General features: G+C 73.4%; 6 protein-coding genes (2 of these 6 cut by a window edge). 5 read left to right on the top strand and 1 reads right to left on the bottom strand.

Features of this window, described 5'->3' with window-relative positions:
* Positions 1 to 1,560: the 3' portion of a right-handed parallel beta-helix repeat-containing protein gene (locus ABEE00_RS22375; protein WP_345747399.1), read on the top strand. Its footprint begins 1,257 nt before the window's first position; the window shows 1,560 of its 2,817 coding nt (coding positions 1,258–2,817); its start codon lies off the left edge, out of view; it ends in the stop codon at positions 1,558 to 1,560.
* Positions 1,561 to 1,639: 79 nt separating this feature from the next.
* Positions 1,640 to 2,275, top strand: coding sequence for a WXG100 family type VII secretion target (locus ABEE00_RS22380; RefSeq protein WP_345747400.1), 636 nt, complete (start codon positions 1,640 to 1,642; stop codon positions 2,273 to 2,275).
* 225 nt (positions 2,276 to 2,500) lie between these two features.
* On the opposite strand, the gene ABEE00_RS22385 is transcribed toward ABEE00_RS22380, so the two are convergent.
* The gene (locus ABEE00_RS22385) at positions 2,501 to 3,169 is read right to left on the bottom strand and encodes a hypothetical protein (protein WP_345747401.1); all 669 of its coding nucleotides are present in this window, start codon (positions 3,167 to 3,169) and stop codon (positions 2,501 to 2,503) included.
* Between the two features lie 127 nt (positions 3,170 to 3,296).
* Between ABEE00_RS22385 and ABEE00_RS22390 the strand changes: the two genes are divergently transcribed.
* The 3 genes from ABEE00_RS22390 to ABEE00_RS22400 form a co-directional block, all read left to right on the top strand.
* On the top strand, positions 3,297 to 3,971 hold the full coding sequence (locus ABEE00_RS22390) for a WXG100 family type VII secretion target (protein ID WP_345747402.1): 675 nt from the start codon (positions 3,297 to 3,299) through the stop codon (positions 3,969 to 3,971).
* A 161-nt stretch (positions 3,972 to 4,132) separates the two neighbouring features.
* Positions 4,133 to 8,182, top strand: a complete 4,050-nt coding sequence (gene eccCa, locus ABEE00_RS22395; RefSeq protein ID WP_345747403.1) for a type VII secretion protein EccCa — start codon at positions 4,133 to 4,135, stop codon at positions 8,180 to 8,182.
* Between the two features lie 98 nt (positions 8,183 to 8,280).
* A protein-coding gene (locus ABEE00_RS22400) for a lonely Cys domain-containing protein (RefSeq protein ID WP_345747404.1) crosses the window boundary here: on the top strand, positions 8,281 to 57,671 show its 5' portion. The gene runs 8,470 nt beyond the window's last position; the window shows 49,391 of its 57,861 coding nt (coding positions 1–49,391); it begins with the start codon at positions 8,281 to 8,283; the stop codon falls past the right edge of the window.

A 57,671-nucleotide genomic window follows, 5' to 3' on the forward strand; every position in this document is an offset into this window, starting at 1 on the left:
AAGGACACCGAGCTGGTCGGCGTCTGCGTCGACGGGGGCGACGCGGCGCTGCGCGACTGCCGGATCAGCGGGACCCGGGTGGGCGTCAGGATCCGCACCACGCACCGGCCGCTGCTGGTGGGCTGCGAGATCAGCGACGTCGGCGGTACGGGGATCGAGGTGGGGCCCGCCACCGGCGGACTGCTGGAGAACGTGACGGTGCAGCGCAGCGGCTCGTCCGGGATGGTGCTCGACACCGACTCCACGCTCGTCGTCGACGGCGGCGCGGTACGCGAGCCCGCCGGCAGCGGCATCGTCGTACGGGCGGGCGCGCAGCCCCGCATCCGCGGCATGGCCGTGGAGAGGGCCGCGAAGAACGGGCTGTTCGTCGAGGAGCGCGGCGAGGGCCTGTTCGAGGACTGCGAGATCTCCGACAGCCGCTTCCCCGCCGTCTACGCGGGCGCCAAGTCCCGTCCCGAGCTGCGGCGTTGCGCCGTCTCCGGGTCCGAGCAGGACCTGCTGCGGGACGAGGAGGCCGACGTGCGCGCCGAGGACTGCGTCGTCGACGGCGTGGAGGACGCCGTGCTGCCCACGCTGGACGGGGGCGAGGGCGAGGGTGCCAGGCGCCGCGTGGCCGCCGTCGCGGGCGCGCCCTCCGACGCGGGCAAGGGCAAGGACAAGGGGCGGGGCTCCCGGGGCGAGGCGGAGTCCGGGGAGGACAACGCGTCCGAGGAGCGGCTCGCGGAACTGCGCGCCGAACTCGACCGGCTCGTCGGCCTGGAGACCGTCAAGCGCGACGTCATGTCGATGACCAAGCTGATGCAGATGGTCAAGGTCCGCGAGGACGCGGGCCTTTCGCCGCCCCCGCTCAGCCGCCACCTGGTGTTCGCGGGCAACCCGGGCACCGGCAAGACGACGGTGGCCAGGCTCTACGGCGGGTTCCTCGCGGCTCTCGGGCTGCTGGAGCGCGGGCACCTCGTCGAGGCGGACCGCACCCAGCTCGTCGGCGAGTACGTCGGGCACACGGCGCCGAAGACCACGGCGGTGTTCCGGCGCGCCCTGGGCGGCGTGCTCTTCATCGACGAGGCGTACTCGCTCGTCCCGCACGGGATCGGCAACGACTTCGGCTCCGAGGCCGTGGCCACGCTGGTGAAGCTGATGGAGGACCACCGCGACGAGGTGGTCGTCATCGTCGCCGGCTATCCGGCCGACATGAACCGCTTCCTGGAGTCGAACGCGGGTCTCGCCTCCCGCTTCACCCGCACCCTCACCTTCGACGACTACGCGTCGGAGGACCTGGTGCGGATCGTCGAGTACCAGGCGGAGAGCCACCAGTACCACTGCGCGCCCGAGACGGTGGACGCGCTGCGCGCGTACTTCGACGCGCTGCCCCGCGGCGAGGGCTTCGGCAACGGCCGCAGCGCGCGCCAGGTCTTCCAGAAGATGACGGAGCGGCACGCGCACCGGGTGGCGGAGCTCGACCTCTCCGTCCTCGACCTGACCACCGAGGACGCGAACGTGCTCTCCACGCTGCTCCCGGAGGACCTGCCGCAGGTCGCACCGCAGGAGGGCGCGCAGTGAGCGGGTCCGACCACTCCCACTCCAGCCGATCCGGCCGGTTCACCCGGCCCGGCCGCCCAGCGGAAGGGGCTGTCGCGCGATGAGCGAACGCGATGATCTCCAATCCACCGTGGACGAATTCTCCGGCAAGGAGGACGACTTCAAGGCGGAGCAATCCGATTTCCAGGACGCGAGCGACGAGATCGAGGCCGCGCGCGACAAGTACGAGAAGACGGCCTCGGAGATCGAGGACCGGGCGGGCGCCGACCCGGACTACACGCAGGCGGAACACGACGCCGACAAGAAGGCCCTCCAGGACGCGCACGACGAGTACGAGGGCAAGTACGAGGAGTACGAGAAGGCGCGCGACAACTACAACGACGCGCGCAACGACTACAAGGACTCGTACGACGAGTACAAGGGTGCCGCCCACCAGCTGCTCAGGATCGACCTGGCGGCTCTCAGCAGGGCGACGGACAAGGTCGGCAACATCGCGGTGGAGATCGGCCACGAGATGGACTCCATCGAGAAGCTGATGAGCGAGATCAACGAGAACTGGAAGGGCCCCGCGTACGACACGTTCGAGCCCATGCAGCTTTGGTTCAGGGACCTGCAGAAGGAACTCCTGGAACTGCTCCTGGAGATCATCATCCGGATGAAGATCTCGCACGAGAACTACCAGGACGCCGAGGAGAAGAACTTCCAGAACGTCACGCCGAGCGGCGGCGACGCGTAACCGGGAGACGGCGGCGGAGCACGGACGGGCGGCGACCAGACCAGACGGGGCGGGGAAGTGACCATGGAGAGCACGGCGGACATACACCGGACGGGGCGCGGCGCCGGTGTGTCCTCCTGGGCCGGTCCTCGCGCGGACCGGTGCGCGCGGCGCGGACGAGGGGCCGGTCCCCTTCGGCGCCGGCCCCTCGTCCGTGCGGCGTCCGCCGGGGGACGCCCGCCGTTCTCAGGCGCGGGGCGGCGGTTCGGGGAATTCGGAGTCGCGGTCCGCCTGTGCCATGGCCTGTCCGGCCTGGTTGATCATGGCGATGAATTCGCCGGTGGTCTCCAGGAGGCTGCCGACGCCGGCGAGGACCTGCTGCTGGAGCGGGTTGATCACGTCGGCGAATTCCTTGCCGTCGAACTGGCTGGAGACCATTTCGACATCCGGCTGCGGCGTGCCTCCCGCGAACTTGGAGCCTGGCTGACTGCCGGTCTCCAGGCCCACTCCGAAGGTGTTGTCGCCCTCGTCGTCCGCCGATATGTCGGTGGCTTCGGCGACGCTCGACTGGAGTTTCTTGTAGCTGCTGACCGCGTCCTTGGTGCTCTGGAGCATGGTCTCTTCGCCGGACCGGATGGATTCGGTGTCGACGCTGATGGGCCTCTCCGTGTAAGGGGCCTTCGCGTCGACACTGTTGTCCTCCCCGCCGGAACTGCCGCCCTGCGGGGAGAGGTTGAAGCTGGGCGGGGAGAGCCACAGCATGTTGACTTCGGGTATCTGAGCGGACTCGTCGTCGCCCTTGTTCGGGAAGTCCTCCGTGCTGCCGTCGCCGCTGTCGTCGCTGTCCTCGTCGGGCGGGCTCAGCGGGTTTTCATCGTACTTCGATTCCTCTGCCTTGCTGTCGCTGTCGCTCATGCTCCAGGTGTACCAGACAATACGGCGCATTGTCATTGTTTCCGGGTGAACTCCGGTGATAGCGCGGTCACTTGGCAGACAAGGCGGCTCAGAAAAGTGTGCGACCCGAGGGAATGGGTGACCAGCGTTGAGTGATTCGTCGGCCAACTACGACTACGTCAAGCTCAGGGTGGATCCCGAGGATTTGAGGGAGCAGGCCAAAAAGATCGCGGAGCACTCCCGCGTCATCGGCGAGCACCTCAACACCATCAACTCCACGCTGAAAGAGCTGAAGTTGAACTGGGCGGGAAAGTCGTCCGAGGATTTCGAAGACGTCACGGACAGGTGGCAGAGCGTCATCCACAAGATCTTCGGCCCTGAGAAGACGCCCGAGGAAAGGAAGAAGGACGAGGAGAACAACGAGGAACTGAGCGCGGAGGACGGCCTGTTGCCTGTTCTGGCCAGCGGTGTCCAGAAGGTCGCGGACAACTACGCCAACGCCGACCACAACGCCAAGATCATGTTCGACAAGATGACCGGCGCCCTGAACGACATGATGGAGCGGCCCGAGTCGGACCCGAAGGACAGTCTCGACAAGGACAACACCGCCATCGGCGCCAACTACTCCACTGACTTCTCGGAGGCGGACAAGGAGAACATGGAAAGGGAGGACCGGTATGCGAACGCTGGAGCCGAAGGGTCGGATCTCGACGCCTATGTGGACTATTACGGCGGGGTCAACACGCCGGACGACCAGAACAAGGTCAGCCCGCTCCAAGAAGTCGACGACGCCGTAGCGGATGCCGTGAACGGTAAGACGTAGAGAAACAGGCAACCGCCCGCCGGCCCCGGCCGCCCCCGTCCTCCAGCAGCGCACCCGAGCCCGCCTCCGCGCGGAACGCTCGCTCCCCCGTGACCCCTTGAGGCAGCACATCCATGAGTCGAATCCCCTTCCACCGTCCGGTCCGGATCGCTCCTCCGCCCATGCCGGAGGGGAAGACCACGCTGGCCACATTGCCGCAGAAACCGCAGCCGCCGGGCGCGGCGCAGTGGGTCATGCTGCTGTTGCCCCTGCTGAGCAGCTTCTCCATGGCCGCGTACATGATCGCGAACGGCAAGCCGTGGATGATCCTGCTGGGCATCGCGTTCGTCGTGCTGTCCGTGGGCGTCACCATCGGTGTGCGCATGCAGCTTCGCGCCGGGCGGCGGCGCAACCAGGAGCAGCAGCGGGAGAAGTACCTGGAGTACCTGGCCGGCGTCCGCAAGGAGACGCTGCGGGTCGCCGCGGCGCAGCGGCTGGCCGCCGTGTGGCGCTACCCCCACCCCGACCGGCTGTGGGCGATAGCCACCAGGCGCCGCCGGGTGTGGGAACGCCGCCCCGGTGACGCCGACTTCCTCCACTTGCGCGTCGGCACCGGCACGACGCCGCTGGCGCACCCGCTGGTCATGCCGACCCAGAACGACCCCACCACCGAGGTCGACCCGCGCGCCAAGCACGACGCGGCCGAACTGGTGGAGACGGCGAACACCGTCGCGGGACAGCCCGCCTGGCTCGACCTGGGCAAGGCGGGCGTGGTCAGCCTCCTGGGCCCCAAGGAGCAGACCCGCGCGCTCGCGCAGACCATGCTCACCCAGCTCTCCGTGCTGCACGCCCCGGACGACGTACGCCTCGCCATCGTCAGCGGCGGCAGCCCGGTGTGGGACTGGACCAAGTGGCTGCCCCACACCCAGGATCCGGGCTCGGACGCGCTCCTGCGCGACCAGGAGGTCGTGCCGCTGGTCGCCGCCGACATCTCCAGCCTCCAGGACCACCTCCAGGAGACGCTGGACCGCGCGCTGGCCGCCCGCGCCGATCGCGCCAACCGGTTCATGGGCTCCTCCGCCTCCGAAGGCCCGAAGCAGCGCCTGGTGGTGGTGCTGGACGACTTCGACCCGAACGCCTCGTGGGTGCGCACGTCGCTGGTCTCCGACCTGCTCGCGCAGGCGGGCCCCGACCTGGCGCTGCACGTCGTGTGCCTGGTGGCGGAGGAGCGGGACGAGCCGGGCCGCGTCGACGTACGGGCCAGGGTCGACGAGAAGGGCGGGGTGTCCCTGGAGGGGCGCAACGGCAAGCTCTACAGCGCGGTCGAGGGCGGCGTCGTCGACGAGCTCCAGCCCGCCGTCCGCGAGAGCGCGGCCCGCGCGCTCTCCCCGCTGCGGCTCACCGGCGAACGCGACCAGGTGCTCTCCGAGAGCGTGTCGATGTCCGACATGCTCGGGATCTCCAACCTCAACACGCTGGACCCCTCCAAGAACCGCCGCAGCCCGGACGCTCCCGACCTGCTGCGCGTCCCCATCGGCATCGCCGGCACCGGCGAACCGCTGGAGCTGGACCTGAAGGAGTCGGCGCACGGCGGCATCGGCCCGCACGGCCTGGTCGTCGGCGCCACCGGGTCCGGCAAGAGTGAGCTGCTGCGCACGCTCGTGACCGGCCTGTCGACGGTGCACTCGCCCGATCATCTGGCCTTCGTCCTCGTCGACTTCAAGGGCGGTGCCACCTTCGCCGGCGTCACCGAACTCCCGCACGTCTCGGGCCTCATCACCAACCTGGCCGACGACCTGGCCCTGGTCGACCGCATGCGCGCCGCGCTCCAGGGCGAGCAGCAGCGCCGCCAGCGGATGCTGCGGGACGCGGGCGACGTCGACTCCGTACGCGAGTACCAGCTCAAGCAGGCCGCGGGCGGTACGGACATCCACGGCAACCCGCTGGAGCCGCTCCCGTACCTGATGATCATCGTCGACGAGTTCGGCGAACTGCTCTCCCAGCGCTCGGACTTCATCGACCTGTTCGTGCAGATCGGCCGGGTCGGCCGGTCGCTCGGCATGCACCTGCTGCTGGCCACGCAGCGCCTGGAGGAGGGCAGGCTGCGCGGCCTGGAGTCGCACCTGTCGTACCGGATCTGCCTGCGCACCTTCAGTTCGGCCGAGTCCCGCGCCGTCATCGGCACCTCGGACGCGTACACGCTGCCCGCCATCCCCGGCTCCGCCTACCTGAAGGTGGACGAGTCGGTGTACGAGCGGTTCAGGGTCGCGCACGTCTCGGCGCCGTACGAGCCACCGCGGCAGGGCGAGGACGAGGGCCAGAGCCTGGAGCCGGTCGGCTACGCGGTGCAGGGCGACCTGCCGCCGCTGCCGTCCGACGCCGGGAACGACGCCAGGACGTGGGAGTGGTCGGAGTCCACCGAGACCGAACTCCAGATCGCGGTGCGGCACTTGATCACCGAGGACGTCCCCGGACACCAGGTGTGGCTGCCGCCGCTGCCCCCGTTCTTCACGCTGGCCCCGCTGCTCGGCGAGGCGCAGCCCGACGCCGACCGGGGGCTGTGCTCCACGCACTGGCCCTACTCCGGCTCCCTGAAGTTCCCCGTCGGCGTCGTCGACCTGCCGGAGCGTCAGGAGCAGCAGCCTCTCGTCGTCGACCTGGCGGGCAAGCAGGGGCACGTCGCCCTCGTCGGCGCGCCGCAGAGCGGCAAGAGCACCTTCCTGCGCACCGCCATGCTCAGCGCGATGCTCACCCACACCCCCGACGAGCTGCAGTTCTACGCCGTCGACATGGGCGGCGGCGGGCTGCACGACATGGAGGACGCGCCGCACGTGGTCGGCGTCGCGGGCCGCAGGGACACCACCCGCACCCGGCGGGTGCTGGCCGAGGTGTCCCGCGTCATCGGGGCCCGCGAGCGGATGTTCCAGGACCTGCGCATCCAGTCGGCAGTCGACATGCGCGCGCGGCGCGACGCGGGGGACCTCCCGGCGGAGGCGCACACCGCCGACGTCGTGCTGGTGATCGACAACTGGGCCGCGCTGAACGCCTCCGACGACTCCTTCGCCGGAGTGGTCACGGAGATCGCCACCCGCGGTCTGGGCGTCGGCGTGCACCTGTGGCTGACGGCCAACCGCTGGCAGGAGGTCCGTCCCAACCTCCGCGATGCCATCCCGGGCCGTCTCGAACTGCGGCTGAACGACCCCTCCGAGTCGGAGGTCAACCGCCGTGCGGCCCGCCAGCTCGGCCAGAGCGTGCCGGGGCGCGGCCTCGCCGGCAACGGCCTGGTGCACCACATCGCCCTGCCGCGCCTGGACGGCGAGGACGGCACGCAGCGGATCGCGGAGGCCCAGGCGACGCTGGTCTCCCGGATCGCCGAGTCGTGGAAGCGTCCCGCGCCGCAGGCGCTGCGCGTCCTGCCCGAACTGGTCAGCGCGACCGACCTGGCCGCCGCCGTCTCCGCCACGTCCGGTGAGGGGCGGCGCTGGGAGGGCCAGGACCCCGCGCTGCTGGAGGGCGAGGTGCCCATCGGCCTGCGCGAGGTCGACCTGCGCCCTGTGGGTCTGGACATGACCCGCGGCCAGTCGCACTTCGTGGTCTTCGGCGACTCGGGCTCGGGCAAGACCGCGTTCCTGCGGAGCTGGATGCGCGGCCTCGCCGAACGGCACACCGCGCGCGAAGTGCGCTTCATGGTGATCGACTACCGGCGCGGGCTGCTGGACGCCGTGCCGGAGGAGTACATCGGCGCCCAGGGCGGCGACGCCGACCTCGTGGGACGGCAGGCGAGCGTGCTGCTGGACACGCTGCGCCACCGCATGCCGCCCCCGGACATCACCGCCCGTCAACTGAAGCAGCGTGACTGGTGGGAGGGACCGGAGCTGTATGTGATCGCGGACGATTACGATCTTGTCAGTGGCGGTCCGATGAACCGGGGCCCGCTCGCGGGACTGGCCGACTACATCACCCAGGCCGGGGAGATCGGTCTCCACCTGGTGCTGGCCCGGCGGGTCGGCGGCGCGAGCCGTTCCGTGATGTCGGACCCGCTGCTGTCCCGTCTGCGGGAGCTGGACACCGACGGGCTGCTGCTCTCCGGAGACCACCGGGAGGGCGCGCTGCTCGGCGACCACCGGGCATACCAGCGTCCGCCGGGGCGCGGCCAGCTCATCCGGAGGCGGCGTCAGCCGACCGTGGTGCAGGTGGCGTTGGACGAGGAACGGGACGGATCCCCGGAGTAGATCCGGGAACGGGCGCCGGGCGGGCCGTGGAGCTGCCGGCCCGGCGCCCGCAGGCGTTGTTGCCGTGTTGTGTGCAGTGGTGAGGAGGGGACCGGGCCGTGGCGAACTGGCGGGATGAGCTCGAGGGCCTGGACATCGATCGCATCTGGAATCTGGGAAACCAGTGGATCAGGTTCGGTGACCAGCTGCACGACATGGTGTCGACCCTCAACAACTCGCTGTCGGGCATGAGTTGGTCGGGCGGGGCGAACTCCTCGGCGACCAGCGCGATGCTGGGGCTCCAGCGCAAGTGGAAAGACGTCATCGACGCCGTCTGGAAGATCGGCGAGGCGATCAACCAGTACGCCGACGCGATCATGGACCAGGCCAAGGAGATAGCCAAGCAGAAGGAACAGGCCCTTCTGCAGAACATCCTCAGCTTCGTGCTGGGGATCGCCACCATGGGCATCGGATCGCTGTTCAGCGTCATGGCGTCCATGGCGGCGAGGCTCGCGACCCTCCTGGTCAACGTGGCCAGGACGCTGGGTCAGACGGTGGGCCGGTTCGCGGCGACGCTGGTGCAGTTCACCAGGGAGATCTCACGGTCCATCGGGACCGCTCTCAGCAACTCGCTGTCGTTCAACATCGGTGCGGGCGGGGCACTCGGCGCCGGGCTCACGCTGGGCATCGACGAGGCGGCCGGGCACGGCGCCGCGGCCGCCGTGGGCGGGGAGTACGAGACCGACTGGTCCATGGAGGGGCCCATGATGGGCCTCTTCGGCGGGCTCGGCGCGGGCATGGGCGGCCTCATGGGCGGAGGCGTGAAGGGCGGCCTGGGCAAGGGAGGGCCGCCCCCGTCGTTCCGCAACAGCATGATGGACACGCTGTCCAAGCTGGACAAATACCAGGCGAACAGCGGGGCTGATGTCGGAGGCGGCAAGGGGTCGCCGCTGTCCGGGACAACGTGGCGCGGCCCGGGGAACACCGGAATGCCGACCCCCAACACCGACGGCTTCGGCCCCGGTCAGGGGCCGCCGCAGGGCGGAGGGCAGTCGGCGTTCGAGCCGGGCGCTCCCGGCTCCGTCCGCAACCCGTCGGACGTGGGCATGCCCAACCCGAACGAGGGCGCCTTCGGCCAGGGCGCGCCGGGGAACGGCGCCACGCACGCGCCCCCGCCGGTCCCGCGCAACCCGACGCCCGCCACACCGGAGACGGGCACGCCGGGTACGGGCGCGCCGGGTGTCCCGGGCACGCCCGCGCCGCCGCACGCTCCGGGTACGCAGGGCACACCGGGTTCGCCCGGCGCGCCCGCCGCGCCGCACGCTCCGGGCACACCGCACACTCCGGCCGCCAACGAGGCGGGCAACGGGACGGTGGCCCCGCCGCCCCCGGCCAAGGCGCCGGGCAGCGAGGCGGGCCAGACGCCGCCGCCCACGTCGAAGTCGCCGGGTGACCTGAGCCAGGCTCCGCCGCCGGCGAAGGCGCCGGGTGAGGCGGCGGGTGAGACGCCGCCGCCCGCGTCGAAGTCGCCGGGCGAGGTGGGTCATGCCCCGCCGCCGCCCGCCAAGGCGCCGGGCAGCGAGGCCGGTGAGACGCCGCCGCCTACGTCGAAGTCGCCGGGCGACGTGAGCCAGGCTCCGCCGCCCGCCAAGGCGCCGGGTACCGGTGAGGTGGGTGACGGCACGGTCGCGCCTCCGCCGCCTGCGAAGGCGCCGGGTACCGGTGAGGCGGCTGACGGTACGGTCGCGCCGCCGCCCCCGGCCAAGGCGCCGGGCGGCGAGGAGGGTCATGCCCCGCCGCCGCCCGCCAAGGCGCCCGGAGAGCACCAGCCGGGCCAGTCCGACGAGGTGGGCGCGCCGCCGCCCGGCAGTGGCGAGCGCGCGGGCACCGGCCAGTCCCACCAGGGGCAGCCGGACACGCCGGGGACGGGCGGCCAGGAGGCCCCGCCCGGAGCCGGCTCGCACGAGCAGCCGGGCTCCCAGCACGGCGAGCAGCACGGCGAGACCCCCGCGCCGCAGGGTTCCGACCCGGCGCAGTCCGGTGTCTCGGGGCCGCTGACGCCGTCCGCCGGCACGGCCGGTCCTCCCGTCGCCAAGCCGCCGGTGGGCCAGGCCGGCAAGTCCGGCCCGGGGCACGAGTCGCCGGACGCGTCGGCGCCCCCTGCCCAGCAGGAGCAGGGCGAGGGCGGCAGGCCGACCGGGCCCCACGAGCCGGAGCGTTCGCAGCAGTTGGCCTGGCACGCCAAGGACGGCGGCATGGGCAACCGCGAGGTGGCGAGCTGGGAGCAGAGGCTTCTCGACGCGCACCGCTCGGGCGACAAGGCCCACGTCAGCGCCGTCGAGTCCAGCTTCTTCAAGCGGCTCGACAAGCTCGGCATCGAGCGGCTGGACACGAAGGCGCTGCCCGAGCCGAGGGGCCCCGTCTCCCGTGGCCGGGAACTCGGCGGGGAGATCAAGGACCCGTACGGCGTCCGCGAGCGGATGGACGCCCGCGGCGGTGACGAGGGCCGTCCCGGGGCGCCGGGCGAGGCGTCCTCGGACGCTCCCGGTACCTCGTCGAAGGGGCTGGTCGGTGACGAGCGCCCGCTCGGCGGGGAGGGGAGGGACCCGTACGGCGTGCGCGAGCGCATGGACGCGCGCGGCGGCGAGGGGCGTCCCGGTTCCTCGGAGGCCGGAGCGGAGACCCCGGCTGCGCAGCGGGCGCCCGAGGGCGAGCGCCCTCTCGGCGGCGAGGTGAAGGACCCGTACGGGGTCCGCGAGCGGATGGACGCGCGCGGTCCCGACGCGCGGCGCGGTTCCGCGCAGGAGGAGACGCCGGACGGTCCCGGTACGTCGTCGAAGCCGGTGTCCGAGGGCGAGCGTCCTCTCGGCGGGGAGATGCGGGACCCGTACGGCGTGCGCGGGCGGATGGACGCACGCGGCGCTGAGGGGCGTCCCGGTTCCTCGGAGGCGGGGCCCGAGGCCCCGGGTGCGCAGCGGGCGTCCGAGGGCGAGCGTCCTCTCGGCGGGGAGATGCGGGACCCGTACGGGGTGCGCGAGCGTATGGACGCGCGGGAGGCCGAGGGGCGTCCCGGCTCCTCGGACGCGGAGCCGGAGACCCCGGGCACGCGCGCGGAGGGCACGCCCGAGGGCGGGCGCCCTCTGGGTGGTCCGCAGAACGACCCGTACGGCGTGGCCGCGCGGATGGGCAAGGGCGCCGCAGAGCGTCCCGGCCCGGAGTCCCCGGAGAGCGGGCCGCGGGCGGCGAAGAAGCCGGGCAAGGGCGCCGGGTACGACCGTCCCGCCACCCTCGCCGACGTCAAGGGCACCTCCCACAACACGGGCGCCGGCGGGCCGGAGGCCGGTGGCGGCCAGCGGATGAACCAGGGGTCGGGCACCGCCACGGAACTGGAGACGCCCAAGCCCACCGAGGGAGGCGCCCCGCCGCCGCAGAGGCAGCCGGAGTCCCCGGCCGAGCCCGGACGGACCGGGGAGCAGGCGCCCGAGGGCGCCGCATCGGCGGGGGACCGGGCCGGTACGGGCCCGGGGACCGGGCGTCCCGCCGCGGCCGACGAGGTCAGCGGCGGTTCCAGCGTGCCTGTCGCCGACGCTCCCGGAGCGGGCGCAGGCCGGCAGGCGGCCCCCGGCCACGAAGGCCGCGAAGGCACCGCCGGGACCGGGCCGGCCACGCCGGACGGGACGTCCGTACCCGGCCCGCGTGCCCAGCGCTTCGACCTGGACGCCGCGCGCGCCCGCCTCAACGACCCCAGGCTGCCCGCGGGGAGCCGGGACGAGGCGCTCGCCACGGCGCGGGACATGGTCTGGGACCGGCTGCGCCAGGTGGCGCCCGACGAGGAGCCGCTGGGCGTCGTGGCGCGGCCGGACGAGGTCGTCGAGCTCGTCGCCTCCGAGTACCTGCGCGGCAACCACCTCCCGGCCGCCGCGCTCACGAACGAGGTGATCAGGGAGCCGCACACACCGCACGACACGGGAACGGACGCCGCCGGCAAGGACGCCCCCGGCACGGAAGCCGCCGACCACGCCGCCGCGTACGGGGCGGAGTTGGAGAGGTGGGACCGCTTCGTCGACCACCTCGAACAGCGGGGGCTGCACTTCGACAGCGCCCCGCGCGCGGCCGATCCCGAGTGGCTGAAGAACGAGCGCTGGGCCGTGTTCCGCGCGCAGCGCAACGAGGCGTACGAGAACCGGCTCGCCATCGAGGAGAACTTCGAGCGGACGGTCGGCGACGTCGGCCCGGAAGTCGACCACGCGGCCCGGCAGTTCGCCGGCGAGGACCTGTTCGGCGGCGGGTACGTGCCGGAGGACGGCCCGGTCAGGCAGGAGATCGAGCGGCAGTACCGGGAGCAGCTCAGCGACGCGTACGCGAAGCTGGCCCAGGACTCCAACGCGGTCAGGGCCCCTGAGGGGTTCTGGCGCGATCTGCACAGGGAGATACGCGCCGGGCTGCCGGAGCGCTTCGCGCACGCCTCGGAGCGGGAGCGGTACGCCGGTCTCGCCAAGGAGGACTTCCAGCGGGCGCTGGAGGACCTTCGCGCGACCGACCCGTACCGCAGCGCGCTCCTGCCGGAGGACGACCCGTTCCGCGACCCGAACGCGCGCCTGGAGTTCGACGAGGACACCGGCATCGCCCGGGAGGTGTCGGACGAGAGCGGCGCGAACGGGGACGCGGAGATACCCAGCACGCTGCACGAGCTGTGGAAGCGCACGCTCGCGGACTACACCCAGGCTGTGGACAGCGCGTACGCCCAGCACCGCCCCGGTCCCGCTATGGCCAACTTCCGCCGGGCCGAGGAGCGGCTGGCCGCCGAGCGCGAGCGCCTGGAGGAAGTGCGCGACAAGCTGGCGGCGGGGACCGCGTCCGAGGCCGACCTGCTCAGGCAGCGGGAACTGGTCGAGCACGCGCAGCGGCTGAAGGAGTCCCGTTCCCACGCGCGGGAGGTGTACCTGGCGGAGCGCGATACGGCGCTGCAGGACATGGCCGACGGCCTCCGCGAGGGAATGCCGGGCAGGATACGGGGCTTCGCCGACCGCGAGGGGTATGTGCGGCAGGCCGAGGAGGCGTTCGAGCACCGCCGTGACGTCCTGGAGCATCAGCAGGGCACGCTGAGCCTCGACGAGACCGTCGAGGCGCGGGTCAGGGAGGACCTGGCCAAGGACATCAGGACCACCCACGCGGAGCTGGCCGCGCAGGCGGAGGCCCTCGGCCTGGATCTGTCGGGCCGGCCCTTCAAGCACTGGGTGGAAGACACCTTCGACGCCATGACCCGTCCCCGTGCGGTGGAAGAGCGCATCGAGTTCGGCAAGGTCAGGGACTGGCGCGGGCGGGCCGCCGAGGAGCGGCTCGCCAGGGCGCTGGACGCGTACGAAGAGGACTTCGCCAACAACAGGCCGCTGGGCGAGGCGGGCCGTGAGCGTCTGACGGAGGAGTGGAAGAAGGACGTCGAATCGGCCTTCTCCGACTGGTACTCCACCTCCTTCCACCACACGGACCGCGCGTGGTCGACGGTCGAGGACGAGCTGGCGGAGACCCTGCCGGCGCGCATCGAGCGTGAGGCGGGGCTCCAGGAGACCGTCCATTACGCGGCGCGGGACTTCCAGAACCTGCTCGGCCACCCCGACGACATGGCCTTCCACTTCAACGTGGACGACGGGGCCGTGAAGCGGATCGGCGGGAACTTCGAAGAGGAGACCGTCAGCGCGTACGACGAGATCTTCTCGCCGGGCCGTGACGCCAAGGACAGCAAGGCGTGGGTCGACCACCAGAGGAAGCACGAGAACGCCTTCGCCGACCACGTCGAATCGGAGCGGGCCAAGCCCTGGGAGTACACCCTCCCGACGGAGGAGCGGCCCGCAGGCGAAGCGGGCGCGGAGTCCGGCCAGGCCCGGGAGAGCGGTTCCGACGGGACGGTGCCCGACCCCGCCGAGAGCACGGGTTCGGACGTCACCAACTCCGGCCCCGTGGAGCCCGGGACCGGCCCGCAGCACGCGGAATCGGCTGCTCCCGCGCCCGAGGGCGTCCAGCAGCAGTCCCTCGTACCAGCGGCCGACGGGAAGAACGCCACCGCCGCGCAGGAGAAGAGCCCGAGCCAGGAACAGAGCCAGAGCCAGAGCCAGGGCCAGGGCCAGAGCCAGGGCCAGGGCCAGAGCCAGGGCCGGGACGAGAGCCGGACGGAGTCCTGGGAGCAGGCCGAGTGGCGGCGCGGGATGCTGGAGCGGTACCGGGACGTCCTCCTGCGCGAGGAGGCCTCGGCGCAGAAGAGCCGGCCGGCGTCCGCCCGTACGTCGCTGCCGCCCGTGTACGAGGTCGACGTCGCGCATCTGAATGTCGAGACGCACCGCGCCTACCAGCCGTCCGTCGAGGACGTCGCGGACGAGGCGTTCACCGCACCGCAGCGGGTCGCGCCCGAGGCGCTGACCCTGCTGGAGGAGGTCGCTTCGCCCGCCGGCGGGCGCGGAGCCGGGCAGCTTCCCCCGCTGCCGCGCACCGAGGCCCAGGCCGCGGCGGAGAACGAGGCCGACGCGGCGCTGTCGTCGCTGCCCGAGGACATTCCGCGGCGCGAGGAGGCGTACCGCGAGTTCGACCGGCACCTCGCCGACTACGCGGAGCTGCAACGGCCCCCGCACCGCGTCGGGCAGCGGATCGAGCCGCTGCGCGAGTGGTTCGCCGACAGCAGGATGTCCGCCGGACAGGACGCCGCGACGAGCGAGCCGGGGCAGGACGCGGTCGCCCGGCTCCACGAGGGGCTCCAGGACCTGCGCCGGCAGACCGTCGCCGACAGGGCGGCGGACGAGGCGTTCGCGGACGACCTCGTTCCGGCCGGCCCGTGGACGCGGGGCACGCGCGGGCACTTCATGGGCTCGGCCTTCGCGGACCGGGTCAGGGAGGACCTCCGCGCCGCCATGGGCGCGGTGCCGCAGGAGGACGGCGCCGTTCCCGAGGCGGCGAAGGCCGCGCTCGTCACCGAGTTCGGGCCGCGTATCGAGCAGGCGATCAGCGACTGGCGGTCGGACCTGGACGCCCGGCGCTCCTTCGACGAGGCGCTGACGATCCGGCGGCAGTACGACATGCCGGTCCTGCTCACCGAGGGCCGCCCGGAATGGGACCGTTCAGCGCGCGTCTGGCACCGCGGCGCCGTCGACCGGCTCCGGGAGAGCTACGTTGCCGACTGGAGGGCGGCCGCCGCCCTCCAGGACCCGGCGGCCGAGCGTGCGCGCCTGCAGCAGTACGCCAGGACCGCGGCCCTGAGGCTGATGTACGGGGCCGAGCGGATGGGCGAGCTGCACGGTGGGATCGGCCGGCTGGCGGAGGCCCGGAAGCCGGAGCACGGCTGGCACCCCGAGCTGCGCTCCTGGTTCGAGGACCGGAAGGCGGAGCTCGTACGGGAGCACAGGCGGGCGCTGCCCGCCCAGGACCCCCGCGCGGTCCAGCGGGCGAACACCGTGCTGGCCGGCAAGCTGGACGCGCTGCGCGAGAGCGCGGGCGTCAGGAACGCCGCGTACTGGGAGCTGTCCGGCTTCCTGGGCGCGCGGGAGTACGAGCAGACCGTCACCCTCGACCGGCGCGCCGCTCACTGGGCGCGGCAGCGGATGCGCGAGGTACGTGAGCAGTACGTCGAGGCGTACCTGACGCACTCCTCGGCCGCCGACCCGCTGAACGACCCGTGGGGCGAGCTCGGCTCCGGCACCGGCACGGACATCGAGGCGCTGCTCGTCCCCGCCCCGTCGTACGTGGAGCAGGGCGACTGGCGTGTCCCGGCCTGGCGCACCGAACAGGCCAGGGTGTTCCGGGAGTTCGACGCGCGGCTCGCCGCGCACCGGTCGGGGGACCGGAGCCGGGCGGGCGAAGAGCTCCCGGCTTCGGAGCAGAGCCCGGCCTCGGAGCAGGCCCGGGTTCCGGCTTCGGACCAGGTCCGGGTCCCGGGGGAGAGCTCTGTCTCCGAGCAGGCTCCGGTCTCCGGGGAGAGCTCTGTCTCTGAGCAGGCCGGCCGGGCAGCCGAGGAGCAGGCCGCCCTCGACCGCGCGCGGGAGGCGTTCCAGCGCACCTTCGAGGACTGGCGCGGCTCGCTGGGCGAGCGGGCGGAAGCGCTGCCCTTCGCCGTATCGGACGCGGTCCTCGACACCGTGCGCGACCAGGCGTTGCCCGCCTTCGAGCGCCGGGCGGCCGAGGCCGTCGCGCAGGTCACCGCCGGTGCCGGAACCCACCGGGACCCGCAGGAGAGGCTGCGGGAGATCCAGGAGAAGCTGGACGAGCTGACCGGGTCGCTGCGGAACGACCTCGACCTGCGTGCCGGACGGCAGTCGGAACTGGACCGCTTCCGGGACCACTTCGCGGCGAGCGCCGACAGCTTCGGCGAGGAACCGGGCGAGTACGGAAGCGCGCTGCTGTCCGCGTTCGCCCCGCGCGACGAGTCCGTACCGCAGGACCAGTCCGTACCGCAGGACCAGTCCGTCCCGCAGGACCAGTCCGTTTCGCAGGACCAGTCCGTCCCGTCCGGCCGTCCCGCGTGGCCCCGGCTCTCCGAGGAAGGACGCTCCGCCGTGCTCGCCCGCGCGCTGCGCGAGCTGGGCGCCGCGTTCACCGGCCAGTTCGAGGACGCGTCGCTGAGCGGCGACGGCGCGGAGCAGCTCGGCAGCCGGTGGCGGGAGCGGTTCGACGCGTTCGCCGCGCGGCTCCCCGAGCGTCTCGCGGTGCAGGCCGCGAGGGAGGGCGCGGAGCGCCGGGCCGTACGGGACGCCGAGGACGTGCTGTCGTCCTGGAGCGCGGAGCAGCCGGACATGACCGGGGCGTTCTCCGCCCGCTTCGACATCAGCCCCGAGCTGCCGGAAGCGCTGCGCGGGTCTCTGGAGACCGGCATGGTGCAGGGGGCTCTCGGCCTGTTCGACGAGCACCTCGGGGAGAGGCCCGCCCCCGGCGAGGTCTCCGGCGAGGTCTCCGGCGAGGTCTCCGGGGAGACGTCGGCCGAGCCCGGCGCGGCGGAGTCGGGCGGCACGCGCGAGAGCGCGGCCGACACCCCGGCCGAGCGCGTACGGCGCTGGGAGTCCGCCTACCGTGAGCTGACCGCGCCCTCACGGCTGCACTCGTGGCTGCTGCTGAACCAGGCCCGGGAGAGCGCGCACACCCAGGCCGACCGGATGGTCGACGCCCACCTCGCGGCCTGGCAGGCGGATCCCGGCGCGCGGCCGCTGTCGGCGGAGGCCGGCGACCGGCTGCGTGCGGACACCCGGCAGCAGGTGAGCGCCGCCTTCGAGGGCGTCTTCGGCCGGATCGCCGAGCGGCCAGAGGATCTGTCGGGGCTGGTGTGGTCCTGGGACCAGCGGTTCGACGACATCGCGGCGGAACTGCCCGCGCGCCTCGCCTTCGAGGCGGAGGCGGGGCCGGCCCTGGAGCGCGCCGGCCGTGCGCACGAGTCCCTCGTCGCCGGCCGGGACGCCGAAGGCGAGGACTGGCTGCGGGACGCGCTCGACGACTCCCGCTCCCGTTACGTCACGTCCCACCTGACGCTCTTCGCGCCGCCGACACTGCCCGCGCACTGGTCGGCCCAGGAGCAGTCCACCTCCGACGCCTTCGGCACGGGTCTGGCCGACGCAGGGCGGGAGCGTGCCGAGGACGCGGCCGAGGAGTGGGTGGACGCTCCGGAGTCGGCGGAGTCGGGCGAGGAGTGGGTGGACGCCCCGGAGTCGGCGGAGTCGGCCGAGGCGGCGGATGCGGACACGGCCACGACGCCGGTCTCCGAGGAGGACTCCGTCTCCGGCACCGGTCGGGTGACGGGCCCCGGCGTGCGCTCGGTGGCCGCGCCGCAGCCCACCGGCTTCACGACTGCTGAGGACGCCAAGACCGCGCTCATGGCGGCCTACGACTCGGCCGCCACTCCGGCGGCGCGGCGGGAGCTGCTGTCCGACAGGTACCGGCTCGTCCGCGAGACGGTGGACGGGCACGGTGTGCGCCGACGGCAGTGGTTCGGTCTGAACTGGTCGGGCAGGTCGTTGGACCGCCTGGAGCCCGACACCCTGCGCATGTACCGGAAATGGCCCCGTCAGCAGAAGCAGTTGATGTGGGAGCGCCCCGCGCCGTGGGGGCCCGACGCGTACTGGGTCGTCCCCGATGAGGAAAACGACCTCAACCTCGGTGTGGTAACCGGTCTGTCGTATGCCCTGGACACGGAGACGCTGGCCGGCACTCTGCTCGACGACCGGCGTCTGGCGGAGCTGCCGCCCGACGTCCCCGTGGTGCTGGCGGCGTCCCGGATGGGCATGTCGAACATCGGCTACGACCTGGCCAACCGGCTCCAGCGGACGGTGTGGGTACCGGTCGGTTCCGGGGAAGTGTGGGATTCGGGCGACGGGAGGCAGTACCCGGCGCTGGTGGACCGGAACCCCACGTGGTCCACAGGGGACTGGCTGCCCTTCGAACCTCAGGACCCCTCGCGTGCCGCCGGGAACCGTGAACACGTGGGTACGTCGGGCCGGGTGTTCCGCGACAGCGACATCGACGACCACCTGGTCGGGGACGGTGCTCAGCGTCCGGTCGGGACGATGGCCATTCCGGACCACGACCAGGCGCGTGAGCGTGAGGGCGATGTGGCGTCGGCCTCCGGGGTCAAGTACGTCCGGTATCTGGTGGATTCCGCCGGCGGCCGGAGCGAGGTGCTGTCCAGCGAGTCCCTCGGGAAGCTGCCCCCGTCCCTGAAGTTCTACATGCACGGGTACCCCGGCGGTTCGCTGGTGCCGTTGCGGGACGGCAGTGCCGAGATCCTCGATGCCAAGGCGTCCGGCCGCTACATCGGGGGACACCCGTCGGTGCGCGTCGCGATGGAGAAGATGGCCCGCGGGGAGCTTCCTCCCGACTACGAAGTCTTCGCGATCAAGTGCTACGGGGCCGCGGCGGGCGACCCGAGGCGTCGGCAGATTTCCAACCAGCCGATCCCCGAGGTGGATAATCCGCTGAAGCAGAAGCCGGACCTGCAGTACGCGGTCAACACCGCCCAGGAGCACGCGCCTCCGGGCGTGAAGCTGAGGTTCCGCGGCCTCAGCACCGAAGGGACCCTGGGGGACGACCGCGAGACGCTCGGCCTGAAGGTGCCGGCCGGTCAGCGCGCCTACATGCGTGTCTTCACCGCGGAGCCGAAGGGTGCCGACCTCGACCGTGTGACCCGTTGGGCGCAGCTGACCCCGGAGTCGGGGCGGACGGGCTCGCAGCTCCGGCATGTGTCGCTGCTCCTGGTGCAGGCGCTGCGGCAGGTCTTCGGCACGGAGCTCGAAGACGACCGGGACCGCTGGAAGCGGTACGTGCAGCAGATCGGCGCGCTGGAGACGCTCCGTGCGAACGACCCGGTGCTGGGCGATGTCACCGAGTTCCGGATGGACATGTGGACCCAGCTCGCGCGCCGCCACTCCGGGTTCTCGGCCGAGCAGAAGACGCCCGGGCCCCAGCACTACCGGAAGGTGCTGGACGACGCGTGGAGGAAGCTGCACTCCTCGGGGAACCCGACGCTCTCCTCCGCGCTGGGGGGTCCCTCGCTGTCCGTCGCCGTGGACACCCTCATGCCGCGTGGCCGGTTCGACCGCAGCAGCGCGGCGGAGGTGCGTCGCTTCCTGTCGCTGCGCCCGGACGCCGAGGTCACCATCGACGACATCGGCCGGGCGGTCTGGGCGAAGGCCGGCGCGTCCGGCTTCCTCGACCTGCCCGAGGCCGAGGCGCGGAGACTGGCCCAGAAGGTGCTGCACCTGCCGCCGGTGGAGGCGTGGGACCGGCAGCTTCGGGAAGACGCGGTGCCGGACCTCATGGACCTCGTCGGCCGGGCGATCGCCGATCATCGGGACGTCACCGACCCCGCCGTGCTCGGCGCCTTCCATCTGAAGACGCTGGGCGCGCTCGACGACGCGACGCTGCAGCGGGGCCCGTCCGGCCGGGTGCAGGGGCGCAACCACGGCGACCCCGTGCCCGGCGGCTTCCGGCTCGACAAGGTCCTCGCATACGACGCGACGCTGCCGACGCACGTGGCGGAGCACCGGGCGCCCTGGATGGCGGAGGGGGTCCGCCCCTTCGTGTGGAAGTCCGAACTGGACCCCCACACCGCTCAGGTGATGGTGGCCGTCCCGGCCTGGGGCAGTCGCATTCCCGTACCCGACGACGAGTTCACGGCGTTGCTGGCCATGGACCGTCGCATTCTCGAACTCGGGCTCGATGACCCGGTCGTCTTCCACATACCGGGCCTGCCCTACCGGCATGTGCAGCAGCCGCACTCGGACTTCACCGGCCGCCGGACGTTCGCGTACACCGGGAGCAGCACCGAGTACCAGCTCCCCGGCGGTGACGGCCGTTCGTACCTCCTTACCTACCCGAGCCACGACCCCAACTTCCCGGCACGCTGGTCCGTCACCGAGCGCACTCCGGCCGGTCCCGCGTACAGCAGCCTCGTGACGTTCAACGACAGGGCGGAAGCGCGGTCGACGGCGGAAGACGACGCGGCCTCCGACGCCACCGTGGCGCAGGACGCAGTGGCCGACGACGCCGTGCCGCAGGACGCAGCGGCCGACGACGCCGTGCCGCAGGACGCCGTGGACGTCGCCGGGCAGGAGTCGCACACCGTCCTCTTCCCCTCGTCGGATTCCGGCTCCGATGTGGAGATGTCGGACGCGGAGGACGCCGCCTCCGATACCGCGGACGTGTCGATGGAGGACGCCCCGGCGGACCCGGTCATGGTCGACCCGGCGAGCCATCCGGCGTTGCACCCCGACACGCGCACCCTCGGTCCCTCCGGTACCGCCCAGAGCCGCGTGCTGGTTCCCGAGCAGGTGGAGCGGGTGCTGCCGCACCGGCTGGGCCTGTACCGGCAGGAGGCCGACGGCCGCCGGGTGCCGGTGTCCGAACTGCCGGTGCACTGGCCGGAGACGGCGTACACGGTGGTCGGCAGGCTGGGCCAGGGCGGACTGCTCCTCGGCGGCGACACCCTCAACGGGGTGAAGCAGCCGGGGCCGTTGGAGGAGCACTGGGAGCTGGGGCACCTTCCCCGTGACCCGGAGACCGGGTACCGGGCGCTGAACGCCCAGCAGACGGCGGAGCTGTTGAAGGCCGATCCTGAGCTGGGGGCGCTGCCCTCGGACGTGCCGGTCGTCTGGGTCCATCCGTTCGCCGGCCGGGACCATCTGCCCTTCCTGCGCGAGGTCAGCCGCCTCATGGACCGCCGGATCGTGGTCGCCACCGGCGAGGGCACGCTCCACTTCGACGAGGAGCTGGGCGGACACCGGCTGGCGATGATCTACCAGGGCCGGGGTGCCCCGGAGACCAAGCGTCCGGCGGTGGGCGAGTGGGGCTGGATCGGGGAGGTGCGCAAGCCCTTCGACCCCCAGCCCGACCGGAGGTGGACGGCCTGGGACGGGCAGTTGCTCCCCGAGAGCGGGATGAAGCGCTGGTTCGGTGCCAGCGGCGAGAACGGCCGGCTCATGTACGTCGGCAGCTTCGCTGATGAGGAAAGCGCTCTGCCCGCTTCGGCCGGCGCCAAGGTGCTGCACGACTGGGTGGCGCACACGGTGTTCACGGCGCGGGGCCAAGTGATCCTCGGCTACGAGAAGCGGCCTGTCGGGTCGGCGGTGGCGATGTTCGCCGCGCACGGGCTGCCCGGGCTTCTGACGGTCGCGCACGGCTCCGGCTCCACCGAGATGTGGAGCGTGGAAGCGGCGCGGTTCATCGTGGACTCCTTCAAGCGGCTGGGGCTGCCGGACGGCTACGACTTCTACGCGAAGTCCTGCTTCGGCGGCACCGGTCGCGATTACTACGCGCACCACCTCCTCGGCACCGTGCCGGAGGTGGACGACCCGCTGCGGACCAAGTCCATCGCGCAGATCGCCTCCACCATGGGCGGGAAGCCGATCGGGGGGCCCACCGGGGCGGCAGGACTGACCATTCTCGGTGCGGGCACCGAGAATCTGCGCATCGCCCACGCGCACGCCGCTTCCCCCAAGGGCCTGTTGTCCGGTTCGAGGAAGTTCTTCCCCGAGCCGGGGCCGCAGCGGCTCGATCAGCTCTTGTCGGTCGCCGGTCTGGAGGACACCAGCGGTACCCAGGAGGGGGTCGTGGCGGCGCGGCAGCGGATGACCGTGCTGGTGAGCGCGCTGCGAGAGCTGTTCACTCCGGAGATCGAGAAGGACGAGTCCCGCTATCTCCCGCTGGTGGCCGGCATCGGCGCCGTGGAGCGGATGCGGGAGAACGACGAACTGCTCGACAGGTACACCCCGTTCCGTATGGAGCTGCTGCACCTGCTGGCGCGCAGGGGTGACACGCAGCCGCACGGGGCGTACCTCCCCCGGCAGTCCGGCCTGCTGAGCGAGGAGGAGCGCACGCTCCACGAGGACGCGCTGAAGTCCGCGCGGAGTGTGTGGGAGCACAACCCCCGGCAGCAGTTGTCCGAGCTGCTGTCCGAGCCCCATGCCGAGCAGGGCGGGACGCCGCTGCTGGAGGCCGCCTGGGAGCTGATGGAGGAAGCCGACGTCCCCGAGCTGTTCGAGGTGCTCGACCGCTTCGACATGCCGGAGGGCTCCAAGCTGACCCAGGAGCAGAACGGCCGCCTCTTCTGGGCGTACGTGCGCGCCGAGGGCATGGTGCGGGACTTGGGAGACCAGCGGGCCGAAGAGCTGGCACGCGAGGTCACGGGGCTGGAGCAGAGCGACCAGGAGGGCGAGTCCGAACGGGACCTGCGCGCGGAGCTGGTGCAGATCGCCGCGCGCGCGAACGTCTGGCTCCGCGGCACCACCGCGCCCGAGCTGCAAGCCGTGCGGATGGAAGCGCTCGGTTCGGCGATCCTGCCCTGGGACCGTCCCCCCAAGGAGTCCAGGATCCCGAGGGTCGGCGGCTTCGACTGGGCGGGTGCCGAGATCGAAGGGCTGCTGGACCTGAGCGAGGTGCAGTGGGACGGTTCCGATAGCTGGGAGCCCGCTCCGTGGTTCCCGAAGGACCGGGCCGGAAAGCCGGTGCCCCGGCCGGCCGTGGTCTTCAACGTGGGGGTCCATGACGACGGTTCCCCCATCCTGGACCTGCCGAACGGATCGGTGTACCCGAGCTGGCAGGGCGTTCTTGAGCTGATGTACCGCTCCGGTGCCTGGGATTACGTACGTCAGGTCGAGTCCCCCGTGATCCTGCCGTTCCCGGTGCCCGAAGGGCTCGCCCAGGAGCTGTCCAACCTCACCGGGCGTGACGTGTGGTACTACACGGGCGACACGGAGTTCGTGCAGGCGGACGGCGATTCCGGCCCCTGGCGGCTGACGCTGCTGCCGGAGAGGGAGACCGGGCAGCCCGGCCACTGGGTGATGAAGGAGTGGCAGCGCCCCCAGCCGAGCCGCGATCTCGTCAAGAACCCGCCGATACCCACCGCGCCGACGACCGCGTCCACGGTGCTGCTCCGCCAGCCCCTGGCCACCAGGCAGCCGGATGCGGTCACCACGATGAACGCGGCCGGCACGGCCGTGGCCGAGGACGTCCGCGACACCGCCGCCGACACTGCCGGGCAGTCCACGTCCCGTTCTTCGGGGAGGGTCAGTCACACCAAGGGTTCGCAGATGCCGCGGGGTGGCTTCGGCGGGCAGTGGGGCCAGGAATCCGTGCCGGCGGGGGCCGGGTCTGCTTCCGCGTGGGGGCAGGCGTCGGTTCCGTCGGCGGCGCCGTCCGGTGGGCTGGTGTATGCGCCGGAGACGCGTTTGGCCGGTTCGTTCGGGTCGGGGCGCAACTACACCGGGCAGCGGCTGGGCGATTTTGATTTGTCGCGGTCGTGGTTGCGTCTTGCGGAGCCGGGCGAGGGCCAGGAGCCGTTCGAGGAGCAGTCCACTCCGGTGAGTGGGCCGGTGCATGTGGTGGTGGCCGAGGGCGGTCCTGAGGGGCTGTATCTGCCGGTCGGGCCTGGTGGGGCGTCGACTCTGGTGGGTCCTGGCCATGTCGCGGAGGTGATTGCCGGGGATCCGGAGCGTCCCGCTGGGGTTCCGGTGGTGTTGTTGACGCCGAACGGGGGCGGCGGTCTGGCGGTGTTGCCGCGGTTGGTGGCGCATCGCGCCGGCGTGACCACGGTGTCGATGGATGCGCTGGGTTATGAGTGGGTGGATCCGGAGGACACGGGGCGTCCGCAGGTGGCGTTCGCCGAGGATCCGGACTGGGAGCGTCGGGCCGGGCAGTGGCTGACGAGTGAGCCGGGGATGCTGCCGGATCCGGGGGTGTTGCCGGCTCCGGGGCAGTGGGGCTTCCGTCCCTTCGGCGATCCGGAGTTCGGTGAAGAGCGGCTGGTGACGCATGCGTTGACGCGTCCGGGGGAGCATGCGTCGATCGGGCGGGCGTTGCACGAGTCGGCTGATTTCGCTCCGAACGAGTGGTCGTACAGGCCGATGCCGGCGGTGGAGTATTACGCGCGGTGGGATCCGGAGACCGATGCCGAGGGTCCGTTGCTGCCGTTGCCGTCGGGGATGCGGAACGCGTACATCCTCGCCACGCATGAGGCGGCCAATTTCACGTTGGCGGGGGCGTACACCGAGCGGCAGCCGGATGGCAGTACGGCGGAGATCGACACGTATCTGAGGCCGGAGGAGATCGGCCGGTTCATTCGTCGTCGTCCCAGTTTCCGGGGCCGGGACGGGGTGTGGCTGGACGCGTGTGAGGGGCTTCAGCAGTCGGATGATCCGCTGGTGGTGCCCTCGCGTGCGGAGCAGGTGCGTGCCGGGTCGGGTTCGCGGCTGTGGGCGTATCAGCGGAAGGCCAACTATGCGGAGGCGACGGAGGACCGGCCTGCGCGGCTGTTGTTCCAGGGGCGCCTGGACGAGCCGGGCCCTGACATCGCGGAGCTGCCACCGCCGGTCGACGGTGATGGGCAGTTGTCGTTCCTGGCGGACTGGTCGGGGCTGCATCCGAACATGCCGGAGCGTGAGGTGCGGGCCCAGCGGTTCGTGCGGGCGCTGCGGCTGGGCTTCGGTTACGGGGTGGAGACCCCGGAGCGTGCCGGTGAGTTCGGGGAGTATCTCCAGGGGCTGGGCGCCTTGGAGGGGATGCGGTGGCAGTTCGGTGAGACGGCGCCGCTGACGAAGGCGCGGCTGGATCAGGTGCTGGCCGCGTTCTATTCGGGGCACGGCATGGCGGTGCCGGGGGAGTTCGGGCAGGCGCTGGACGGGCTGTTGCGGCAGGCTTCGGGGCAGGTCGGCCGGGGGATGCCGTTCCAGGAGTTCGTCCGTAGCCCGGACACCATGCCGCAGTTCTCTCCCGTCCCGGGCGGGCCGGCGGGCACGAGTGTGTCCGGCGGGCTGTCCCAGGCCGGGGCCTGGGGCAGGATCAGCCACACCAAGGGCAGGTCCGGCACGGCGGCACAAGGGTCCGCGGCCTCCGACGCCACCGCCACCGACGCCACCGCCACCGACGCCACCGCCACCGACGCCACCGCCGACACCGCCGCCGGCGAAACCGCCGCGCAGACCGCGGACTTCGGCTTCGGCGAGGGCCACAGCGTCGACCCGTCGCTGGACTTCGGCTTCGGGCCCGGACGGGGCATCCCCGAGGAGGCCGTGCGGCCCGTCGCCGAGCACTGGATCGACCCGTCGCTGGACTTCGGTTCGGGTCCGGGGCAGGGCGTGTCCCAGGGCGACGCCCGGGCCCGGCAGGGGAGTTCGCTGGACGAGGCGCGCGCGGCCGTACAGGACCTGTTGAACGAGAGCGTCCGGCAGCGCCGCGCCCACGACCGCGAGGTGGCCGAGCCGCCCCGCTCGGCGGACGACGGCTACCCGGCCGTCCCGACGGGGTCGGCCAGCCGGGCCCCCGCGACGGCGCCGCGCGCGCTGACGCCGGAAGAGCAGCTGGAGTGGGCGAGGTTCACCGCTCATCAGCGGCAGGCGGGGTGGCTGCCCGGCCAGGGGACGGAGCGCCCCGACTTCGACACGTCGGTCACCGAGGCGCTGGACTATGTGCGCGCCCTCCAGCGCGAGGCGCTGCACGCGCCGCGCGACACGAGCGGCGCACCGCCGCAGGACGTGGCCAACGGCCGGGTGACGCTGCCGATCGCGCACCTGGGGACCGACAGCGTCCCCTACCTGTACGAGACGGCTCCCGGTGCCGCAGGGAACCCGGTCATCACCGAGGGCGACAGGCAGACGTTCCCGGACGGCAGCAGCCTGGAGCGGCACGCCGCGCTCGTCGGCGGCACGGACATCGACCTGCGGAACCCCGTGGCCGTCGCCGACCGCATCGTCGAGGCGCTCGACCCGCACCGCAAGGACAGGGAGCGGGTCCGCACCAAGCTGCTGAACAAGCTGCGGCAGCGCCCGACGGGGCTCCTCGCCCGCATTCCAGGGACGCCAGGGGAGCTGGAGAACGGCTTGGAGCCCGGCGCGGCGGGCGACGGTTTCGCGCTGCCGTACCGGGGCGCCGACAAGGTGTGGCGCCTGGCGAAGATCAGGGCGCGCAACTTCGGCGACTACGCGGTCTACGAGGACGCCGGCACCGTCAAGGTCGTCGAGCGGCAGCGCGTCAACGAGAAGAGCGCCACGGCCACGCAGCTCAATTCCGCCCGCAAGCCGGCCTTCGGCGTCGGCAACTGGCCGGGCACCGACCTCACCGGCATGGGCAAGGTCGAGGTGGCCGGCAGCTACAACCAGGTCGAGTACAAGACCCTGCAGGGCACCACCTTCCAGGAGGTCCGTCAGGCGCGTGGGCTGGGCGGCAGCCACTTGTACGTCAACAACGCGGTGTACGACGTCGAGGCGTACCGGCAGGACGAGAACGGCCTGCTGGTCCCCTCGGGGTCCTCGGCGGACGCCGCGGGGTCGCCGCACGTGACCAGGCTCGTGATGCGCGACGGCTTCCAGTGGCGGGTGCCCGGCGGCATGACGCGGAAGGTGGCGGACGGACCGCTGGGGATGCCCCGCGAGTTCCACTTCCCCGCCAAGGCGTCGCCCGACCAGGTGGCCGTCGACAAGTTCGTGATGCCCTCGGCGGTGACCGACTGGGTGCTGGGGATGATGCACGACTGGGCCGGCGTGGACCTGGGGGACGACGCCGCCGCCGTCGCGCTGGAGGCGTTCGGCCAGGACGCGGTGCGCTCCGCCGCGGTCGTCGCGGCCCGCGGCTGGCAGGAGACCCCGACCCTGATGGCGAAGGGCCGCAACGTGGGCTCCTTCACCTGGCGGGTCGTGCTCGACCGTACGAAGCCGGCGAGGCTGGAACGCCCCGTCTACGAGGACAACATCCGTACGGAGGGCGAGAGCAGCTCGAACGTGGACCTCTCGCAGTCCGCCGCGAAGAGCTTCGCCGTCAACGCCGCCGGCGGACTGGTCGGGAACATGCCGGGCTTCCGCGCCCAGGCGGTCGGCGGCGGCACCCTCAGCACACAGCGCACCGACGCCACGACGCTCGCGCACTCCGCCACGTCCAAGATGTCCAGGGAGGACAAGGGCACGCACGGCGAGTACGAGGTGAGCGTGCGGGTGGACATCAAGTACCACCCGCCGCACAAGATCGCTGCCGCGGCCCCGCCGCCGCACATCGCCCACCTCGATCCGCGGGAGCTGACCCAGGGCTTCCCGGCGAAGGGCATGATGCGCACGCCCGTCGAGGAGGCGCGGGAGTGGGCCGGCTGGGACACGGGCCGCAGGGCGCGGATGGCGTACGGGGGCCGGGCCCCCGAGCCGCCCGAGGAGCTGCGTGGCCAGAACGTGTTCGCGCTGATGCTCGGCCAGACCGGGCGGTTCCTCGGGGCCGAGCTGATCAGCGGTCCGCCGCTGCCCCGGGCCGAGACGCGGCGCGAGAGGCTGGCCAGGAGCAAGGAACAGCGCCGCAAGCTGACGAAGGCGAAGCCGCAGCCGAAGCCGCAGTCGAAGCAGCTCCCGAGGCAGCGCAACAGGCTCAGGAAGCCGATGCCGCAGCAGCCGCCCGTGACCTCTCCCGTGACCGGGCCCTCGGCCGCCGTACAGAGCGCCGAGGGGCCGCGGGAGCAGGCCAGGAGGCAGCGGCGCAGGCTGCAGAAGCCGATGCCGCAGCCGAAGCAGCGGCAGCCGCGGCCGTTCGCGAACTACCCCGCGATGGGGTCCTCCAGCTCCGTACCGGCCAGTGACGGGTCGCGCGAGCAGCTCACGGAGCAGCGGCGCGGCCAGGTCATGCGGCCCGGCTCCAGCAGGTCGACGCTCTCGCAGAGCCCCCGGCACGGCGGCACGCTCTCGTCCGGCGCGCTGCAGCAGGGCGAGGAGCTCTCCTCCTCGTACCGCTCGCGGATGCCGGCGGCCCTGCGCCGCCTGCACAAGCTCGCCACCAGGGGGAGCGGCCACAGCCAGAGCGCTCAGGATGTGGAGCTGCCCCGGCTGTTCGTGGAGGACACCGACGCCGGCAGCCGGGAGGACCTGACCCCGCGGACGCCCGAGCAGGGCCTCGGCACGGCGGGGAGCGCGAGCGGCGCCAGCCAGGAACGGCTGGCCCCGCCGTCTCCCGGACGGCCGCGGAGCGGCACGGCGGGAAGCGCCACGGCGGGAAGCACCACCAACCTGGCGGAGCCCACGGACGACCGGCCGCTGGCGTACCAGATGGTGGACCACATCATCGAGGCGCTGAAGGGCCATCCCGACCTGAGGTTCTTCGTGCAGGCCGCGCCGTCCCGGAAGCGGCGTGCCCTGAACCGGACGCGCTACGCCGTCATGCCGCCGCTGCGCAAGGGCTCCACGGCGGTGCGCAACGCCGGCCGTTCCGGGTGGGCCGCGCTGCGCGGAAGGCCCCGCCCCCCGGCGCAGAAGGCCACGCTCGAATACCCTCCGGTGGGCCGGAGGGCGGGCAACGCCATGCGCAATCGCCGGCAGATCGCCACCAAGTCCTCGCCGATGGCGTTCGATCCGCAGGTGGCCGTCCTCTTCGACGGTGAGAAGTACTTCGTCGTCCTCTCCCACACCAACCGGACGACCAGGCAGAGCGTCGTTCTGGAGGTCAGTGCCCAGAGCTGGGACGAGCCGCGGTGGAAGGGATTCCTCCGGGACCAGAGCGGCCGCGGTGCGCTGAGCGGCAGCCGCGGCATGACGCAGAGCTCCCAGACGACCCCGGGCCTGTCCGGTGGCATCGGCGCGGACGCGGGCCCGAAGCTGCTCACCCCGTACAACCGGCTCACCCCCGGCGTCGGGGCGACCCTGTCGGGCCAGAACGGCCGCAAGGGCGAGGACGGCTGGAGCGCGGGAACCGAGAACCTGGTGGGCACGGGGCAGGGGCTGCACGCCTACGACACCCGCGTGACCATCAGCGTGAAGGCGTTCAGGGCGCGGGTGCCCAGGACGGCGCTGCGGATGTTCACCGGCTCGCTCTTCCGGGTGGACGAGCTTCCGCAGGATCTGGCCGGGCCGATCCAGCGGGCGACGAAGATCCCGATGCGCGGCGGGGACAACGAGGGCGCGATGGTCTTCAGGACCCGTGCGCGCATCTTCCACCCCGACGCCCTGATGCCGGAGAACCTGCGCCGGGTGCGCAGGGTTCCGGGGGCCGTGGACCGTGCGGCGTCGCAGCCCGCGGCGACTCAGCGGCTGCCGGAGGCGGAGGCGCAGGCGCGGGCCGACGGCGCGCTCGCGCGTCCGGTCACGGACATGCAGCGCGCGCACCGCACCCAGCTCACCCGCGGTCACGAGAGGGCGGTGGCCGAACTCCTCGCGGATGTGGTGCGGAAGGTCGCGCCGGGCACGATCCAGCGGGCCCTGACGTTCGTGACCAGCAACGAGCACCAGAGCATGAACATGCTCGTCAGCGACGGGAAGCTGGTCTCCGAGATCGAGACGATGCTCGGGGGCCGCTGGGACATCTCCCGCATCTACATCCAGGGCCAGATGTTCCGGCACGTCGCCGAGGTGCGGCTGCACGCCTCCAGCCCGGGCCAGCGGGTGCGGGACGGCATCGACAAGGACGCGGGCACCGAGCGGTCCACCACCGGCGCCTTCAGCGCGGGCAGCGGCACCTCGCGGCAGACCACCTTCGATGTGAGCGGGCGCCTGACGGGCGGCGCCGGCATCCACTCCGCCGATCCGGGCGAGGTGCCTGGCCTGGTCATGGGCGGCCCCTCGCTGACCCTCTACAACCAGAGCTGGGGCGGCGGCGATTCGGTCGTGCTCACCGCCCAGCGGGCGGTCGGCGAGACCAGGTCGGGGCGGAAGGTGCGCCTCGTCCAGGACCGCACCGTCTACGTGGCGGAAGCCTTCATCAGGTCGCGCAACCGGATCTCCCCGTCGGAGGGCCACGCCGTCTCGGGTACGGAGGTGTCCCAGAAGCGCGAAGAGCTGATGGACTTTCAGGAGGCGGAGCGCCTCGGGTTCATCGACAACGGCCTGGAGAAGCCCGCGCCGCCGGCCCGGGTGCGCCCCGCCCTCGACTCCCCCGAGCTGGTGTCGGTGCGCGGGATGATCGACGCGGAGCCCGCGCTTGAGGAGTTCGCGCGGCAGTTGAGGGAACACGGGATGGGGCTGGCGCTGCCCGAGCTGTCCCTGAAGGACCTGGGCGCGCTGCGCGAGGAACTGCGCAACCTGCTGACCGACAAGAACGCCATCGCCGGCCTCTACGACCAGCTCGCCCAGGAGGAGGGCGTCAGCCTCCGGCACTTCCACAACAAGGCGTACGTCCGCGGCGCCGGCGACTGGTGGAACCCGAGCAAGGTCCGCTGGGGTCCGCTCACCGGCTCCGTGCGCGTCCGGCTGGTGCGGGGCGAGCCCGTCGATCTCCAGCAGCCGCACTATCAGAACGATGTCGAGTTCGAGGACTCGTTCAACACGAAGACGTCGAAGTCCACCACCTACGCGAACGTCAAGCGGCTGGCCTTCAACTTCCTCGGCATGTTCGGCACCCAGCGCAACAGCCCGGGAGGCGAGGCGGTCGGCGAGAGCGGCGTCGGGAACACGAACGCGGCCGTCGGCCTGCCCACCAACCGCGGCGACACGGAGGCGAACGAGGCGGTCGACCTCCCCGTCATCACCTTCGGGGGCGACGGCCGGCAGAACGACTTCGAGGTACCGATCGAGGTCGAGCTGACCTACACCCGGGACGACGGGACGACGATCCCGGTCAGGCGGCCGGCGGGCAGCATGATCGAGCAGTGGTCCGACGCGCTGGTCAGGCAGGAGGACCCGGAGGCCGGGACGGCGGACGCCGGGGCGCAGGAGCGCCCCGAACCGCGGCCGCTCAAGGTCACCGAGGTGAGCGGGGACGAGGAGTGGGGTCCGGGCTCGCAGACGACGCTCGGTGAACTGCTCAGGGCCCCCCGGCGCCACGGCGTGAAGGTGCTGCGCGTGCCGGACGCCACCCGCCTCCAGGAAGCCGTGTTCGCCGTGCTCGACCGCGGCATGGGCCGGGACGCCGAACGGGAGAGGGACGCCGCAGAGCCCGCCGGGACCGGAACCGAGGGGACCGGTGCGTCCGCGCCCGGTACCGCGGAAACCGACGGGACCAGTGCGTCCGCTTCCGGTGAGTCCGCCGGGACCGGGACCGACGGGACCGGTGCGTCCGCTTCCTGGCGCCGTGCCCTCGACCACGTAACCCCCGGCCCCGGGCGGGACCACACCACGCTGACCCGTCCCGGCACCCAGCCGCGGCAGATGGCGCAGACCCTGCTCAACAGCCGCTTCCTGCGCGGGACCGCGAAGAAGATGCTGGAGAAGGAGGGCCTCGGCCTGCCGGACCTGCACGACGGTTCCGCCGTCGGGAAGGCGGTCGGAGGCATCACCGTGCGGGCGCGTCCCGCCGACGGTGCCAGGTCGCGCATCACCGGGGTGTCGGACGACGTCCAGATCCACGACGACCGCAGGGCACTCAACGCCTCGCAGCACGCCGAGGGCGCATCGGGCCTCAGCACCGGCTTCAACAGCTCCTTCAACCCCGCGATCTCCACCGGGAACAACCCCGCGGCGGGGAACAGCTTCCCCAGCGAGGACGTCCCGCTGCTCTCCAGCGACGAGGCAGGCAGCGGGCAGCACGGGGTGACCTCGGGCGTGCAGGTCCGCTCCGCGCCCGGAGCGGAGCGCACGTTCTTCATCGCGTCGAAGATGGACTACCGGGTCGAGGGCGGCGCCGAGAAGAGCTGGGCCAAGCGGTTCACCGGAGCCGTGCACCGCCTCTTCCGCGGACGGCCCCGGGCCTCCTGGCACGGGAAGCGGTTCGCCGTCGGCTTCACCTCGGACGGCGAAGAGCTCATCGCGGTGACGGAGTCCGAGGCACGGGCCAAGGGCTACCTCACCGACGAGAACTTCCCGAAGGCGCTGAGCGAGGCGTTCGATCACGTCAAGGACCTGAGCAAGAAGGAAAGCGACGCCTGGAAGGCGAACAGCGAAGCCGCCATCAAGGTCGAGCGCGACTACGAGGACCTGTACGCCCTGCTGAGCGAGGCGGGCCGGGCCGAGCGCACCGAGCAGTGGTCGCTGGCCGGGAACGACGCCGCCTCCGATTTCGCCGAGCGCTACCGGGCGGCCGCGGGCAGGCTGACCGACCACCTGGCCGAGCTGGCGCAGCACCGGGACGCGTACGAGCGGCTGTCCGCCGAGAACACCAAGGCGAAGCTGGCAGCTCAGCGGCAGCTCGACTGGTACCAGCAGGACCCGGCCACGCGGGAGGAGTCGGCGAAGCCGGCCGCGTACGAGGCGGACGAGGCCGACGGCGCCCTGGCCACGTCGCAGCACCTGCTGGGCCGCCCCGGCGAGGCGGGGGACCGCACCCATCCGGCCGCGGTGCCCTCGGCGCACGAGGCCGAGCCCGGCATCCCGCTCTACCGCAACCAGCGCGTCCAGAAGCTGATCATGGAGGCCGACTCCCCCGGCGGTCTCTGGGCGGGCAAGGTTCCGCCCCAGCACCATCTGGTGCGCGAGCTGTTCAAGGCCGACGGGCTGCGCGAGGCGCTGCGGGGCAAGCGCGCCGAGCTGGCCGAGGCGCAGGCGGCGGGCGACGAGGACCTGGCCACGGTGCGCCGCGGTGAGATCGCGTACCTGCACGAGGCGCTGGAAGGCGCGCACGAGAGCGCGCGCGGCCTGCTGGAGGGGAGCGCCGAGCGGATCGCCGAGCTGCGGGCCGCGGCGGACGAGCCGGGCCGGCGTGACGCGGAGGAGCTCGGGCAGGCGGCGGACCGGCTGGAGAACGGCGGCCCGCTCGAGGTCCTGCGCGGTGAGGTGGACGAGCGGGCGGCGGAGGTCGCGCAGGTGCGCGACGCGCTGGACAAGCTGGACCGCCCCGTCGACGGCTCCTCCCGGGGCCCGGCCGCCTCCGAGCGGTTCTCGGCGCAGGAGGAGGCCGCGCTCCGTGAGCGGCTGGAGAAGCTGAGCGGTGAGCTGGAGCGGGCGCGGGTGGAGCAGCGTGTGCTCGACAGCGCCGCGCGGCTGCCCAGGCCCTCGGTCCTGCCCAGGACGCGGCCGAACAAGGACCTCACGGACCGCGAACGCGACGCGCTGGAGCTGCAGGAGGCGCTGGCGAAGCCGGTCGCGGGCGAGGCCGCGCGCGCCGGCGAGGACCAGCCCGTCACCCACTACGTCGGCATGGACGGCACCGTCTACGACGTACACGACCCGCACGACGCCGCGCACCCGGAACAGACGAAGGGCGAGGGTCTGCCGCTGTCCCTGGCGGAGAGCCTGAAGGGGCTGCACGAGCTGGGCGAGCGCCCCGGCGACCCCTACGCGGGCGGCACGGCACAGGAGCGCGCCCGGCAGGTGCGCGCCGACCTGGCCGAGCAGGTGCGGCAGCGGCCTGAGCTGGCCCGCGACTGGTTCGGCACCGAGGCGAGGGACGTCTTCACCGTGGAGGACCTGCGCGCCGCGGGCCTCCACGGCACGCTGGACGCCAAGCACCAGCGCGAGTTCGACCAGGACGGGGTGCTCCACGCCGACGCCCCGCTGACGCCGGAGCAGCAGGCGGCGCTCCTGATCCGCCAGCTCCTGCGCGACGGGGACACCTCCGTCGGCGGCCTGGAGAAGGCCGGTTACGACAACGCGGCGTCGGACTACATCCCGCAGCTCTTCGCGCGGCTGCACGGCGTCGACGTACACGTGATCATTCCCGGCCAGGGCGAGCTGACGTACCACCCCGACGGTCTGGACACCCCGGACCCGCAGCCGGAGTCCGGCCGCCCGGCCGTCCGCCTGCTGCTGGACGACGGCACGTTCAAGGCCCTGCTCCCGCGCCGCCTGCACGCCCCGGAGAGCGGCGGCGCGTGGGCACCGCAGGAGGGAGAGGGCCGGCAGGCCCCGGCGACCGAGGAGACGCCGGACACCGCTCCGCAGCAGGCACAGGAGCAGGGGCAGGAGGCGTCCCCGGCGCCGGCGCAGGACACCGCTCTGGAGACGATCCCGGAGGAGGACGAGTCCGAGTCCGGGCCGTCCGCGGGGCAATCGGCCGCGGCGGAGTCGGTTGCGGGGGAGGAGTCCGCGCCCCGGCGGTCCGTTCTGGAGACGATTCCGGAGGAGGACGAGGCCGCGGCGGAGTCGTCCGTGGCCGGGCCGGTCGCGGGGGAGGACTCCGCCCAGGAGGCGTCCGCCGCTGAGCCAGCCGTGCCGGAGCACGCCGCGACGGACCCGGTCGTGTCGAGGTCGTCCCTGTCGAGGCCGTCCGCGCTGGAGACGATCCCGGAGGACGACGAGTTCGCGCCGGAGCCGTCCGCCGCCGGGTCGGTGGCGGGGGAGGACTCCGTCCAGGAGGGGGACGCGACGGACCCCGTCGCGCAGCCCGCCGAGAACACCGGCGCCGAGGACCCGGCGTCCGGCGAGAACCTCGCCGAGACCCTCGTCGAGAACCCCGCCGACAGGACGCTCTCGGCGCATGTGCGCGGCTACGGCGCGGCGTACGACGCACGGGTCGGGCTCGTCGAGTTCAGCCCGCTCGCCGCCCCCGTGCTCGACGGGCTGCACCGGCAGATCGTCGAGGTGCTGGGCCTGGCCCCGGAGAGCGCCACGGGCCGTGACGTACGGGGCCAGCTCGCCGACCGGCTCAGCGCCGCCGAGTTCATCACGCAGCGGCCGGCCTTCCGCAGCGTCGAGGGAGCCCCCGTCACGGTGCTGGTGGACGGCACCCCGCGGACCGTGCGGGTGCGGATGCGGATGACGGACCCGCGGCTGTCGGAGAGGTACGGCCGGAACGCCGGGGCCGTGCCCGACATCAAGATCGAGCAGATGGTCCACGGGGTGCTGGGCGCGTCGAGCGCGTCCGGTTCGGCGTCGGCGCGCGGGATCTCCGTGGCGCCCCTGGTGTTCTACAACCAGACGGACGGGCCCGTCTTCTGGGGCGACACGACGTACACCTTCTCGCTGACGCACCACCAGCGCGCGCAGACGGTCACGGTCGAGGACTCGTCGCAGACCAACGTCATGATGCGCGCCTTCGACCCCGCGCATCCGGTGGACCTGACGGGCTGGTGGCAGGCGCAGGAGGTGCCGGCCGACGGCTCCGCGCTGCCCGGCTGGAGCGAGGAGCGGGAGCACGGGCCGGTCACCGTCTGGTTCCCCGAACACCGCGCTTTCGAGAGGGAGTCGGCCGACCCCCTGCCCGAGCCGATGGCGATGGGCGACCTCCCGCTGCACGGTGTGGAATCCGTACCCGACCCCAGCCGGCTGCTGGCGGGGATACTCCGTTCCGAGAACCTCGCCGATCTGCACAGGCTCGACGGCGGCTCGCGCACCGAGCTGGGGACCTTCCTGTCGGAGCGGATGCTGCGCGGGACGGTGGACGCCCAGACCAAGAACGGCATCTACTCGCCCCCGCTGCGGGACGGCCGCGGCAACGTCGTCGGCGTCGGCAGGCTCGACGCGGTGATCACTCCGGGCGTGCCGGAGACACAGAGCCCGGACGGCCTGTCCTCGCTGGAGACCTGGCACATCCGCAACTCCGGCACCACCAGTTCGCGGCAGGTCTCCAACGCGGCGGGAGTGGAGGCCGCGGGCGGCGCCCTGGTCACCAGCGACCGGAGCGAGGAGCACGCCGACGCGTTCAACGCCTGGGGCGGCGGCGTCTCGGGCAAGGCCGGCGCGAGCCTGTCGAGGAACGCCGGGCAGAACACCAGCAGTGCCTCGCAGTTCATGGTGGCGCTCTACAGCTCCGCCGGGAATCTGGTGACCCCCGCCACCGTCCAGTACAGGTTCACCCTGTTCCACGCCGAGGGCGGGGAGTCGAGCGACACCTTCGGGCCCTGGGACGACGACGGCATGGTGCTCCGGCTCCTGCCGCGGGAGACGGCGCTGGGCCACGCTCCGGGCGAGGACGAACGGCGCGCCCTGCCGCCGAACCTGGAGAAGCTGACCGGGCTCGGGCTCTCCACCGTGCCCACCGCCGTCACCGGCCCCGAGCCGCTGTTCGAGCGGCTGGAGCGGTGGCTGCGGCAGGAGGGCTTCCTCCCGCCGAAGACCGCCCCGACCTCGTACGTCCCGCAGATGTCAGGGGAGCCGGTCCGCGCGGCGCGGCTGAAGAACCTGCTGACCCTGGAGCAGGCGCGCTCCTGGCACGAGTCGGCGACCACGGCCGCCGAGGTCGTGGACGGCGGGCACCCCTTCTACTTCGAGCTGCCCGGCACGGTCGGCACCCGTACGGTGGCCCTGAAGCTGTGGGCCGTGGAGGACGAGGAGCGGAGCTCGCGGCACACCCGCGTACTGCCCGACGTCCACACCCAGGGCTACGTCGACCGCGAGTCGCGCGGCGGGCACCAGGACGGCTGGGGCGGCGAGTGGAGCTGGGGCTTCTACGGAGGCCCGCTGCTGCCGAGCACCGAGTGGCCCGCGCTGTCGACCCCGCTGGACTTCACGCACAAGCCGCACCAGATCTCCCGCTCCAGGACGTCCGGGTCCGCCGTCGGCAGCTCCCAGTTCACGATGGGCACCGAGGGCGGCAGCCACGTCTTCGAGAGGCCGGCCGTCTTCGGTCTCGACCTGTACGAGGGCACGGCGCCCGAGCCGAGCATCCGGTTCGCGCAGGAGGACCCGGCGCGGGAGGCCGAGGGCGACGCCGTGGCGGAGACCTCCGAGGCCGCGCGGCCCGCCGAGGACGCTTCCGGCGCCGTGGAACTCACCGCCATGGAGCCCGAGTCCGCTGGTCCCGAGTCCGCCGGGTCCGCCTCCGCCGGTCCCGAGTCCGTCGAGGCCCCCTCGGCCGGGGTCTCCTCGGCCGAGGAGCAGCAGGCCGAGACCGTCGGCCGGGGCAGCTTCACCTTCGTCGTGGAGCACCTGCGCACCGTGGACCCGGGCCAGGAGCGGACCGTGATCCCGAAGCCGGTGATCCGACGGCCCGTCACCGACGGCTCGGCCCACGACGACACCGTGCGGATGAACAGCCTGGTCGACCCGAACGGCACGCCGCTGCCCGGCGCGATGCTGATCCCGGACGACGTCGAGGTGGACTTCTACAACGTGTCGGGCCCGCTGCGCGAGGTGCTCGACCGCCTCGCGCGCGGTGAACTCCCGCCCGAGGCCGTGCAGCACGGGACACCCGAGGCCGTCCAGCACGGGACACCCGAGGCCGTCCAGCACGGGGCGCCCGAGGCCGAGACCGGCACCGGGAGGGACACGCGGGAGAGCACCGGCACCCCGACCGCCCCCGGCACCGTCCCCGCCTGGGCCAGGTCGGCCGCGAGTCTGGCCAGGTCGGCCGCCGCCTCGGTCGCCGGATGGGCCGCCGACTCGGTCGCGGGCTGGGCCACGTGGGGCCGGGACCGGCTGAGCGACTGGACCACCGGCGGCTCGCTGGCGGACAGGGGCGCCTTCCCGAACCGCGTGCTGGACCACGAGCTGAGCGCGTCGGCGCTGCTCGGACGGGTGCTCCAGAGCCTCAAGGGCGAGTACGTCGTCGGCGGGCTCACCCTGCCGGGGCAGGGCGTCGACCGGGAGTACCTGGTGGACATCAGGGGCTTCGCGCACAACCCGCGGTACATCACCAGCGGCGTCTCCTACATGGAGAACGACCTCAACATCACCGACTTCGCCGGCCGGCAGTCGGGCAGCGGCAGCCAGTGGCAGGCCGGGCCCTCGGTCATGTTCCTCCAGACGCCGCCCGACCCGGAGCCCGACGGCACGCAGCGGGTGGGCCCGCGCGGCAACCCCTCGTTCCGCTACACCTACGGGAGCGGCACCTCCTCCTCGCACGAGGGCAAGACCAGCACGACGACGATGTCCACCCCCACCGAGGCGGGAAACCTGCATCTGGTCGGCGGGGACGTCACCCTGCTGGTGACCCTGCGGTCCGGCTCGCGCAACATCGCGGGCAACGCGGCGGGCTGGGGCGAGCACGCCCCGGTCACGGTGGCCGTCGACGTGCCCCACGGGCTCCAGTTCCTCATGTCGGACGGCCAACTGGCCCGGCACGCCAAGTGGTTCGCCGACGTCCCGGGGATGCCGGAGCCCCAGGTCCAGGAGCGGACCGTGCCGCTGCCCGACAGGTTCGCGCGCACCCGGCAGCTCGGCACGGGCAACGTGCTGTCCGTGACCCAGCTCAGCGACCCGGTCGCCGGGCCCCTCCAGGAGCGGCCCGAGGACGCGGAACCCGCCCCGGGCCGGTACGAGGTACGGGACCGTCTCCACCAGGAGCTGCGCGCGCTGGTCGAGGACGAGGCGCCGGGCGCCATGACCCCGGGTCACGCCGCCTACGACGCGGACCTGCGGCCCTGGCTGGCCAACTTCACCTCGCCCGAGGCGCTGCGCGGGCTGCCGGGGCGCGGGCCCGCCGGCGCCTACCACTACGAGCTGCGCTACCACACCATGGGCGGCGCCCGGGTGGTGGACATCGACATCACGGCCGAGCTGGACATGGAGACGCCGCAGCTGCGCGAGGTGCGCGGGCGGCCCACGGGCCCCGGCGCCGGCCTGGAGCAGGTCAGCGTCCACCTTCCGCACGGCACGTCCGACACCCGCTCGGCCACCACCTCGCACCAGGGCGGCGCCAACATCATCTGGCGCTTCGGGCGGCCGACGCAGCCCTCGCGCCTGGACCGCTTCGGCACGACCCTGGGACTCGGCAGTGCGAAGAGCTCGGGGCACACCGAAGGCGCCGACGCGGACGACCGGTACTGGACGCGTACGGACGACACCGCCGACTTCGAGGGCGTCCCGTACGTCCTCAAGGGGACGGTCCGCTCGCGTCCCGCGACGGGCTGGCCGCTGGACCTGCCAGGCGGCATCATCCGCGGCGGTCTGCGCAGCTGGCAGGACGCCGGCGGCGAGTGGGCGCCCGACACGGTGGGCCACTGGCTGCGGCAGTGGGCGCAAGACACCCTCGGCAACCGCCCGGCCCGCAGCGTCGCCGTTCCGGCCCGTGCGGACCTGCGGTTCACCGGCGCCGACGCGGCCGAGCCCCGGCAGCCCCAGAACCACGTCCGTCCGGCGGTGCTGGAGCGGCGGCCCGACCGCACCGGTGTGCCGCGCCTCGTTCCCACCGGCAGCTTCCCGGTGCTCGGCTTCGACGCGTACCCGGAGCTGGTCGAGGCGCTGCACGCGGTGGCGCCCGAACTGGCGGACACCTGGGCGCCGGCGGGCAGCGCCGACGACACGGTCGCCACGCGCATCGGAGAGCTGATCCAGGCGGGCGACATCAGCCTGCGGCCCTCCGGCCTGACGGACGTACCCACTCCCGGCATGCCCGGCGCCTGGCCCGAGGAGGGCGGGACGGCCGCCTCGGTGGAGGTCCACCTGAGCAACCCGCGTCCGACGACCGACGACGGCGGCACCGCCGTCGACCGGGTGCGGCGCCCCACCCGTTCCGCCGGCACCTTCGCCTCATCCGGCTCCTCCTTCACGATGGGGCTCCAGGGCACCGGCAGCCTGAACGACGAGAACAGCCACCTGGTCCAGGGCAACATCCCGGTGTTCTCCCGGCAGCCCACGACGTTCCAGGACTCGGCCTCCGTCGGCACCGGCCAGCGCGACCGGCGCAGGGAGGGCAACACCTTCCAGCCCGTCGACGCGCGCGGCACCCGCAGCCACCTGACGGCGGTGGACGTGGTGCTGACCGTCCGCGGCTCCGGCGGCACCCGCTACGTCACCGGCGTCGCGGACACCCGCCCCTTCGAGCGCGACCTGTTCGGCCACGGCGTCCTCGGCCCGCGCATCGCGCCCCAGGTGTACGACCTGCCGCGGCTGCTCGCCGACAACGGCTCGCCGCGGCTGAGCGACCTGTCGCCCGACGCGCTCGACCACCTGCCGGAGACGCTCGTCGAGGGCTTCTCCGACGAGGACCGGGCCGTCCAGCTCTGGTTCGCCCCGGCCGAGGCCACGGGCGCCGAGGACCGGGCCCGCGCGCTCTTCGCCGCCTCCCGGGCGGCCGCGTTGTCGGGACGCCCCGTCGAGCTGGCGGTGCCCGTACCCGGCGGCGTCCGCTACTGGCCGTTCGGCCCGGACGGCGCGCTGGCCGATGTCACGGAGGCGACCGACGCCGACGCGACGGCGTTCCAGGACGCCGCCATCCTCTACGCCAGGGCGACGGACGCCATGTACGCGGCGGCCGACGAAGCGTTCGCGCTCAACGGGGAGCGGTCAGCGCTCCAGGCGGACCTCGCCGAAGCCGGCGCGTCATACCGCCTGGTGGACGAGGAGCACCGGCGTGCCCAGCGGGAACTGGCCACGGCCCAGGGCGAGGCGACTGCCGCCGCGGCGGCAGTCGAGGAGGCCAGGGCCGAGTACGACCGGCTCCACGACGAGGAGGTCGTCAGCGAGCGCGCGCTGGACGACCTCCGCGCGGCGGAGGACGACCGCTGGGAGGCCGTGCGCACGGCGCGCGGCGCACTGAACGGTCTCCGGCAGAGCGGCGGGAGCGCCGAAGAGGAGGAGGCCGCGGCGCAGCGCCTGGCCGACGCCGAGTCCGAACTGGCGGAGACCCGCGGTGCCGTGGAGCGGGCCGTGGCGCAGGCGCGTCAGGCCCGGCAGGCGGCGGCGGGTGCCAAGGCCGCGGAGGAGACGGCCGACGAGACGCTCAGGCGTCTGCTCGGCCGCCTCGGCGATGTCCGCGCGGAGGCCGAAGAGGCGGAATCCGAGAAGCAGCGGGCTGACGCGGCATGGCAGCGGGGCGCCGCGGCCAGGGCCGGGGCCGCCGACCGCCTCCGGGAGATCGACGCGGCGCTGCACGCCGCCCGCAGGCGGCAGAGCAGCGAGCTGCACGCGCAGTCCCGCGCCTGGGGACGCGCGCGCAGCGCGTCGGAGGCCCTGCACACGGCCCGCGAGGCGGAGGGCGTCGGCACGGCCGCCTTCCCCCTCAGGACGCTCCTCTCGGCCCCGGCGCACCGTCCGTCCGGCCACGGCTCCGACGCGTCCGCCGCGGACGACGCGGCAGACGGGTCCGACGCGACCGGTGTGTCCGGTCCGTCCGGCGCGGCCGTCACCTCCGGCGCGGCCGTCGCCTCCGGCGCGGCCGTCGCCTCCGGCGCGGCCGTCACCTCGGACGCGGTCGGGGCGAGCGGCACGGCGGACACGGCGGCCGCGGACCGCACCGCCGGTGCGGCCGGTACGGAGAACGCGTCCCGGACGGCGCCGGTCGAAGAGGCGCAGGAAGTGACGCCCCCGCCGCGGCTGCACCTGCGCGGCGGCGCGGCCGAACCCGCTGACCTCGGGCTCAGCGAGCCGAGCGACATCTCGGACGTGTCCGACGCGGAGCTCGGGCTCAGCGAGCTGAGCGACGTCTCGGACGTGTCCGACGCGTCCTCGTCGGACGACGAGGACTCCGACGACGAGGCCGAGAGCATCGCCCGGTCCGCCGACGAGGTCGCGGCGCCGCCCGCGCGCGAGGGCCGGGCCGCCGATGTGCGGCAACCTGTCTTCGCGGACATCCCGAACGTGCGTCCGCGGCCTCTGTCGACGACCGACTACGAGGTCGTCGACGACCGCGGCGACCGCACCGACGGCAAGCTCTTCCGGAGGCCGGCGGACATCGCCTGGGGAGAGGTCGACCCGCCGGGCGAGGACCCGGAGATGGCCGGGCTGATCCTGCCGGTGGAGAAGGAGAGCAGCCACTCGGTCAACAGCCGCCCTCTGCTGTACATCTCAGCCGACCGGTCTCTCGCCCTCCTGGGCAGGTCGGACGGCGAGCACCCCACCAACCAGCAGGTGTACGCGACCCGCGAGGTCATCGCCAGGTCCTCCGCGCGGCTGAGGGCCGCGGGAAGCGGACTGCGGCTGGTGCCCGAGGAGGATCTCTCCATCGTGCCGCGCAAGCCGGACGGCAGCCGCGGTGAGCCCCTGCTGAGGGTCGAGCCGCGCTTCCCCACCGCCTCCGGCCTCTCGAACACCGAGATCTGCCGCGACTTCGCCGAGATGGTGGCGGGGGACGGCCACTCGCTTCCCGTCTCCCACATGGTCTTCCGCGACGCGGACGGGAACACGTCCACGGCGTCGGTCAACGCCATGGACGGCTGGGAGGTCACCGGCACACACCACCTGGCCGAAGGGCTGAGCGAGGTGGCGGCGGGCAAGCGCGCGCTGCGGGAGGTGTCCTCCCAGTGGGCGGCGGACCTCGCGAACAGGGACGGCCGCCTCATGGGCGGTATCGACGGCGCGCCGCAGCCGGGGCATGCCTACGGAAGCGCGCTGAGCTATCTGGAGGGCAACGACCAGCGCGAGACGCTGGCGTCCGCCGCCGCGCGGGCCGGTGTCAACGAGGCCGCGTGGGCGCGGCCGGGGGCGGGCTACGTCATCCAGTCGGTCAGCACGTTCGACGAGGCGCTCGACGCCCCGGTGTTCAGCCGGAACACCGCCAAGCCCTGGGAGGAGCCTGAGACCCACTTCGGCTACCACTTCGCCCAGGTCGTCATGGAGAGCGAGGACGGCGGCCACCAGATCACGCTGGAGAACTACGCGCGGGGCAGGGCCCTCGCGGAGGGCGTCGCCTGGTTCGTATCGCAGAATCTCGCGGCGCATACCGCTTCCGGGCTGCGCAAGCTGGCGGACCGGCTGCGCCGCGAGATCGCCGACATCGAGCAGAGCGGGACCGACGAGGAAACGCTCCCCACGCTGGTGAAGTACCAGCGGGTCGCGGATGCCCTGCTCGACGCCAAGGAGGCGGAGGCCGCCGGCCTGCGGGCCACCGACGAGGGGGAGCGTGAGGCCGCGCGGGATGCGGAGACCCTCGCCAGGCAGCGTGCGGCGAAGGAGATCGAGCGTGCCGCGTCGCTCACGCCCGGCAAGGACATGTGGAGCTTCCACATATACAGCCGGCGTCCCGGCGAGACGATTCACGAACACTACGCGAGCCTGGCGTCCCGGGAGCCGTCGGCGGTGAGCAATCCGCTCACGGCCGTGGTCCTGCACGGTCACCGGCCCAACCGCCTGCACACGACCATCGACTTCCCCTCCGGCTCGCACCGGCTGGCAGAGCAGCAGTGGAAGATCGACGGGCTGGTCTCCTACCTGCTGCGGGTCGCTCCCTGGAACCTGGAGAACGGCTTCCCCGCCCCGTCCGTCACCGTGACGGGACACGCCAACGTCCAGGGCGTCACGCTCGGCGGCGCCGCCGAGCGTGCGCAGCAGCGCGCCCGGACGGTCGTGGACGCCCTGCGCGAGACCCTGGCGCGGCGCCTTCAGGAACGCGCGAGTACGGAGACGGCCGGACCGCGCCTCACCGTCGACCAGTTCGAGATCACTGCGGCCGCCGAGCCGGTGCGCGGCGCCGGCGGTCAGGGCCGCTCGGCGACGATCGGGATCGACGACCACCGCGGCAGCCTCCCCCGGGGCAGCGCCCTCCCGAGCCGCAGCGCCAGCGGTGCGGTCACCCGCAGCGGCAGCCTCCTCTCCCGCAGCGCCAGCGTCCTCTCCCGCGGCAGCGGCCTCAGCAGCGCGCGCAACAGCATCCGCAGCCGGAGCGACAGTGTCCGCAGGAGCCTGAGCCGCAGGATCGGCGGACTGCGCGGCGGCTCGCCGCACACCGGCGTGGACCCGCTGGAGGCGAACTGGGCGGTCGGCCTCCCGGTGACGCTGGAGGAACCCCGGTACGGGGACCTGATCTCCACACGGCAGGTGCCGGTACGGGACGAGGCGGCCGCGGAGAGGTGGTTCACCTTCACCCGTCCGTACCGTTCGCAGTCCGCACCGATGGAGTACCAGGTCAGCGGCGCGGGTGAGGTGCTGCTGCCCGGCAGCGGGCGGCCGATCCCCGGTACGGGCTGGATGAGCTTCGGCCACGACTTCATCCACCCCGCGACCGATGCCTACCTGCGCGGCGACAACGGCTGGGTCGGCTTCGTCGCCAACCCGGACACGCTCGCGGAGGTCTGGGACCTCCTCGCGCCCGAGTCCGCTCCCCACACACTCTCGGCCGACGCCACCGGTCTCTACCTCGTGCCCGAGGACGACGAGGGCGAGGCCGTCCACATCCCGGCCTCGGGCGGCGAAGGGGAGCAGGCGCCGCCGGAAGTGGAGGTCGAGCACCTGGAGCGGTCGGCCACCGCGCCCGGCATCACCGTGCCGCAGGCCGCCGAGCTGACCCGGCGGCTGCTGGAACTGGTCTACGTGCCCGACGACGGCGAGTCGGCGGCGCACGCGCTCAACGCGGTGGCGACCGCCGAGTCCGCGCAGCTCGTCGGGATGCCGCGTCCCGCCGGGGTGGAGGAGCTGCGGGACATCGCCACCGGGCGTCTCACCGAGGACCTGGAGCGGGAGCCGTCCCACCGGCGCCTGTGGCCCGCCCTCGACGCCCTCCCCGTCCCCGGGGCCACGGAGCCCGGGCGGGAACGGAGCGACGAGCAGCGCCGCGCCGACATCTCGGCGATCCGCTCCGGCAAGGAGCCCGAGCGCGGCACCACGGGCCCGCACCGCAGGGACTGGCTCACCCTCGCCGCCGGCGCCCAGGTCCTCGGCGTCCGCGCCCAGGTCCTGCTGCCCGACGGCACCTGGTGGGAGGCCGGACCGTTCAGCGGCCGTGCCGTCGTCATCCTGCTGCTGCCGCAGAGCGGCGAGAACTACGGCAGGTGGGCCGGGACCACCCCCATGAGCCTGTCCGACGCGGACGACGCCCTGTCCGACGCGTCGCTGTCGAAGCTGGCGCCGTCCCTGTACCCGGAGACCGGTGCGTCCCCGGCGCCGCGGCGCGAGGAGCCCCCGGCGGTCGAGACGTTCTTCGGCGCGGCCCCGCGCTCGGACGCGCACGCCGCCGACGCGGGAGACGCGGGCGCCGACCACGCCCAGGCGAGGCGTCCGGTACCGGAGGCCGACGGCTCCCGCCGCTCCGGCGCGCCGTCCGTCTCCTCCGTCTCCTTCGGCACCGAGCCCGCGGCGCCTGCCGCCTTCGGGACCGAACCGGCGGTTTCCGCGACGTCCTCGCGACCCGCGTCCGCCGCCTCGGAGCAGCCGGAGCAGCCGGCGGCCGACGGCTGGTACTCGGACGCGGGTTCGGAGGGCACGCTGGCCGGTTCCGATGTGGAGTCGGACGCGGGTTCGGAGGGCACGCTGGCCGGTTCCGACGCGGAGTCGGACGCGGGTACGTCAGCGACGGCCGGGCGGCAGGACGTACCGGCACAGGACACGGCTCCGGCGCAGGACGCGGCCCCGGCCGCCCCCTTCCGTTCCGCCGTCTCCGCGTACGCGGCGGGTGAGCTGGAGGCGAGGCCGTCGCTCTACGCGCCGCCCGAGGGAGGCACGTCCGTCTCCGTCCACCCGGCACCGGTCCAGGGCGCGCCCGCCGCGGCGCAGACCCCCGTTCCGCAGACCCTCGTACCGCAGACCCTCGTACCGCAGACCCCCGTACCGCAGACCCCCGTACCGCAGACCCCCGTACCGCGGGTCGACCCGGCGACGCATCCGCTGCTGTCGGAGGCGACGGTGCTGCGGGAGCTGTCGGGAGACGCGACGGGGCGGGTGATGATCAGTGACCACGTGGGCGATCTGGTCCCGGGGATCGTGGATCTGTACCGGGTCTCCCCGAACGGTTACACGGAGAAGCGGGTCGGCCGGGCGAAGCCGCCGTGGGGGAAGTCGTACCTCGTGGTGCTCCCCGAGGCCACCCGGCAGGGCGTGCCGCTGAAGGGCGGCCAGCTCAAGAACCGGCCGCTCGGCCACCCGCTGGAGGACGCCGCCGGCCTGGACCACCTGCCGCGCGACCCGAGGTCCGGGGCGCGGATCATGGACGCGGCGACGCTGGCCGCGGTGCTGGAGGCCGACCCGAACCTGGCCGCGCTGGACAAGAGCGTGCCGGTGACGCTGATGCTCCCGAACGGCGCCCTGCTGAACATGGAGTTCGCCGAGGACGTGGCGGACCGCCTGGACAGGACCGTCTGGCTGCCCAGCGGCCGCGCACGCATGCACGCCATCCGCTCACCCCGCGGTCACGTTCCCGCGCTGATCGACACCAACCCCGGTGAGGGCGACGGCCGGCAGGGCAGCCCGTACGGCGACTGGGTACCGGTCGGGCCGAAGCAGGGGCGCCGGCGTGTGAACGAGCGGCGGACGGCGCTCGACGGCACCGTGTTCCACGACCGGGACATCTACCGCAGGCCGCTCGTCCTGGGCGAGAGGTGGTTCGGCGTCAAGCCCATGTCCGACCGGGACGCCGGGCGCTTGCGGGAGAACGAGATCCGGGAGTTCTCCTCGGGCCGCGCCGACCTGATCCATCAGGTCCGCACGGGAGAGGGGGTGTTCACCCTCGGCCGGGAGGAGCTTCCGCCCGGATTCCACGGGCGGGCCTTCGCGTACTTCACCCACGGGGCACCCGGAGCGGTGAGCTTCTCCCTCTGGGACGTCCGGCTGGTGTGGCAGGACGCCCATTCCGGGGCGCGCACCCTCGTGGACATGGTCCTGGACCAGCTCCAGGAGGACGACCTGCTGGTGGTGTGCTACGCCGCCGTACCCGGGGATCCCCGCGCGCACCAGGCGAGCCATCTGCCGGTACCGCCCGTGGACGACCCGCTCTCGGAGCTGTCGCTGACGCGCGAGGTGGCCAACGCGGCCCGGGACGCGGGGAAGAGGATCCGGGTCATGGGCTTCACGCGAGCGGTCGGCGTGGGTGGTCCGGGCATCACGGTCCAGGCCCCCGCCCGTGGCCCGCTCGGGAGGGCCGTGATCGAGGAGGCGGACCCCGACGAGCAGGAACTGAGCACGGTGGCGGTCACGCTGGGGCTGCACACCGGTGCCGGAATGGCGCCGCCCGAGGTGCTGGAGCGCCTGCGGCCGTTGGACCAGGCGCTGCGCCTTGTCTTCCGCGACGAGGTGAAGAGCGGTCCCGCGTACGAGGAGAAGCTGAGGAAGCTCCTCGCGCTGGACCAGATGCGCGCCAACGACCCGGCGTTCCGGGACTTCCCCTTCCGCATGGAGCTGTGGACCCGGTACGCGCGGAAGGCCAGCGGCCCGCGGGCGCCCCTGGACAGGAGCGCCCACCAGAAGGCCCTCGACCACGCGTGGCACACGTGGAGCCAGGACCGGGGCGCCGTGCTCCGGCCGATGGTCGCGGACAAGGACCTGGACAACGCGCATACCCGGCTCAGCAGCGGCGGCGCCGCGCTCGTCGAGTCCCTCCTCGGGCTTCCCTCCGGTGCCCCGCAGACGGCCGCGCAGTGGGCGAAGACCCTGTGGACCCTCGCCGCGGCCGAGGACGTGGCGCTGCGCGTACACCCGGACCACAAGCAGGAGATGGCGCAGTGGCTGCTGCACTCCCCGCAGCCGCTGCCCGACCCCCACGAGGCCATCGTGGAACTGGCGGCCCGCGCCCGCGTACGGCGGCGCGCGCTGATCCCTCCGGCGCTGGCCGCCTTCGACCTGGAATCCCGGCAGCCGTACGACCGGGGCTGGCCCCGCCCGAGGGGCGGCCTGCCCGCGGCGGCCGGATACAACTGGAGCGGTACGGAGACCCCCGGCGGCGTCGACGTGCTGCGCCTGGTCCGCAAGCCGGCGGGCCGGTACGGCTCCTCGGCGGAGGAGGTCGCGCCGTGGACCGAGGCCGGCGGCACGGGCGCTCCGAAGCTGGCGAAGAAGGGCCTCATCGCCACCGCCGTCGCCAGGGACGCCCAGGGCGGGCTGGTCGCGCACCTCCCCGACGCCACGGCGGTGCGGGAGAACGAGCTGCTGCACCTGCAGCTCACCTCTCCCGTGGAGGTCCACTCGCCCCTGGAAGCGGATCTGGCCCTGCTGGCCCCCGGGATGGGGGAGGAGCTTCCGCAGGCGTACGCCGACCACACCGGCCGGACCGTGTGGTACTACACCGGCGAGCTCGACATCGAACCCGTACCGGGTGACCCCGGCGCCCCCGCGAAGATCGTGCTGCTCCCCGCGAAGGACGGCACGCCGGGCGTGTGGAAGAAGGCGACGTGGCGGCCGCCGACGGCACCCTCGCGCCGGGTCGGGCCGCCGCGGCCCGCGCCCGGACCGTCCGGGACCGCCGGAGGGTCAGCCCGCGGCGGCGGTCGCGTGGACGGCCGCGGCGGTGTGAAGAAGACCGGTCCCGGCCGCGGCGGCAGCCGCGGCGGTGCGACCAAGCGGGGCCGCAGCAGCGGGGGTTCGGCCTACGGACCCGTGTCCACCTATGGCGACGCGCCCGCCTACGGCGCCGTGTCCGCCTCCGCGCAGGCCGTGGCCGCGGGACACGGCGCGCACGACCCGGACGCCCCGGCCGCCTCCGGCCCGGAGCGCGACGGCGCCCTCGACCCGTCTCCCGCGTACGGTGCCGCTCCCCCGTACGGCGCGGTGTCGGCGTACGCGGCGGGCGGCCTGGCGGAGACGGCGCACCCGTTCCACGCGCCGCCCGGCGGCAGCACCTCGGCCTTCGTCCAGCCGGTGCCGGTCCCGGAAGCGGCGGAGCCCGCCGTCGCGCGGACCCCGGTCCCGGCAGTCGACCCGGCGACGCATCCGCTGCTGTCGGACCTGACGGCCCTGCGGGACCTGAACGGGAACGCGGCGGGGCGCGCGCTGACCGAGGACGGGGCGGGCGACCTGGTCCCGGGAGCCGTGGACCTGTACCGGAGCCGGAAGAGCGGCGGCGAGTACCTGGTGGAGCGGGTCAGGCCGCTGTGGGGGGACAGGGCGTACCACGTGGTGCTCCCCGAGGGCACCCGTGACGGCGTGCCGCTGAGGGGCGGCGCGCTGAACGACCAGGGTCTCGGCGGGCAGTTGGAGGACCATCCGGCACTGGCTGACCTGGATTTCGACCAGAACGGGGCGCGCGTCGCGACCCCGGCGTGGCTGGCCGCGGTGCTGAAGGCCGACCCGAACCTGGCCGCGCAGGACAAGAGCGTGCCGGTGGTGCTGGTCGCCCCCTACGGGGCCGTGCGGAACCTGGAGCTCGCCGAGGCGGTGGCGGACGCGCTGGGCAGGCAGGTCTGGATATCCAGCGGCCTCGCCCGCATGCGGGAGGACGCGTCGCTCGGCGGGTACGTTCCCGCGCTGGTCGACGCCGATCCCCCGCGGCCCGAGGACGGTCATCCGGGCAGCCCCTACGGGGACTGGATCCCGATCGGGCCGAAGCCGGGACGGCTGCGCGTGAGCAGGCAGCGGATCGCGCTCGACGGCTCCGTCTTCCACGACAGGGACATCTTCCGCAGGCCGGTCGTCTTCGGCGGCAAGTGGCTCGGCGTGAAGCCCATGTCCGACCAGGACATGGGGCGGATGCGCGAGTCGCAGATCCGGGGCTTCACGGGGTCGGGGCACCTGGTCCACGACGTCGCCAAGGGCGCCGAAACGGTCGTCCTGGGCCGGGAGAAGCTCTCGCTCGGTCTCAAGGGGCGGGTCGTCGGAATCTTCACGCACGGAGAGCCCGGCAAGGTGAGCATCGTCCTCACCGACGGCCGGACGATGTGGCAGGACGCCCGGTCCGGAGCCGACACGCTCTGGAACATGGTCCGGGACTACCTGGAGGACGGCGACACGGTGCTCCAGATGGTGTGCTACAGCGCCGTCCCCGGAGACCCGCAGTTCAGGAACGTCGGCCACCTGCCGGCGCTCGACGTGCGCGACCCGCTGTCGCAGAGGTCGCTGGGACGCGAGTTCCACGCCCGGGCCCGCGCGGCCGGCAAGCGGATCAGGGTCATCACCTTCACGCGTCCCGTCGCGCCCCGCGGGGCGGACGTCGCGCTCCAGGACGCCGCCCGCACGCCGCTGCGGTTCCCCGGCCCCGGACCGCTGCAGGACCCCGGCTACACACCGCTGGGCGAAGTCGTGGCGTACGACGACGGCTTCCCCGTCGGGGACGAGCTGAGGCGGCTGGCGGTCAGGATGACGCTGCACGGCGGATCTGGGCCGGTGCCGCAGGAGATCCTGTGGCGCACGGAGCGGCTGTGGCAGGCACTGCGGCTCGCCTTCGGCAATGAGGCAGCGGACGATCCCGCCAGGTACGAGCAGCGGCTCCGCGGTATCGGCGCGCTGGACCGGCTGCGGGCCGACGACGCGTTCTTCAAGAACGTCCCCTTCGGGATGGAGCTGTTCAGCACCTACGTCCGCGGTGCCGTCGGCCCGGCGGCCTCGCACGACAAGGACGCCTTCGACCGCGCCCTCGACCACGCCGCGCAGCGGGTGGACATCCCGGGAGCGACGGTCTGGCCGGAGATCGGCGCGCCCCACGTGCGGGCGGCCATCGGGCGGTTCCGCACCGCCGCGGAGCACATCGTCCGGAACCTGCTGGCGCTGCCGTCCGGGACCGGGGTGACGCAGGAGCACTTCGGACGTGCGCTGTGGGCGGTGGCCGCCGGTGAAGGGCTGGCGATGTCCGTACCCGATGCCGAGAAGCCGGCGGTGGCGGCCTGGCTGCGCCACACGCAGGGACTGCCCGACCCGCACGCGGCCATCGTGGAGGTGGCGGCCCGCGCCCGTGACCGGCGACTCGGTCTGTCCCGCCCCGAGCTGGCCGCGTTCGACCTGCTGTGGTCCCGGCAGCCGTACGCGCAGGCATGGAAGAGGACGCCCGAGTATCCGGTGATCGGCTACAACTGGAGCGGCAAGGCCGCTCCCGCCGGTATCGAGCTGCTGCATCTGCTCGACAAGCCGGACGGCAGGGACGGCGAAGCGGCGGCGATGAGTGCTCCCTGGGCGCGGCCCGACGGCAAGGGCGGGCTGCGGCCGGACAAGCAAGGCGTCTTCGCCACCGCCGTGGCCAGGAACGACCAGGGCGAACTGGTTGCGCACCTGCCGGGAGAGCAGCCGGTGCGCGAGGACGAGCTGATGTCCCTGCACCTCATCTCCCCTGCGGAGACCGGAGCCAGGCCGGGCCAGGCGGATCTCGTCCTCCTGATCTCCGGGATGGAGGGTGCCCTGCCGCAGGCATACGCTGATTACACCGGCCGGGACGTCTGGTACTACACCGGCGAACTCGACATCGTCCCCGGCCGGGCCGGGGCCTCGGCCGGGTCCTCCGCCCAGGCCCCCGCCCAGGTCGCGCTGCTGCCCGGGAAGGACGGGACCCGGGGCGAGTGGAAGGTGGCGCGCTGGCAGCCGCCGCAGAAGAGGCAGCGCCAGCTCGACCCGGTTCCGGGCGCGGCGTCCGCTACCAGCACCGGCACGGCTCCCACATATGACGGGTCCGCGCCGTACAGCGCGGTGTCGGCGTACGCGCGCGGCGGTCAGGCCGTCCAGTTCCTGTCGTCGCCGACGGCGGCCGAAGAGGCGGTCGCCGGGGAGGCGGCGTCGGCGGCCCCGGCCACCGGCGGGGTGACGCCCTCGGCGGTCTCGGCGTACGCGTCCGGTGCGGACCTGGCCCCGCTGGCCTCCACACCCGCGTCGTCCGCGCCGCCCGGCGGGAGCACGTCGGTCTCCGTCACCGCGGCCCCTGTCCACGGCGGTCCCGCGGTCGACCGGGTGCATGTGGCGCTGGACGGCACCGTGTTCCGGGACAGCGATCTGTTCTCGCGGAAGGTCGTCAGCGCCGAGGGAGAGTGGTTCGCGACGGTCCTGGCTCCGGAGTCCGACGGCGGGCTGGAGCGGGCCAGGCACCTGGAGAAGGTCCGGCCGATGGAATGGCTGCGGCACGCCGTCGACACCGCGGGAGGGCCGAGGACGCTCGGCTGGGAGCGGATCCTCCCCGAGCTCCTGTCGGGCAGGCACCACGAGCTCGTGTTCCACGGAGGGGCGGGCCCTAGGCCCCTCATCCTGAACGACGGCAGGGAGGTCTGGCTCCCGGCCAGGGACCGTATACGGGTGCTCGCGGGGCTGCCGCAGATCCGTGATCTTCCCGCGGGCTACGGGGTCTTCCTCAACTCCTGCGACGGCGACATGTCCGCCGACGCGCGGCAGCCGCGGGCGGCCCACCTCGCCAATCCCCTCGTGGACGACCCGCTGGAAGAGCTGGGGCAGCACCAGGAGTTCGCCAACCTCAGCCGTAGGGACGCCATCGCCGCGACCCGTCAGATCAGCTACGGGCCGGCCCGCCGTTCGCTGTGGGCCACGCCGTGGGGCCGTCTCGGCGGACTGGTCCTGTACCGGCCGGAGCCGCTGCCGCACGAGCTGGACGACCTGGCGCGCCGTGCGGGGCTGCACGGCCCGGGGCAGGCGTCGCGGGAGGTGCGGGGCCGGACGCTGCGGCTGGTGCGGGCGCTGCGCCTGGCCTTCGGCGCCGAGGTCGAGTACGACAGCCCGGCGTACGAGCGGAAGCTGCGCGGCATCGGCGCGCTGGAGCGGATGCGGGCCAACGACCCGGAGCTGCGGCAGTACCCGTTCCGGATGGAGCTGTGGGACCGCTACGCCCACCGGCTCGCCGGTTCCGCGGCCCCCTCCGACGCCACTACCCGAGGGGCCGCGCTCGACGACGCGCTGGCGAGGGTCGGAGCGGACTCCGGAGCCACCCTCGGGCGCCTGGTCGCCGGGGCGGATCTGGACGCCGCCCTCGGCCGGCTCCGCGACGGCGGTGAGGGGCTCGTGCGCGAGCTGCTGGAACTGCACGACCAGAGCACGCCGTTGACGCCTCTGCAGCGCGGGCGTGCCCTGTGGACGTACGTCCGCGCCGAGGGCGTGGTGGGCAAGGCCACCACCCACAAGGACGCGGTGGCCACCTGGGTGCTGCACACCCGGCAGCCGGGCGACCCGCACCACGGGCTGGTGAAGAGGGCGGCGCAGGCCGTCGCCAACGGCTGGGGCACCCGCCTCCCGCATCTGGCCGGCCGTCTGGCCGCAGGGGCCGACTCGGGGCACCCGATCCCCGCCTTCACGGAGCTGGCCGCCTACACCCTGGCGCGCGAGCACGAGCCGTTCGCGCGGACCTGGCCCGCGCCGCGCGAGGCGGGGTTGCCCGGCGTCTCGGGATACAACTGGGACAAGGGGCATCCACCCGGGGGCCTGGACCTGCTGGAGGTGCTGGACGGCGCCACCCGCGAGTTCGAGTCCGCGCCGTGGACCACCCGGGGCCACGGCGGCGGGCTCAAGGCGACCGCGCCCGCGTTCCTCGTCCACCGCGTCGGGCGGGACCAGGCGGGCAGGTACAGCGCGTTCCTGTCCGGCGAATCCCACGTCGTCCAGGCGCAGGAGCTGCTGACGCTGCTGCTCGCCTCCCCCGTGGAGGCCGAGCTGCCTCCCCGCGTGCCCGCGGTCCTGCTGGGGATGGACGGCCCGCTGGCGCAGGAGTACGCCGACCGCACCGGCCGCGACGCCTGGTACTTCACCGGTGCGACCGACGTCGTGCGGACCGACGCCGACCCCGCGGTCCCCGCGGTGATCAAGATGCTCCCGGCCCCGGGCACCGGCGCCCGGGGCGAGTGGAAGCTCGCCAGGTGGCAGCCGCCGAGGACGGTTACCCGAAACCTGGTGCCGGGACCGAACCCACCCTCGGGCGGCACGGCCCCCGCGCACGACACAGCGCCGCTCGCGGGCCGGCCCGCCCGCCAGGGCGCACAGGCCGGACCCGCCACCGGCGCCGGGACGGCCTCCCGTCCCGCGCGGGGTCCTGAGTGGGGCGGCAGGCTGGTCGACCGGGGTCCCGGACAGGCCACCCGGCCGCGGCCGGTCGTGGGTGCCGCCCGGATGCCGGATGCCGCACCGGCGTCGTCCGCCGCGCGTACGCACGCGCCGCCGATCGACCCCGCCACGCATCCGCTGCTGTCCTCCGCGACGGTTCTGGCGGACCGGGAGAGGAACAGCGTGGGCCGGGTATGGGGCGAGCGCCGTGCGCATGACGCGCGCCAAGTGAAGAGCATCTTCCCAGGAACAGTGAGGCGGTACAGGGAGAGCTCGGGGCGCGGTACCCACGCGGTGGAGGACGCGGTGCCGCAGCCGTGGCCGGAGGAGTCGTACTACGTGCTGCTTCCCGCGACCGATTGGCGGGGTGTGCTGTGGCGGGGACAGGCAGGGCGCCAGAGCCAGCTGCGGAACAGGCGGCCGTTGGAGGGGCACCCGGACCTGGCGCATCTGCCGCTGGACGAGACGACGGGCGCACGGATCATGAACCCGGCGGGGTTGGCCGGGTTGCTCGAGGCCGACCCGGAGCTGGCCCGGCTACGGGCACGGCTGCGCCCCCTCGGCAAGCGTCCGCGGGTGGTGCTGGTGCTCCGGGACGGAGACCGGGTCGACTACGGTCCCCTCGCCAGGGAAGTGAGCCGGGGGCTGGGGCTGCCCGTCGCGTTTCCGCGTGGGGGGCACGCGGAAGTACGCGGCGGCAATGAAGGTAGGGAAATCGCGCTGGTGGACCGGGCGGTCCCGGTCCAGCGGGCAGAGTTCAGCCTGGTCGAGCCGGAGCCGCTGCCGGAGTGGGAAGGCGGGGACCAGCAGGCCGTCGCGCCCGCCGGTGCCGCGGCGCACGGCGACGAGCCGGCCGGTCCGGCCGCTTCCGGCGCGGACCCGGCCACGCATCCGCTGCTGTCGAACGTGACGGCCCTGACGGACCGTCCGGGGAACGCGCCCGGGCACGTGCTGGGCAGGTCGTGGAGTCCCAGCGGTGCGCACCCCGTGCGCCCGGGGATCCTGCGGTGGTACGTGGAGAGCGACGGCGCCGTACAGATGGTGGGAAGTGTCCCGCAGGACTGGCTGGAGGACGCCTACTACGTGGTGCTCCCCGCGGCCGGCCGGCGGGGTGTGCACCTGAGGGGCAGCACGTTGAACGGGCGGCGGGTGCTGCCGTTGCACCTGGGCGACGGCCTGGCGCACCTTGAGACGGACGAGGAGACGGGCGTACGGGTGCTGGGCCCGGCGGCGCTGGCCGGGCTGCTGGAGGCCGATCCGGGGCTGGCACGGGCGCGGAACCGGCTGCTTCCCCGCGGCAGGCGTCCGCGAGTCGTGCTGGTGACACCGGACGGGAACCTGGACCTCCACCGTGCCTATGGCGCCGCGGTGCGGCGCGTGCTGGGGCTGCCCACGGCGGTTTCGCGCGTACCCGTCGAGATGCGCCGCGGGGAGGACGGGTACTACGCGCTCTCGGTGGTGGACCGGGGCGGTGCGGACCTGCCAGGACCGGGTGAGGAATTCGAGCTGGACGAGCCGCAGCCGCAGCCGCAGCCCTGGCCGCAGGTTCCGGTGTGGCCCGTCGGCTCTGAGCGGGGCGCGGGCGAGCAGCCGATGGACCTCGACGGCATGGACGGGAGTTTCCCGGCCGACGACCTCTCCGGCGACCTCTCCGACGATCTCTCCGGCGCTCCGGAGGCCGTGGACGGCCTGGAATGGCCCGGTGCCTTCCCCGACGCCGCCGGTCAGGTTGCCCGCGCCTACGAGGAGCAACTCCTGCGGGCCCACACGCTGACCTGGCAGGGGCGGGGCTTCCAGCCCGCCGGGTACGACTGGACCGGGGTGGAGAAGCCGGGCGGCGTCGATCTGCTGCGGATGCACTACTTCGACTCCGACGGGATATTGCAGGACGTCAGGCCGGCGCCGTATGTCCCGGTCGGCGCCGGCGGTTCCGTCCCGGCGGAGAGCGGCGGCCTCCTCTTCGTCGGCCTCTCCCGTGACGCCGACGGCCTCCTGACCGCGCACTGGCCCGACGGTCCTCACCCCGTGCTGTACGACGAGTTCCTGGCCGTGCAGCTCAAGGAGTCCCCGGCCGAGGCCGTGTACGACGCCTCGCAGGCGGACATGGTCTTCCTGGCCCCCCGGATGGGAGAGAGCGGGCTGCCGCAGGCGTACCTCCGCCACACCGGCCGGCATAGCTGGTACTGGACCGGTGACCTCGACTACCACACGGTCAACGGCCCCGACGGTCCCTTCACCGTCATCGGGCTGCTGCCCGACCCGGTCACCGGCGGGCTCGGGGAGTGGCGGTCCACCCGTGGGCAGCGGCCTGCCCCGTCGTCGGACCCGCTGCCCCCCTCGGAGGGCCCCTCCTCCTCCGGCGGCGCCGACTGGTCCGAGGGCGCCGGCGGGTTCAGGGACGGCCGTGCCGGGGGCGGTTCCCGGTACGCGGGAGCGTTCACCGCTGACGACGGGTGGCCGCGTGACTCCTTCCCGCCGTACGCGTCGGCGCGGCTGGACCAGGGGCTGGAAGCGGAGGCCACCCGGGCGGGCGGCCGTGTGCCGGACGGCGGACGGACCGTGCCCCGGCGGACGGCCGCGGCAGGCGTGCCCGCGCCCTCCGCCCTGTCGGCCTACGCATCGGGCGCCCGGTTCCTGAACGCGCCGTCCGCACCGCCGCCGGCCCCGGCCGCGGCGATCACCCCGGCCCTCGCCCGGCCCGTCCCCGCGGTGCCGCGGGGCGGACGGCAGGCCGGTGCCCCCGCCGCGGCGGCCGTGCCGGCAGTCGACCCGGCGACGCATCCGCTGCTGTCGGACCTGACGGTGACGGCGGGCCCCGACGGGGCTCCCCCGCAGGGGCGGAACCTGACCGGTGAGCGGATCGAGCGGGTGCTGCCCGACAAGGAGTACCTGTACGCGGCGGGGACCGGCGGCGACTGGCTGCTGGAGTCGCCGGACGCGCGCTGGCCCCGCTCGGCGTACTTCCTGGGCCTGCGGGCCGACGACCGGGGCGTGCTGATCGGCGAGACGCTGAACGGACACGGTCTCGGCGGCCTGCTGCGGGGGCACCCGGATCTCGCGCGCCTGCCGTGGGACCCGGAGTCCGCCGCGTGGATCATGTCTCCCGCGGTGTTCGCGGCGTGGGCGGCGGCCGACCCGCTGCTGGCGGCACGGCCCGCGCACGCTCCGGTGGTGCTGTCGTTCCCGTACGGGGCGCTGCTCACCATGGAGCTGGCCGAGGCGGTGGCGGACGCCACGGGCCGCAGGGTGTGGATCCACAGCGGTGACGGCGGGCTGCGCCCCGGCGAGACGGGGCACGGACACGTCCCCGCGACGACCGAGCACGGCCTGTCCACTCCGCGCGGGGACTGGCTGGCCGTCGACCCGGTACCGGGCCGGAAGCCGCGGGCCGGCCGGCACAGGGCGGCTCTCGGCGGCGGCGCCTTCCACGATCGTCAGGTCTTCCTCCGTCCCGAGGTCAGCGCGGACGGGTCGTCGGTCGCGCTCAGGTCCATGTCCGACGCCGACCAGGGGCGCGCCCGGGAGGCACGCCACCGGGCCAGGCCCAGCCCGCGGTGGATGCGGCATTACGTCGACACCACGGAGGGTGAGGAGACACTCGGCTGGGAGGAGCTTCCCGAGGAGTTCCGCTCGGGGCGCATCTCCCGGTTCTTCGCGCACGGAGCCCCCGGTGAGGTGGGGCTGGTGCTGTGGGACGGGCGGATGATGCGGCTCGACTCCGGCAGCGGCGCGGTCGCGCTGGCGGAGCTGGG

Source organism: Streptomyces odontomachicola (assembly GCF_039605595.1).
GTDB lineage: Bacteria > Actinomycetota > Actinomycetes > Streptomycetales > Streptomycetaceae > Streptomyces.

Excerpts from the sequence above, each read along its gene's own strand:
- eccCa (WP_345747403.1), top strand. The coding sequence starts at position 4,133 with ATGCCGGAGGGGAAGACCACGCTGGCCACATTGCCGCAGAAACCGCAG.
- ABEE00_RS22385 (WP_345747401.1), bottom strand. The coding sequence starts at position 3,169 with ATGAGCGACAGCGACAGCAAGGCAGAGGAATCGAAGTACGATGAAAAC.
- ABEE00_RS22380 (WP_345747400.1), top strand. The coding sequence starts at position 1,640 with ATGAGCGAACGCGATGATCTCCAATCCACCGTGGACGAATTCTCCGGC.